The 57,671-nt window shown below is 43.1% G+C and carries 44 protein-coding genes (1 of these 44 running past the window's edge); 15 read left to right on the top strand and 29 right to left on the bottom strand.

Annotated elements, in window-relative coordinates:
• Positions 1 to 196 precede the first annotated feature (196 nt).
• Positions 197 to 2,011, top strand: coding sequence for a glycosyltransferase (locus E0F88_RS06395; protein ID WP_165940007.1), 1,815 nt, complete (start codon positions 197 to 199; stop codon positions 2,009 to 2,011).
• A gap of 105 nt (positions 2,012 to 2,116) precedes the next feature.
• Here E0F88_RS06395 and E0F88_RS06390 read toward each other — a convergent pair whose 3' ends face one another.
• From E0F88_RS06390 to E0F88_RS06280, 23 genes are all read right to left on the bottom strand, one after another.
• Positions 2,117 to 3,298 carry a PP2C family protein-serine/threonine phosphatase gene (locus E0F88_RS06390; RefSeq protein WP_131957381.1) on the bottom strand — a complete coding sequence of 394 codons (1,182 nt, stop codon included), beginning with the start codon at positions 3,296 to 3,298 and terminating at the stop codon, positions 2,117 to 2,119.
• 33 nt (positions 3,299 to 3,331) lie between these two features.
• A complete protein-coding gene (locus E0F88_RS06385) occupies positions 3,332 to 4,222 on the bottom strand; it encodes a sensor histidine kinase (protein ID WP_165940006.1) in 891 nt (296 codons plus the stop codon).
• A 41-nt stretch (positions 4,223 to 4,263) separates the two neighbouring features.
• On the bottom strand, positions 4,264 to 8,019 hold the full coding sequence (locus E0F88_RS06380; RefSeq protein WP_131957379.1) for a sensor histidine kinase: 3,756 nt from the start codon (positions 8,017 to 8,019) through the stop codon (positions 4,264 to 4,266).
• 34 nt (positions 8,020 to 8,053) lie between these two features.
• Complete coding sequence (locus E0F88_RS06375) at positions 8,054 to 10,897, bottom strand: HEAT repeat domain-containing protein (protein WP_131957378.1); 2,844 nt, start codon at positions 10,895 to 10,897, stop codon at positions 8,054 to 8,056.
• Positions 10,884 to 11,498, bottom strand: coding sequence for a GNAT family N-acetyltransferase (locus E0F88_RS06370; RefSeq protein ID WP_131957377.1), 615 nt, complete (start codon positions 11,496 to 11,498; stop codon positions 10,884 to 10,886). Before E0F88_RS06370 ends, E0F88_RS06375 begins: the two co-directional genes overlap by 14 nt.
• Positions 11,495 to 14,167: a TonB-dependent receptor plug domain-containing protein gene (locus E0F88_RS06365; RefSeq protein WP_131957376.1), complete on the bottom strand. Its 2,673-nt coding sequence runs from the start codon at positions 14,165 to 14,167 to the stop codon at positions 11,495 to 11,497. Before E0F88_RS06365 ends, E0F88_RS06370 begins: the two co-directional genes overlap by 4 nt.
• The gene (locus E0F88_RS06360) at positions 14,164 to 17,340 is read right to left on the bottom strand and encodes a WD40 repeat domain-containing protein (protein WP_131957375.1); all 3,177 of its coding nucleotides are present in this window, start codon (positions 17,338 to 17,340) and stop codon (positions 14,164 to 14,166) included. The genes E0F88_RS06365 and E0F88_RS06360 overlap by 4 nt, the downstream gene beginning before the upstream one ends.
• A gap of 115 nt (positions 17,341 to 17,455) precedes the next feature.
• A complete protein-coding gene (locus tag E0F88_RS06355) occupies positions 17,456 to 17,881 on the bottom strand; it encodes an ATP-binding protein (RefSeq protein ID WP_131957374.1) in 426 nt (141 codons plus the stop codon).
• Between the two features lie 12 nt (positions 17,882 to 17,893).
• Entirely contained in the window at positions 17,894 to 18,214 is a 321-nt protein-coding gene (locus E0F88_RS06350) for an anti-sigma factor antagonist (protein ID WP_131957373.1), read from the bottom strand.
• Positions 18,215 to 18,298: 84 nt separating this feature from the next.
• Entirely contained in the window at positions 18,299 to 20,419 is a 2,121-nt protein-coding gene (glgX, locus tag E0F88_RS06345) for a glycogen debranching protein GlgX (protein ID WP_131957372.1), read from the bottom strand.
• Between the two features lie 3 nt (positions 20,420 to 20,422).
• The gene (locus E0F88_RS06340; protein WP_131957371.1) at positions 20,423 to 20,761 is read right to left on the bottom strand and encodes an STAS domain-containing protein; all 339 of its coding nucleotides are present in this window, start codon (positions 20,759 to 20,761) and stop codon (positions 20,423 to 20,425) included.
• Positions 20,762 to 20,817: 56 nt separating this feature from the next.
• On the bottom strand, positions 20,818 to 22,641 hold the full coding sequence (locus tag E0F88_RS06335; protein ID WP_131957370.1) for an AGE family epimerase/isomerase: 1,824 nt from the start codon (positions 22,639 to 22,641) through the stop codon (positions 20,818 to 20,820).
• A 69-nt stretch (positions 22,642 to 22,710) separates the two neighbouring features.
• Positions 22,711 to 23,133, bottom strand: a complete 423-nt coding sequence (locus E0F88_RS06330) for a VOC family protein (RefSeq protein ID WP_131957369.1) — start codon at positions 23,131 to 23,133, stop codon at positions 22,711 to 22,713.
• 6 nt (positions 23,134 to 23,139) lie between these two features.
• The gene (locus E0F88_RS06325; protein ID WP_131957368.1) at positions 23,140 to 23,712 is read right to left on the bottom strand and encodes a DJ-1/PfpI family protein; all 573 of its coding nucleotides are present in this window, start codon (positions 23,710 to 23,712) and stop codon (positions 23,140 to 23,142) included.
• A 112-nt stretch (positions 23,713 to 23,824) separates the two neighbouring features.
• On the bottom strand, positions 23,825 to 24,580 hold the full coding sequence (locus E0F88_RS06320; RefSeq protein WP_131957367.1) for a type 1 glutamine amidotransferase domain-containing protein: 756 nt from the start codon (positions 24,578 to 24,580) through the stop codon (positions 23,825 to 23,827).
• Positions 24,581 to 24,679: 99 nt separating this feature from the next.
• Positions 24,680 to 25,021, bottom strand: a complete 342-nt coding sequence (locus E0F88_RS06315; RefSeq protein WP_131957366.1) for a hypothetical protein — start codon at positions 25,019 to 25,021, stop codon at positions 24,680 to 24,682.
• 17 nt (positions 25,022 to 25,038) lie between these two features.
• Complete coding sequence (locus E0F88_RS06310) at positions 25,039 to 25,872, bottom strand: FAD binding domain-containing protein (protein ID WP_131957365.1); 834 nt, start codon at positions 25,870 to 25,872, stop codon at positions 25,039 to 25,041.
• The gene (locus tag E0F88_RS06305) at positions 25,869 to 28,754 is read right to left on the bottom strand and encodes a molybdopterin-dependent oxidoreductase (RefSeq protein WP_131957364.1); all 2,886 of its coding nucleotides are present in this window, start codon (positions 28,752 to 28,754) and stop codon (positions 25,869 to 25,871) included. Before E0F88_RS06305 ends, E0F88_RS06310 begins: the two co-directional genes overlap by 4 nt.
• Positions 28,755 to 28,778: 24 nt before the next feature.
• Positions 28,779 to 29,171 carry a nuclear transport factor 2 family protein gene (locus tag E0F88_RS06300; protein WP_131957363.1) on the bottom strand — a complete coding sequence of 131 codons (393 nt, stop codon included), beginning with the start codon at positions 29,169 to 29,171 and terminating at the stop codon, positions 28,779 to 28,781.
• 33 nt (positions 29,172 to 29,204) lie between these two features.
• On the bottom strand, positions 29,205 to 30,050 hold the full coding sequence (locus tag E0F88_RS06295) for an MBL fold metallo-hydrolase (RefSeq protein WP_131957362.1): 846 nt from the start codon (positions 30,048 to 30,050) through the stop codon (positions 29,205 to 29,207).
• A gap of 91 nt (positions 30,051 to 30,141) precedes the next feature.
• A complete protein-coding gene (locus tag E0F88_RS06290) occupies positions 30,142 to 30,567 on the bottom strand; it encodes a hypothetical protein (RefSeq protein WP_131957361.1) in 426 nt (141 codons plus the stop codon).
• Between the two features lie 66 nt (positions 30,568 to 30,633).
• On the bottom strand, positions 30,634 to 32,340 hold the full coding sequence (locus E0F88_RS06285; RefSeq protein ID WP_131957360.1) for a thiamine pyrophosphate-binding protein: 1,707 nt from the start codon (positions 32,338 to 32,340) through the stop codon (positions 30,634 to 30,636).
• On the bottom strand, positions 32,330 to 33,157 hold the full coding sequence (locus tag E0F88_RS06280) for a type 1 glutamine amidotransferase domain-containing protein (RefSeq protein WP_131957359.1): 828 nt from the start codon (positions 33,155 to 33,157) through the stop codon (positions 32,330 to 32,332). Before E0F88_RS06280 ends, E0F88_RS06285 begins: the two co-directional genes overlap by 11 nt.
• A 535-nt stretch (positions 33,158 to 33,692) precedes the next feature.
• On the opposite strand from E0F88_RS06280, the gene E0F88_RS06275 reads away from it, so the two are divergent.
• The 7 genes from E0F88_RS06275 to E0F88_RS06245 all read left to right on the top strand — a co-directional run bounded on the left by E0F88_RS06275 (position 33,693) and on the right by E0F88_RS06245 (position 44,750).
• Entirely contained in the window at positions 33,693 to 34,652 is a 960-nt protein-coding gene (locus tag E0F88_RS06275; protein WP_131957358.1) for a GAF domain-containing protein, read from the top strand.
• Positions 34,649 to 35,695, top strand: a complete 1,047-nt coding sequence (locus E0F88_RS06270) for a sensor histidine kinase (protein WP_131957357.1) — start codon at positions 34,649 to 34,651, stop codon at positions 35,693 to 35,695. The genes E0F88_RS06275 and E0F88_RS06270 overlap by 4 nt, the downstream gene beginning before the upstream one ends.
• Positions 35,692 to 36,465, top strand: a complete 774-nt coding sequence (locus E0F88_RS06265; RefSeq protein WP_131957356.1) for a LytR/AlgR family response regulator transcription factor — start codon at positions 35,692 to 35,694, stop codon at positions 36,463 to 36,465. The genes E0F88_RS06270 and E0F88_RS06265 overlap by 4 nt, the downstream gene beginning before the upstream one ends.
• Before the next feature lie 126 nt (positions 36,466 to 36,591).
• Positions 36,592 to 37,587: a bestrophin family protein gene (locus tag E0F88_RS06260; RefSeq protein ID WP_131957355.1), complete on the top strand. Its 996-nt coding sequence runs from the start codon at positions 36,592 to 36,594 to the stop codon at positions 37,585 to 37,587.
• Between the two features lie 68 nt (positions 37,588 to 37,655).
• Positions 37,656 to 38,255, top strand: coding sequence for an NAD(P)H-dependent oxidoreductase (locus E0F88_RS06255; RefSeq protein WP_131957354.1), 600 nt, complete (start codon positions 37,656 to 37,658; stop codon positions 38,253 to 38,255).
• Positions 38,252 to 40,126, top strand: a complete 1,875-nt coding sequence (locus tag E0F88_RS06250; protein WP_131957353.1) for a monovalent cation:proton antiporter-2 (CPA2) family protein — start codon at positions 38,252 to 38,254, stop codon at positions 40,124 to 40,126. Before E0F88_RS06255 ends, E0F88_RS06250 begins: the two co-directional genes overlap by 4 nt.
• A gap of 259 nt (positions 40,127 to 40,385) precedes the next feature.
• Positions 40,386 to 44,750 carry a PAS domain S-box protein gene (locus E0F88_RS06245; RefSeq protein WP_131957352.1) on the top strand — a complete coding sequence of 1,455 codons (4,365 nt, stop codon included), beginning with the start codon at positions 40,386 to 40,388 and terminating at the stop codon, positions 44,748 to 44,750.
• A 62-nt stretch (positions 44,751 to 44,812) separates the two neighbouring features.
• Here the strand turns inward: E0F88_RS06245 and E0F88_RS06240 are convergent, their stop codons facing one another.
• The 4 genes from E0F88_RS06240 to rluF form a co-directional block, all read right to left on the bottom strand.
• Positions 44,813 to 45,892: an AI-2E family transporter gene (locus E0F88_RS06240; RefSeq protein ID WP_131957351.1), complete on the bottom strand. Its 1,080-nt coding sequence runs from the start codon at positions 45,890 to 45,892 to the stop codon at positions 44,813 to 44,815.
• A 132-nt stretch (positions 45,893 to 46,024) separates the two neighbouring features.
• Complete coding sequence (locus tag E0F88_RS06235) at positions 46,025 to 48,208, bottom strand: alpha-galactosidase (protein ID WP_165940005.1); 2,184 nt, start codon at positions 48,206 to 48,208, stop codon at positions 46,025 to 46,027.
• Between the two features lie 88 nt (positions 48,209 to 48,296).
• Positions 48,297 to 48,836, bottom strand: coding sequence for a hypothetical protein (locus E0F88_RS06230; RefSeq protein ID WP_131957350.1), 540 nt, complete (start codon positions 48,834 to 48,836; stop codon positions 48,297 to 48,299).
• 56 nt (positions 48,837 to 48,892) lie between these two features.
• The gene (gene rluF, locus E0F88_RS06225; protein ID WP_131957349.1) at positions 48,893 to 49,642 is read right to left on the bottom strand and encodes a 23S rRNA pseudouridine(2604) synthase RluF; all 750 of its coding nucleotides are present in this window, start codon (positions 49,640 to 49,642) and stop codon (positions 48,893 to 48,895) included.
• 162 nt (positions 49,643 to 49,804) lie between these two features.
• On the opposite strand from rluF, the gene E0F88_RS06220 reads away from it, so the two are divergent.
• From E0F88_RS06220 to E0F88_RS06210, 3 genes are read left to right on the top strand one after another with little or no spacing between them, the layout of a single operon-like run.
• On the top strand, positions 49,805 to 51,100 hold the full coding sequence (locus E0F88_RS06220) for an acetylxylan esterase (protein WP_131957348.1): 1,296 nt from the start codon (positions 49,805 to 49,807) through the stop codon (positions 51,098 to 51,100).
• A gap of 51 nt (positions 51,101 to 51,151) precedes the next feature.
• Positions 51,152 to 51,973 (top strand): purine-nucleoside phosphorylase, encoded by an 822-nt coding sequence (locus E0F88_RS06215; protein ID WP_131957347.1) that lies wholly within the window; start codon positions 51,152 to 51,154, stop codon positions 51,971 to 51,973.
• Between the two features lie 35 nt (positions 51,974 to 52,008).
• Entirely contained in the window at positions 52,009 to 53,313 is a 1,305-nt protein-coding gene (locus E0F88_RS06210; RefSeq protein WP_131957346.1) for a Gfo/Idh/MocA family protein, read from the top strand.
• Between the two features lie 65 nt (positions 53,314 to 53,378).
• Here E0F88_RS06210 and E0F88_RS06205 read toward each other — a convergent pair whose 3' ends face one another.
• Entirely contained in the window at positions 53,379 to 53,735 is a 357-nt protein-coding gene (locus E0F88_RS06205; protein WP_131957345.1) for a hypothetical protein, read from the bottom strand.
• Between the two features lie 173 nt (positions 53,736 to 53,908).
• A complete protein-coding gene (locus tag E0F88_RS06200) occupies positions 53,909 to 54,235 on the bottom strand; it encodes a tetratricopeptide repeat protein (protein ID WP_131957344.1) in 327 nt (108 codons plus the stop codon).
• 96 nt (positions 54,236 to 54,331) lie between these two features.
• Here E0F88_RS06200 and E0F88_RS06195 point away from each other — a divergent pair, with 96 nt between their 5' ends.
• The 4 genes from E0F88_RS06195 to E0F88_RS06180 form a co-directional block, all read left to right on the top strand.
• Positions 54,332 to 55,069, top strand: a complete 738-nt coding sequence (locus E0F88_RS06195; protein WP_131957343.1) for an electron transfer flavoprotein subunit beta/FixA family protein — start codon at positions 54,332 to 54,334, stop codon at positions 55,067 to 55,069.
• Positions 55,070 to 55,126: 57 nt separating this feature from the next.
• Complete coding sequence (locus E0F88_RS06190) at positions 55,127 to 56,101, top strand: electron transfer flavoprotein subunit alpha/FixB family protein (protein ID WP_131957342.1); 975 nt, start codon at positions 55,127 to 55,129, stop codon at positions 56,099 to 56,101.
• 348 nt (positions 56,102 to 56,449) lie between these two features.
• Entirely contained in the window at positions 56,450 to 57,049 is a 600-nt protein-coding gene (locus E0F88_RS06185; RefSeq protein WP_131957341.1) for a bifunctional nuclease family protein, read from the top strand.
• A gap of 136 nt (positions 57,050 to 57,185) precedes the next feature.
• Positions 57,186 to 57,671: the 5' portion of a cell division protein FtsX gene (locus E0F88_RS06180; protein WP_131957340.1), read on the top strand. The gene runs 393 nt beyond the window's last position; only the first 486 of its 879 coding nucleotides appear in the window; it begins with the start codon at positions 57,186 to 57,188; its stop codon lies off the right edge, out of view.

Below are 57,671 nucleotides of genomic sequence, written 5' to 3'. Positions count from 1 at the left end.
ATTTTTTGACACAAAATTACCTCATCTATGCTTTCAGCGGCCTTACCAACGTTTTTTACTGCTTAGACTTATAATCATACACAAAACTTTCTATTGTGATTAATTTTAATTGAAATATCCTACCCGTCGGTAACCAATCTTTGTGTAGGATACACATAGCGTATTTAAAACTTTAATACCGAACCCTTCAAAAATATTGAAACCGGGTACCATTCTGTTTGAGATTGCATGGGAAGTATGCAACCAGATCGGAGGGATATTCACATATCTCAAATCGAAAATTCCTGTCATGATCGATACCTACGGAGATGATTATCTTCTTGTAGGCCCCTATCTGTCAGATCATAAAAAAGCCGAATTCCGGCCTATATCAGCGGGAGATAATTCCGCATTGTCCAGGACCATTACAGTCATACGCGAACTGGGATTTGACGTGCATCACGGCTACTGGCTTTTGGATGATTCACGACCACGGGTTTTACTGTTAAATCCGAATATCGAAAAGTCCCGTCTCAACGAAGTAAAAACAAGATTATGGGAAAAGTATAAGTTGTCGACCATCAATTCGGATGAGCTGATGGATCAGGTGATCGGTTTTGGCGAAATTTTGAAAATATTTCTGTCAGAGTACGCTAAACAAATTGCTGAGGATCAGGATATAATGGCTCATTTTCATGAGTGGACATCCGCATCCTGCATTCCTGAACTTACTGATAATCAGGTACGTATTGCAACTGTTTTCACCACACATTCTACCATTCTTGGCCGTTACCTGGCACCAAATGAATCCAATTATTTCACCAACCTTTCTGGTTATGACTGGCATTCCAAATCAATTGAATTCGGGATAGAAACTCGCGTTTTACTGGAAAGAACAATAACTGCCAAAACACAGGTTTTAATCACAGACAGCGAAAGTACCTGCCGTGAGTGCGAAATATTTCTTGGCAGAAAACCTGACCAAATCATCTTCAACGGAATTGATAAACGTCCGGCACCGCGCTACGAACTCTTCGAACTCTACACGCTGAGCCGGGAAAAAATCGATGCTTTTGTCAAGGCTTTGTTCCTGCCAAGTTATCCGGTCCGTACCGAAAAAACACTCTATTTTTTTACTTCCGGCAGATACGAATATCGCAACAAAGGATTTGATCTGACGCTTGAAGCCATGGCCAGACTTAATGGACGGCTCATGCAGCAAAACTCAGAACTGACTATTGTTCTTTTCATCATTTCAAAAAAGCCCTTTTTTCACATAAAACCGGAGGTACTGGAAGCGAGACAGAAATATCAGGATTTAAGAAAAATCTGTGCGCAGATAAGTGAAAGACTTGGACCGAGGTTATACGCAACTGTTACAAATACCGGTCGCCCGGTTCTTCCGAATCTGAATAATCTGGTTGATGAGGAGTTGCTGCGAACCTGGAAACAGGCTGTTCTTAACTTTAAAAGAAATGAACTGCCGCCGGTAAGTACGCACCAGCTTGAAGAAGAGGATGAGATATCCCGGTTTTGTCAAATGTCGGGTTTGGATAACAAAGAAAGCAACCGTGTGAAAGTGATCTATTATCCGGACTTTATGGAACGTGCCAAATCCCTGCTTGGCATGGATTATCAGGAATTTATCAAAGGATGTAATCTTGGGATTTTTCCTTCCCTTTATGAGCCCTGGGGTTACACGCCCATGGAAACCGCCATGGCGGGCACCCCTGTAATTACCAGTGACACATCTGGATTTGGTCAGTACTTATCCGAAATTATGCCCGAACATGAGGCGGGAGAAATGTATCTTCTGAACAGGAAGTTCCAGACAGATGAAAATGCGATTCAACAGTTAACTGAACAGCTCTTCCGTTTTTCGGAAACCTTTGAAACGGAGCACTACATTCCCCGTGCTACGATTTCCAAACAAGCAACCGATCCGCTTTGCTGGACCAATTTACAGCCGCGATATCACGACGCTTATAAACTGGCATTCACAAGGCTATATCCTGACTCAGGACTATATTGAGCTATTATGGAATTGTTGGTTGGACAGACAAAAATATTATTCTTTTTTCAGTTGCCTGATTTTTATTATCGGTCGGATGGCAAAATAGCCATCCGACCGGGTTTATCAGCTTCCCAGATAACGTAAGGAAAGCATTGTGATATCATCAAACTGGGTTGCAGGACCAATGAATTCAACAAGACTTGTCAGCGTTGCCTCATTCATCTCTTTTGCCGTCGTACTTTTTGAACCTGAGCCCGTCGTGAAAAATTCCTGTAAAGTATGAAGACCATAACGATCTCCGGGAATGTTGTTGGCGTCGGTAACACCATCAGTGTAGAGCACAAATTTGTCACCCGGATTGAGCTGCAGTGTATGTGATTCAAACTCAAACTCAGGATCGAAGCAAAGCGCCATTCCTCCCTGTTTTTTAACCAGTTCCGTTTCACCATTAGCCCTGATAATTACAGGAGGCTCATGACCCGCATCCACATATTCAAGCTCCCCAGTTCTCACGTTTAGCAGACAAACGAACGCCGTCACAAACATAAATGAAGAATTGTCTTCACTCAAAAACTCGTTGACGATTTTAACCTTCTGGATCAGACTATCGCCATTCCTGTTGGAGAACTGACTTTTAAATATCGCTTTTGTAATGGCCATAAAAAGTGCTGCCGGAACTCCTTTGTCTGAAACATCACCAATCATGAAAAATAGATGATCCGGATCCTTCATGAAATAGTCGTACAAATCGCCGCCCACTACTTTTGCAGGCTGCAAAAACGCGTGAAGATCCACACCCGCTTTGCCGATGTTTGCAGGAACTGTCTTTGGCAGCATAGACATTTGAATCTCTTTTGCCACACTCAAATCATTCTGGATAGCAATAAGCTGCTCTCTGCCCTTCTCCAGACTTGTCAGCATTTCAATATGTTCAACCGTTTTTGAGATCGTGATTTCCAGATCTTCAAAATTTACCGGTTTGGTCACAAAGTCAAAAGCACCCCGGTTCATGGCTGTGCGGATATTGTCCATATCGCCGTATGCCGAAACCATAATCGACTTCAAAAGAGGATTTTGTCTTTCATTTACTTTCGACAAAAACGTAAGTCCATCCATACCGGGCATGTTGATGTCCGACAGGATCAGCGTTATGTCACCTGATTCTTCCAGTCTTTCCAGCGCCTCAATTCCATTATTCGCAAAAACGAATTCGTATTTTTTGTCCCGGATCTGCTTTCTGAACAGCTGAAGAATCAGCATCTCCATATCCTGCTCGTCGTCCACACTTAAAATTCTAATTGCCATTACTGAAGTTTTTTAATTAAGTATAATGTTGGATTATAAAAGAGGAATCAAAATTGTGAATTCCGTAATTTCTCCCAATGTGGAGGTAACCTGTATCTTGCCTTTGTGTGTTTCGACTATGCTGCTGTAAGTAAGGGCCAGCCCCAGTCCGGTTCCTTTGCCGGGAGGTTTGGTGGTAAAGAACGGTTGAAAAAGCCGGGAAACAATTTCAGGCGGGATACCAATCCCATTATCGGTGATTTTAATTTCAACTTCATTCCCAATTTTTTCGGAGCAAACACTCAGAACCGGATCATAACCGGCAGCATTTTGCTTTCTTCTTTCATTGATGGCGTAACATGCATTGTTAACCAGATTCAGGATTACACGACCGAATTCACCACGTGACAGTTTAATCTCACCGATCTGCGGATCCAGCTTAAAACTTAGCGATACATTGAAATCTTTATCTTCGCCGCGTAAGCTCTGATAAGCAAGTTTGGTGTATTCTTCAAGCAGCTGATTCAAATCTGTCGGCTCTAAAAAAGGCCCGTCCGACCTCGTTTGCGCCAACATACCCTGAATGATCCTTTCAATTCGTTTGCCGTTTTCGTTGATTTTGAGGAGGTTTTTACTGAGTGTATCCAGGAGATCTTTCTGGTCAGCCAGATCGTCCTCATTTCTTTCCGACTCCGGTTTTTCCATAATTTCGAGAATCTCCCCAACCAACCCCTGGGACAGCCTCGAAAAGTTATTGACAAAACTGACCGGATTTTTGATCTCATGCAGAATTCCTGCACTAAGCTGACCAATATCAGCCAGTTTATTGAGCTCAAATATCTTCTGCCTGTAAGCTTCAATCTCCTGATTAAGATCCATGATATTGGTATGCTCCGCATCATCGGCACTGCGGGAATCGGCTTGGTTGGTAATTTCTGTACCCATTTTACTGGTCATTTAATTTGTGTAATAAGTCATTCAGGTGGTTAGCCGATTATCGGAAGGAAAATATTTATTTCCGTAAACTCGCCTTCCTTCGAGTTTATGGACATGCGGCCTTTATGAAATTCAATGATATCCTTGCTCATATACAAACCCAACCCGGTACCTTTTGATGTTGGTTTTGTTGTAAAAAAAGGATTGAAAAGCTGTTCGGTTTCTTTGGCAGGAATTCCTCTTCCGTTGTCGCGGACAATGATTCTGACTCCAAAATCACTCGGAACGGTGATAATCTTTACCTCAGGCTCAAAATCTTTGGTCAGTCTGCTTTTCTCCATGACCGTGTAACAGGCATTGCTGATCAGGTTGGTCAGTACCTGAGAGAACTCATAGGGAAGCAAACTTACTTTTACCGGAGCGGTATCCAGCTCAAGCGTCAGTTTTACCGACGCCCCTTTGTATTCATTCATTACCTCCTGAACGGCAGACCGCGCTTTGCTTTCCAGAAAAGGATTCAGTTCAGTTACAAAGAACTCAGTCGATTTTCCTTTCAGCAACTTCTGCATGTCCTTCACAATGCGGGTTGTGCTGTTTCCGTGCTCATATATTTTTTCCAGATTCTTTTTGAGCATATCAAGCCCGCTGTCCAGATCGTCCCGTTCGTCCTCGGAGAAATTTTCCTGGTGTTTGTCAGTAACCTCAGCTATCTCTTTCAAGATGACTCCCGACGACATCGAGAAATTGTTAATGTAATTCAGCGGATTCAGAATCCTGTCAACAATTCCTTTTGTAAGCTGGCCCACCGATGCCAGCCTTTCCTGACGAATAAGTTCCTCCTGAGTCGATTTAAGGTTGCTAAGTGTTTTTTCAAGATTTTCAAGAATATCCGTCTTAATATAAGCTCCGATCAAATGCTCTTTCAGGTTTTTAACCATATGAAAATCCCTGTCACAGAAAGCATTCTCATGATCCATGTTTTCCAGAGTAATAAAGCTTTTGACACTGCCTTCTACCCGTATCAAAATGGTAATTAATGATTTAGGTGCATAAATATCATCGATCGAGCTGTTCAGATTCTCATACTGAAAATTATTTTTAAGAAAAATATCTTCAAAAACTTCCGTTCCGTTATCTATATACCGCTGTGCTGCCTGTTCGTAGGTTAGCCTTACGTCTTCCACACTCAGCAGATCCACGGTACCAGCCATGGCAATAAACTGATATGAATCCGAAGAACGGTGATGTATCAGAGCTGATGCGCTGTCGACATTCTGGAACAGGCAAAGGCGCTCCAATACCAGCTGAAACAGGCGTCCCGTATTTACCTCGCCATTAATGGATTTCACAAAATCATCAATTCTTTCCAGCTGATCGTTTGTAGAAGATAGTTCTTCCGACTGTTTTTCAAGTTCTTCTTTTTGATTTACTACTTCCTCGGTTCTCTCACGAATCAGATTTTCCAATCCCTGTTTTTCTCTTATAACGGCTTGCAGACGCCATCTAACCGTATAATAAATCATTAAAGCGAACACGCAAGCATAAATGACAACCATCCACCAGGTAAGAAACCAGGGTGTACTGATCGTGATCGGCACGACTGCTTCCTGCGAGATGTTCCCGTAAATATCCCTGCCCCTAACCCTGAAATTATACTTTCCAGGTCGTAAGCCGCTATATTCCTTGTGTGTCAGCAGGTTCCATTCAGACCAGTTTTTGTCAAAATTTTCAAGATATAGCTGATATTCAACTTCCTGATTAACATGATAACTTGGCAGGGCATATTCAATTGCTATGTTATTCTGATCGTAATTAACTTTGATCTCAGGCCGTTTGCTGCCTTGCAATGAATCGGAGAAAATTAAACCTCCCGAAACGAGCTTCCCGTTGGTCGTAGAAAGTTCACGAATAAGTGTCGGATACTTATGATTGTAATTTCTCTTTACTTTCATATCGATCCTGTATAATCCCTGGTCGCCGCCAGCCCATACAACCTGGTCCTGGTCAGGATACATGACCTGAAAAGAAATTCCGGAAACAGGTTTAAAAGGCTGCTGGATTTTTGTGAAGGAAAGATTAGCTCCTGCTTTCTTCTGGAAAAAGGCAATTTCTCTTTTATCCCCACGGGTAGCCCAAATATTCTGGCTTGCATCTTCAACGAGCTGATCGTACCAGGAGTTAGCTGCATCCTTTTTTTCATTCAGGATATTGTAGGGTTCAAACCTGTCATTTTCCTTTTTGTAAGTAAAAATACCATCCTTATTGGCAACGACCAGCTTGCCATTATAACCTGATACCTTATTGTAAAGCGGACTTTTCAGACCTTCTTTGGCAGTGTATCTTTTTACCAGCCCAGTCTGGCGGTCCCACATCAGAAGCCCGTTGGACAACGTTTCCAGCCATAATTGATTTCCCTCTTCCCTGATTCCTACAATCTGCTCGTCTACACCTTTAATTTTAGAAACCGACCAGCCGGACGACGTTTTTGTCAGTTCTTCAAGACCATTTTGCAACCCCGCGTACGCCTTACTCGGATTGGATTTTGAAATGGCAATGGAAAGAGAAAATTCGCTTGTCAAGTTTTGACTTCCGCCGGCCGGCTGCCAGCGAACCACACCTCTGTTGGTAGCAATCAGCAGTGCATTATCTACTTTTTCAAATGCCAAAACGCTTCCCTTGAAGCTTTCAACCTGTTTTACCCGGTTATTTTCAATGTAGTAAAGGCCGTATAATGTCCCGACATATAGTCTTCCGTTAAAACGGCTGATCGAAGTTACTTCACCTTTTAAACCATTCATGGCGTCATACCGCGAAATTGGCGATGGCACATTCATTTTGCCGATACCATCATTCAATGCCAGCCACAGATAACCATCACGGTCGTTAAAAAGAAAACTGACCTGACTGTCCTGGATCACGCCGCCTGATAAAAGAGGATAAAGTAAATTTCCTTCTTTCGAAATCACTAAAAGACCGCCAGTTAACATGCTGACTGCAATGCTGCCATCAGCCAGCCTGATAGCGTAAGTTGCTTTGTTTGCTATTAACTGCTGATTTGCATCACCGGGCAACATTTCCAGCTTGTCGTTAAACAATTTGAATATGCCCTGATTCGTTGTTACAATCAACGCAGCCGCATCATTTAAGGGTATAAGTGACACAACATCAAGCAGGACAGGTACATTAGCAGCTTTTCCAACCGGGGAAATTGACGTTCCATTTACAGAAAGCAGCCCGTTGTTACGACTATAAACCAATATTTTATCATCAAGTTTAAAGGCAGTAGAAGTCTGAAACTTGTTTTTCTGAATTCTTACTTTTTTGCCATCCCAGATATACCAGGCATCAGCAGAAATGTAGTAAATACCATCTTTCATTTCAAGTATCTGCGTTACCGGCCCGATCTTTTGCTTAATCTGACGGGAAAGACTTACAAACCGGTGAACTCCCAGTGAATCAAAGCCCAGGTAACCAAACTCACCATTTGCTCCAACCAGCACCCGACCCGTTTTATCTGTGAGTAAAGATGAAACGCGGCTTATATTTTCGGTTAGAATTGTCTTCCAGTTTACACCATCATATTCTAGCACGCCCGCAAAATTCGCCAGATAAATGATCCCCGATTTATCCTGTGTTATCGAAAAGTTCTGCCCGTGCGCGTTATAATCCGCAGGTACATACACCTTTGACAACGGATGTCCCATTTCACTATCCCTTACCATGGTCGACTGCGCTGCAACAAACAAGCTAAAAAAGCTTGCAACGCACATGACCGCAATCAATAAAATCAGTTTTTTTACTTTCATTTTTATAAAATGTGATATCAAAACCGCAGAGTTATCAGGCCAAAGCAACCTGCTTCCTTTGCGTTTCTACCGATAAATCTTTTAAGATATATGTCTCAACAATATAAAACTCCGAATCCGCTAACGCATTAGGAATCATTACGATGCCCTTCTTTTTGTGTTCAGTAATATCCCAGATTTCACCGCCTTCCACATGGTGATGTCCTGAAAAAACCAGATCTCCATAAGTGATGATCAGTGATACTTCCTTGTCATTTGTAAACTTGCGAAGGTCAGTAACATCATCGCTTTCTACGTTAAAGTAAGTTGAACGAAGCAGGATACGCTGCAGGTCTTCATTTGACAGTTCAGTCAACTGCTCCATTCCCCGAAGCCGCCGGAGCTTGCTGATAAGCAGATCCTGTTCACCGGAAAGCCATTCCAATGGCTCCATAATGGTTTTATGAAAAATGTCTTTCTGCTGATTTATTATTTTAAATAAGGCTGTAAACCGGGAAGGATTGACAATTCTTAAGACATAAAATGCCGTTTCCGATACCACTTTGGAAGAAGAAATTGCATTTGCTACCAATACCGGCGTTACACCAACCGGATCGTAATGTTTCAGTTCCAGCAACGCGATTGATTTGGTCCAGCGGGATATGCGCGTGTAGTCCTTGTTGACTATATCCTTTAATCGTTCTTCAACAGTAAGCCGGTTCTGCGGAAAAGCTTCCTGGTAACGATCGAGCATCTCTTCCTGGGTTGTACTTTCGAGAAACGGAAGCAGCTTGTTCTTTACATCCTCCGGAGCAAGCAGATCTGCAATTTCAACCAGGTAATCACGCACATCTTCCTGCTGATCACTGTTAATTAAACTTATCACGTTAAATTTGGATCCGTAGAGCACTTCAAGCACGATAAATGCTTTGAGCATGATTTGTTCCTTTTCTCTTTCGAGTACAATCATCAGCTGACTGTCATCCTTATAATTTTGCCAAAGATCTTCCTGAGCAGCCAGTACCCAGGCATAACTTGCAATGTAATCGTCAAATTCCTGTAAATAATAAGCGTGCTCAATGACCGAAGCATTATAGCCCAAATCCCTTAAAGAACTCATCACCTTTTCCTTAATAAAGCGGTTGGGGTTAGAGATGTTTTTGCGCAAAAATCTTATCCCTTCTGATCCTCCGATACCCTTTACAATTTCAAGCAATTTGATCTGATAAAGCTTGCTTTCAGAACGGCTCGCAAAGGCTCTTTCAATCTGTTTCAACAGTGGTGTACCCGATTTGATCAATGCCTGGGAAGCCAGTGTATAAAACCTGTCCTGTTCAAGCTGTTCAAATAAATAGGGCCACAATTCCTCCCTTTTTAGTTCTCCCGAAGCAATAATGGCCGCCTCTCTTACACGGGGATCTTTGTCCTGTAAAAGCGGAATCAAATATTTATACGACATAAAACGGTTAGAACGCCCCAGACTAAAGGCAGCCAGATACCGGTCAGAGTCATTGGAAGATGCCGTCAATTCTAGCATGGCTTCATACGCCGGATGCTCGATGGTCAGCTCAGGTTCTGCGACCCGGTAAACCACTTTTTCTGGTATAACAAAAACCCTGTCGCGTACGATTTGCTTATAGGCACCCTGCCCCTTAACCGCTGTGACAATCCAGTACACAGTGACAACCAGGAAGATAGCTGAAAGTGCAAGATCATCGATGATATTGAGGTACCGCAAAATCATAAGAAAAATCCCTGCGATAAGACCGCCGACAGATTTAGCCCTACCTTCTATCCTGGCCTGAACTTCAAGCCTGAAAGCTGCCGGAATTGGCTGATAAAGAACTTGATAGACGGGATCACTTATCGCCTTTCTAACCGCACTCATAAAGAAGCGGGCAAGTACAATACAGGCAAAAAAGATAGCCGAAGTTCCGTTGCTCAAACCATAAACCACCGCAAGAACAAAACTGAACGCCAGACTTACAGGTAAGATAATAATCCCTATCCGCATGCCATACTTGGCAAGCATACGGTTGTATAAAAACGTCTTGATGAAAAATTCTACGATGGAACAAATACCAAAGAAGATCGCCAGAAAACTCGCCAGTGACTGCTTGTTAGGGAAAATAATACGGGATTCGGTAAAGAAAATATATTCCACATAAAACAACCCGAAAACCGGAAGAACGGCAAGTGCAAAAATAGTCCTGTAATAGGACTTATTAATTTTCTCTTCCGGCCGGTTATTATTTGTCTCACTTCCCGTAACCTGTTCGTTAGTAATTGTTTCTGGCAGATAGCGACGATGTATCCGATGAATAAACGCGCCGCAAACTATCAGTAAAATAACAACAAGAATTAGCAGCAAATCCGGGTTGACAAACCTGAGAATCAGCGGCATCGACAAATAGGCTATCACGGATGAAAATACCTCACCTGTGTTGATCAGTCCGGAAAGCCGCTTGGATTGCTGAAGATTAAAAAGCTTGGCAACAATTGCCCAGAACGTAACGCCATTGACCAAAACAAAAAACCGGTTCCAGATAAACAGCGCAAAAAATACCCATTTGTTTCCGGTAATATGATAAACTGCCAGGAGAATTACAATTGATGCAATCAGGAAAAATAAGGTGCCTTCACCTAGTTTTTCAGAAGTCAGTTTTTTCTGCAAACGGGTAATTAATAAACCAGCCGCATAAACCAGCACCCCACCAGCAATGTATGCCTCAGGAAGTACTGAACCCGTAAAATTTATAAGAAAAGAAGAAACGACGACAGTGTAAAACACAGCCATAGCTCCTCCCATAAAAAAGGAGTAGCCGATCAGCAGGAAAACGAGATTTTCTTCGCCCGGCTTAATCTTTAAAGCTTTTAAGAAACTGTCACTCCGCCACATATTTATTTTCAGCGATTTCTTTTATCATGTAAAAAATATCCCTTCCAGGTATTTGAAATGGGGAAATAATCTGTTCGATCATTGTAAAATCAAGTTTTTTTAGTGCGGCAACTCTTCCTTCCAAAGGCTGGGCAGTGATCATTTTTGCTCCGTTATCAATGGCAAAATTAACGCGCGTTTCGTCCAGCAATCTGGCCAGGCCATGTCCTCGGCTTCCCGGATCTACCACCAGACGGTTGATTGAAGCGATTGGTAAACCGCCGTAAAAATCAAACAGGCTTTCGTAAACAGGATTTGTATAGGGAATGCTGTTGTAAGAGTAGTGAAAACTCATCCTTGCGGAAGCGACGATTTGCCCCTGGTGTAATACCACCCAGTGATGGGAATCTTTGTCAAGGTCATCGACCCATTTTTCCTGCGAAAAAAATTCTGTGTTGATACCCCTTTCATTTTTCCATGAGCTGATTCTCAGCGTCCCGATTTCGTCCATGTGTTCGGGATAACTGACCTTGATAAGCTCAAATTCTTTTTCACCAATAATCGTCGGAGGGTTCATGCTTTCAAACGTTGAATGAGCTGTGTCGTACAATGAGTTCATCATTTGCTTAACTTCAGATTAGTATCAATTAATAATGCAATAGAGAGCGTTCTTCTTTCCTGAGGAAATCGGGAAGCATTGGCAACACCTTCGGCTGCACGGGTTCCGGGCACAAAATATTCGTGGTTAAAAATGTTGGAAGCCTGAAACTGAAGACTAACTCCTCTCACGATATTGTTATAGGTGACAGCAGAATTTAATAAATAGATGGCAGGAAAACGGGTTGCAGGATTGCTGCTGCCGGAGGTGCCTAATCCTGTTTTTCTCGCGCTCACGTAGTTGTTGGTTACACTCACATTCAGGTTTTTGGTTAAGGTAATAACTCCGCCAAGATTCATCATCCAATCAGCAATATCGCTTACCCGAATTTTTTTACCGGCTTCTTTGCTCAAATCCATCGGACTGGTGTAGGTGAAATTGCTCCACAGACTAAATATCTTGTTGTCGTACTTAGCTTCGGCCTGCAAGCCGTTTATACGCTGTTTACCAAGTGCCTGAAATTGTGTAGTAGTGACGCCAGCTGGTGTGGTCGCCGGTGCGAGCCCAACCGTATTGCTGTAATTGGCATGGTAGCCAACCAGGTTAACCGTAAATCCTTTTCCTACTTTTACCAGAACGCTCAATTCAAGGTTTTTCACTTTTTCCGGCTGTAAAGTCGGATTGTTCAAAAGGCGCCCTGTCGTGGTTGCATACTTTTGCAGGTAAGAGGCATCTTTAAAAGCTTCGGCATAAATCCCTTTGAATACTATATTTTTTTTGTAATAAATAACAGCAAGTCTTGGATTGAAAACAGCGCCATAACCACCGTTACTGCGAATCCTGTTGTAATCCAGACGGCCGCCGGCAACCACTTTCAGCTTTTCAGAAAAATTGTAGCTTGCCTGAGAAAATACACCAATGTCAAAAACCCTGAAATTATCACCACCGGCTAGCGTAGAGTCAATCCGGCCGGTTTCATCCGGAATTTCTGTGAATGAGGTAATGTAATTTCCCTGTATGTTACTGTTTCTAAGTTCAAGTCCGCTGTTAATGTCCAGGTTTGAAATCGGCGTCCAGAGTAAGCGGGTTTCATTACGAAGCTGGGTCGAAACGCGGTAATAGTATGGCACAGAATAAGTTGGCGCTTTCTCGCTCAGTAAATCAACCAGGCGTAATCCATTGTTATAGTAACCTGTGTAACCCGCCAGATTGGTTTCGCCTTTTAGCTCATGTAAACGGTAGGAAGTCAGGTTAATAAATTGCAGGTTATCATTGATAAACTTGTTATAATTCAAAGATAAAGCGCGGTTCAACGTTACCCACCGCGAAAGATCCTTGGTTACAATTCTTGATTTGTTGGTATACCAGGGCGCAGCACCCTCGTCGAGTTTCCAGTTCAGCAATGAGATTGTAAAATCCTTTAATTCGACCTTTGTTCTGAAAAGCCAGTTTTTGCTTACATCATTAAACTCAACCGGATTTCCTTTCAGATTTGCACCGAAAAGATAGGTGTTGTCAAGCTGTGCCGCTTTGGCTCTGCCCGCATCCGTCAGCGCAATTTCCGACACAGTACCCTCCGGTCCCAATTTTGTTGAATATAAATTGCTATTCGGAAAACGGGTCGTAAGTCTGTTTGCATCGATATACTGCTGGGCCAGATACTGGCCGTTAGCCGATTTTCCTGTTATGTTTTGGGCTGTTTTTAAATAATCACTTTCCTGTCTTGGGTCATAATTCCACTCCGGATAAATCGAAAGATCAAGTTCATTGGATTTGAAATAACGTCCTGTAACCGTAACGGCAATATCCTTTGTTCTGGCCGTTACATTTCCGTCAATAAGCCCTGTTTTAAGCGAAGCGTAACGAACACTTCCGTTTCCTGAAATGTCAATTTTCTTTCCTTCCGGCATGGCTTTATCCATGTGCTTGATCGTCACCAGGTTAATTACTCCCACAAAGGCATTGGCACCGTACATGGTTGAAGCAGGACCATAAATTACTTCCACCCTTTCAATGTCCGAAAGTGAATATTGTCTGGAAAACTGAATGTTATCGGACGAAAGGTCATTTTCTTCTACGCCATCCACCAGCAGGATCGTTCTGTCATTACCTGTTGACCGATAACCTCTTTGATAAACAACCACATAACCGGGACCGTTACCGCGAATCACGTCAAAACCGGGCAAATCGCTGAGCATTTGCGTCAGGTCCTTGTAACCTCTTTTGGTAATATCGTCCTTTGTTAAAACAGTTACTGTCGCCGGTACCTGTAATAAATTTTCAGCCTTTTTGGATACAGAGGTGATTTGAATAATACGTTCCTGTAAATCCTTTTGCTGGATGACAAGTTCTTTAAACTGTGGTGAAGCAGAGAATTCAGGTTCGTAATTCTGATTGGCCATCAACAGACTTCTTACTGCGGCAGCAGCCTGAGGAAGTGAATCGAGTGCCAGATAACTCATGGCGACTATTTTATAACCCTGGACCTGCGCATTTGCCGAAAAGCGGTTTTTCAAACAAGGATTCAGTATTTCAAATACCTCATCAAAGTTTCCGTTCCTGTATTTTCTGTCTGCCTCGGGTATGATCACCGAAGCGTCACAATCCGTTTGCGCCCACACCTTCGCCGAACAGGTCAGCAAGGTCAGGCAAACAAAAAGGACTGTCCTGTTTATTTTAGTAAAGTTTTTCATCTTACGCTGCGTGATAATTTCTCGTAGGGAATGTCTTTCCCTATATATTTATCCCATTCTTCTTCGGTTAAATCCCTTGCTACTTTTTTTGAAACCTCGTTAAACAAAGAAGCTGAATTGATATCCCAGATTCTTACCGTTTTATCTGCTCCGGAAGCAAGCAGTTTTTTTCCGTCCTGCGTAAATCGCAGGTCCATCACCCAGGAATTAAAGTCGCTGAGCACAACCGGCTGCTGTTTGGAAAGATCTTCCTGCAGGTTCCAAATTTTGATTTTTGAATCAAAACTGGATGTAGCTACCCGGCTTCCATCCGGATTAAATGCTATTCCCGTTATTCCGGAAGTATGGCTACCCTGGATTCCTATTATGGTGCTCACCAAAGGCTCGCCTGAACTGATTTTCGCTGAATACAACGCTCCCGTTGAACTTCCCAAAAACAGCTGCGAACCGTCCGGAGTAAAAGCCATGGTGGAGATACGGCCTCTTACTTTGTCAAAATTGTAGCTGATTGGCTTTTTTGTTATATCAGCTGTTTCTATCCGGAGAATCTTCTCTGTTCCGGTGGCATAGAATAAATATTTACCATCGGGACTCAGTACAACACAGGAAAGATCAACACCAAGATTTACGTTTTTAAGCACATCCAGCTTTTTATCTGTTATATCCCAAAGCCGGATCTGGCCCGTAGAGCTCGTTGATATTAGTCTGGGTTTAGAATCTTCATTTCGGATTACAAGGTTGATAACCATGCCGTCGTGGGCAATCAGTGTTTTGGTTGGAAGGCTTCCTGCTGTCAAATTATCCCATCTCACGATTTGTCCGTTAGAAGTTCCTACAAATACGGCACTGTTGTCCGGTGCAAAAAGTATTGACCTGATACTTTTAAAAGTCTGTTTTGGGTTTTTAAGCGGTATGGGCCGGCTTGAAGTTGCAGTGGTATTCCAAAGATTCAGTACACCATCGTCTCCCGCGGTTGCAAAAATAGAATTTCCGGCTTTTTCTGGTTCAGCCACAACGCGGACAATGTCGTTATGTCCCTGCAAAGTTGCGTTCGCCCCGGCAGCTTTTGAAAGCGCCACATAAACCTCCGGGTTATCTCTTTCGCCTCCGTTTTTGATATTAAAATCATATGCTCGTAACGCAAGAAGTGCGGCAAGGTCATCACTGGCCGGCATCTGATTGGATTGAATGGCAATAAAACGTGCAATTGCTTTTGAGCGCTGGCGCAAAGCATCATTTCTTGACTTTTCAGCTTCTTTCTGTGCCTGCTGCGCATTTACTTTCTGACGTTCCGATTCTTTCTGAGCAGTTACTGCAAATTCCTTTTGCACCTCGGTTTCTTTCTGCGACTGTACCGCAATACGTCTGGCATTGTCCGCCTCGATTTTCTGCTCCTCCGCAATTTTTCTGGCAGCTTTGGCAGCAATACTTTCATTAACAGCCTTTTCCTGCTCACGAACAGCAATGGTTTTTTGCTCTTCGGTTAATATTTTTTGTTGTTCGGCGATGATCCCCTGCTGTTCTGCAATTTTTTTTTGCGCAATGGCTTCTTTTGTCTGATCCTCAGCACGTTTCCGTTCTGTCAGGGCCAGACTTTCTTTATCCAAAGCTGTTTTTTCACTTTGCTCGGCCTGTGTTCTTAGGACCATGGCCACGATCAGGAAAAGCAAAGAAATTAATGAACTCACCCCCAGTACGGTTGCAAACGTTCTGGCTTTGCGAAGTTCCCTGCGCTGCCGGTCTTCCTTATGCTGAACCTCCTGTTCGTATTGTTTTTTACTATAATCCAAAAAGTTAATCGCCCTTTCAAAAAACGGGTCATAACGTTGCGCCCACTCGATGGTGGGTTCACTTTCTTTCATCCATTTCAAACCTACCTGAAGCTCAGGATTAACCCAAAGCCCGGTTCTGCCGTCCTGATACAAAAAAGCGGAATAACTTAACTGTTTGTACAATTTAGCTGACTCAAGTTCTTCTTCAATCCAGATTCTTGACCGGTCCCAAAGCGTCAGCACTTTTTCGACAGCAACGTCAATGATCGAGTCCGAATCGATTTTGATTCCCGGGCGGGGCGTCAGAAATGAAACACCGTTTTCGCGGAAAACCAGCACGACATCAATCAAGAGGTAATCCGGTACACCTGAGATTTTCTCTATTTCGCGCAGCGAGGTTGGATGTAGCGAAGAAGTATCACTGGGGCCAAGAACGATCAGTGTTTTGAACAGTTTTTCCGCAGCCAGGCGTCTTTTTTCATCCAATCTTTGTGTGAAAATTTCTTCCGCATGCTGCGTGATCGACTCCTCCATTTTCCCTATCGCCTGGTATTCCACGAGAGAAATAGGACTTGTGGCCGTTTTTGTGAGTTTCCAGCGGTCCCACATCCGCATGAGTACGTGCTGAAGGATAGGTAGAAAATCAGGATTTTCAGCCAGTTTCTGCAAAAGTGTTTTTACCAGATCCGGTTCGATTGACGCTCCGTAGGTCTCAATCGGCCTGACGATCACCTCCCTGATTTCTTCCTGATTCATTTTCGGAAGCAGGTAATAACCCCGGTTGATAACTTCTGTCAGTCCTTTGAATTCGGTACAGTGATCAAGATAATCCGAGCGCATCGTGATTACTACGTGGATCGGCAGCTCGCGCTGATTGATCAGGGTTAAAAGAAGATTGATAAAGGCGGGACTCTGCTGTTTGCCCTTGCCGGATTCATTACTGAATTCAAATCGAAAAATCTCTTCGAACTGATCAATTACCAGCAGAATTTTCCTGCCTCTTAGAACAGAAAGTAATTCGAAAATTGCTTTTGGATCGGAAAGCAGCCATTCCTCGGCTTTTTCCAGGTCACGGTTTTCCCAGCTGATATCTTCTCTTCGCAGGCTTACCTTCAAGGCACCTATCAGGCTTTTTACCGGGTTACCTCCCGGACGGAATACGATCACTTTCCAGTCTTCCTTTACCTGCTGGGCATTCTCCAGCGAAGGTATAAGCCCCGCTTTGATTAAAGAAGACTTACCACTACCCGACGATCCGATCAAAGCAAGAAAACGCGCATCCAGAAGTTTGTTTCTCAACTCCAGAATGTGCGATTCCCTGCCAAAAAATAAGGAATGGTCTTCGTACTCGTAGCTCCTTAGCCCCGGAAAAGGATTAGAAAGTGTAGTTATATCGACCATACTAAAATTAAAATCTATTCATAAGGTTTTTTAGAACCCGTTTTTCCTGCCGCCTGAGACAGCGTTATTCAACACAACATTTTGTAATAAATATCAGTCATCTGACAAAAAAGAATCAGGGCTTAATCACATTCATCACGAAGGTGTTACGGTTTTTTCCGTCAACATATTCATAAGAAAAATCGTCGACGCCTTTGATCGTCAGAAATATCCCAAGCCCTCCGATTTCCCGGTCTTCAAGTGCCATCGTAAGATCTTCTTCGTCAGGAATTTCCCTGGCAAGCGGATCAAAAGCAGCTGCTTCATCTTCCAGGATTACGATTAATTCCTGATCAGTGATTTCACTCAGCACTTTAAAGTCGGCGACCAGTCCGACTTTTTCGTATCCGTACAAAATGATGTTGGTGGCAATTTCATCGATTGCCAGTTTCAGACTATAAGTTGCTTTTTTAGCAAGCCCCGCCTTTTGAGACAGCTCGCCAACATAGGCTCTTAGTTCGTCTAAGGAATCAACCACCCCGGGAAAACTTTTCGATTCCATTCTAAAATCAATTTAAACCGGATATTGATCTACTATTGTAACACTGTGATGAAGACCCGTTTTTTCCAGGGTATCCACGATCAGTTCCTGTGGTTTTACAATATAAATAGCCAGATGCGTTCCGATTTTTTGTTTTGAGAAAATTAAAACACGAAGCCCGGCAGATGACATAAAGTCTAGATCTTCCATATCCAGCACAAGCACTTCGATAGGCTGGCCGCTGAGTTTTTCGATCTCTGTCATAAAAACACGCGCCGACAGCGAATCAAGCTCCCCGTGCAGGGTCATCCTGGCTGTTTGTTCTTCAATTACTGTTTCTATTTTGAAAGCCATGATCAATATTTTTAAAAGAAGTTTTACAAAATTAATTTACTAAAAGCCGCAGTATCATGCCTCCCATGATACCGGCGGCCCTTTTTATTTTCCGACAAGAATGACCGTTGCACGTCCTCCTACCAAAAATCTGCTCTGATCTTCCAGCAAAGGTTCTTTACTGATGTCATAAATATCCTGTCCCGAAGGCATGTCTGTATTCACTGCCAGGTGCCAGCGTTGTCCGTTTGGAAGCGCAGGCAGCTCGTAAAACAGTGCATCGTAATGCGAATTCATTGCTACATAAATACTGTCGTCAATGATCGTTCCACTTTTTGCGTGCGCGCCGTCGAGCATAAATGCAAGACAGCGGCTTGAAGAAGCGAAGTCAGGTTGCCAGGCTTGTGTTCCGTGGAAACTGATATCCGGATAACCACTGCCAACATAATCACGATGCTGTAAGTGGGTTTTACTTCTCAACACCGGATGCCCCCTGCGGAAACGCAGAATACGCTGGGTGAAGTAATAAATATCCGAATTCTTTTCCAGAAGCGACCAGTCCATCCAGTTCAGTTCGTTGTCGTGACAGTAGGTATTGTTATTACCATATTTAGTCACACCCGCTTCATCACCGGAAAGAATCATTGGCACGCCCTGGCTTACCATCAGGATCGACAAAGCATTTTTGATCTGCTTGTGGCGTAGCTGATTGATAAAAGCATCATCCGTTTCACCTTCTACTCCGCAGTTCCAGGAATGATTGTCATTGCCTCCGTCGTTGTTATTTTCGCCGTTCGCATCGTTGTGTTTTTCGTTGTATGCAAAAATGTCATACAGTGTAAATCCATCGTGACAGGAAATAAAGTTGATACTTGCCGTTGGCCCGCGGTACTGATACAGATCCGGCCATCCCTGGATACACTGGGCAATTTCATGTATCAAACCTTCGTCCCCTTTTAGAAACTTACGGATCGAGTCGCGGTATTTACCGTTCCATTCTGCCCAGCGGCCATACGCCGGAAATGAACCTACCTGATACAGACCGCCCGCATCCCATGCCTCAGCGACCAGCTTACATTTAGCAAGAATCGGATCGTAGGCCAATGATTCCAGAAGCGGCGGATTGCTAAGCGGAGCACCATTCTGGTCACGGCCAAGGATCGCTGCAAGGTCAAACCGGAAGCCATCGATATGATAATCGGATGCCCAGTAACGAAGACAGTCGAGTACCATATTACGAACCACCGGATTGTTACAGTTCAGCGTATTACCTGTTCCCGAGAAGTTGAAATAATAACCTTCCGGGGTTAACATGTAATAGGTTTTATTATCAATTCCTCTGAAAGAAATCGTATGTCCGCGGTGATCGCCTTCGGCTGTATGGTTAAAAACCACGTCCAGCATCACTTCGATACCGTTTTTGTGGAGTTCTTTTACCAGCGTTTTCAGCTCGTCAACCTGCATTCCAAATTTCCCCGTTGCCGCATAACCGGCTTTGGGAGAAAAGAAGTTTACGGTACTGTAGCCCCAGAAATTTACGATCAGTCCACCCGTTACCGGATTTTCCTTGCTGTTTTCCCATTCGTCAAACTCATAAATCGGCATGAGCTCCACGCAGTTTATTCCCAGCTCCTTCAGATAAGCGATTTTGCTTCTTATGGCGGCAAACGTTCCGGGATTTTTAACTTCCGATGAAGGATGTTTGGTAAACCCTCTTACGTGCATTTCATAAATTACCAGGTCTTCAATCGGCGTTTCGAGCGGGTGATCATTCTCCCAGTCAAAATCCTCAAAAACCAGCCTTGAACGGTATGGATAGATGTTATCCCAGTTTGGCTCAGCCAGCCAGGAATCACGTCCACCGATTGCCTTGGCATAAGGATCGCTTAGAATGATGCTTTTATCAAAACGGCTTCCCTGCTCCGGATTAAAAGGTCCGTCCATACGGTATCCGTATTCCAGACGTTCGTAATCCAGATCAAAAACGATCATTGAATACACATTTCCGGTTCTGAATTCCTCAGGAAAACGGATCTCCGCAAAAGGTGCATCCTCTCCCCGCTCGAACAAAACAAGCGTACAGTCGATTGCCTCACTGGAATAGATACTGAAATTGATCCCGTTGGGCACCATTGTGGCACCAAATGGCAGCACGTGGCCTCTTCTGAACTTAATTCCCTCCTGTTCATGGGTTGGATAATAGTCGATTCTTAAGTCTGTTGCCATCGCTTAATCCTGTTTAAGAATGACAATTGCCTCGGCTGTTGTCTCAACTATTTTAAAGAAGTTGATAAAACCCGTTGTTGACATCACGTCCTGGATCTCTTCGGAAACACCCACCAGAATGACTTTGCCATTCTGGGATTTGATGTTTCTGTAAACCATGAGCAGGACACGCAGGCCGGCGCTGGACATGAACTCCACCGCTGTCAGGTCGATAGCGATTTTCTCATTTTTTTCCGTAGCCAGTTTTGCATTGCGCTCAAATTCAGGAGCTGTTTTACTGTCTATGTCCCCGGTGACCTCTACAACCGTAATTTCTTCCTGGTCCGTCAGTGTTACTTTCATATTTTTTAGCTTTTAGCTATCAGCTGTTAGTCGTTAGCTTTTGAAATCCTGATCTGCTACTTCGCAGAGCTGATCTGAACTTTAACCCTTAAACGTTCTTCCGACTCTGGAAGCTTCACAGTCAATCCATACGCATCGAAATCCGTGTAAGGAACATCATCAATAAACACTTCGCTGATGTAGATGCTGCCTTGTGGAAGAATATCCGGAGAAACACGCAGGATATTGTCTTTCCAACCGTTTGGATATGGTTTAAAGTAAAAGTACGTAGGCTGCTTGGTGATCAGAAGGTTGATATAAACCGCTGACAGATAGCAAAGTTCAGTACTGTGGTAAGCGCTCATCGAGTGACTTCCCTTGAAACGTTCCGTTCCTAGCAGGTAGGGCATACCGTTTGAGAAAACGTTGAAATACACACCGCCATCATCATTATCCAGGAAGAAGGCGTTGTAGAACGAAGCTGCCTCACGCGCTTGTTTTTCGTACTCTTCGTTACCCAAAACACCGTACATGATCAGGTATGCAAGAATCGCCTGCTCCTGCTGCCACCATGCTTTGCGGTCGTGCCATACAAACTGATGTTTTCCACCAGTTTTTTGAACGCGTTCCACTACGTCGTACCAGCCTCCGCGTTGCTGATCGGAACCCGCTTCCGGCATCAGTTCAGCAATTTTTTTGGCAAATGCAAGATACTCGTCTTTTGGTGTAAGCGACTGCTGACGGATCAAATTCCAGGCGATTTTAAGATTGTGTCCTACCACCGCACGATTTTGCTGCCATCCCCAGGTTTGATCTTTGCTCCAGTCTTCGAAGAATTTCTCCTGAACAAACGGACTGTTTTCGTAATCCGGGAAATATTTTGTGATCGTGTCAAAAGTATATTCAAGAAAATCCGCATGTGCTTTTTCACCAGTTGCCAGATACAGGTTGATCAGGTATGCCGGCGCGTGGTCACCCACTGAGTTCCAGTTTTTACGGGCACGGTTATGCGCCAGTGAATCTTCACGTGCATCGAGCGTGATCGGGTGCAAGTGAGAGAAGTACCCTTCACCTTCATGATCCTTGAAATATTTTTCAAAAAGGTCCATGGTTTTGTCGATATCGTCGCGGATCCGCTGATCGCCCGTGATACGGTACGTTTGGGTAGGACCTGCAAGCGCATAGATCTGCTCGTACATTGGAAGTGAATCCAGATCATCGCCAAATTCAGAAGTAAGTAATTTGGTTTCTTTCTGCCCTTCCACTTTCAGACCGTGGTACCAGTAAACCAGATCGTCATCTTTGTCAAAGAAACGCATGTGGTCGCGAAGGTATTCCGTACCCAATTCAGCACCTTCCAGGAATTCGTCTTTTCCTGTAAGCAGATAGGCCGAAGCAAATCCGTAAACCATACGGGAAATGGTATCTGTTTCCTGAAGATAATCTCCTTTTTTAGCTCCACCCAAATGAAGCATGGTGCGGTAGTTTTTGTAGTTAATTTCTTCTTTAGGATAATCAAACTGCCATTTCAGATAACTGGAAGCAATTGAATCGATCTGAGTGATCCAGTAATTTTGTTCTTCGTGACGATATGTCTTTGGCTCCTTGCCAGGAAAAATCAGCTGCTGTGCTTCAAAGGTAGCTGTACCTTCACCCGCATTCGGATAAAAAGTACCGTAAGCAAAAACGTACTGACCCTCGGTCGAAAGGAAGTTGCTGATATCACCAGGATCCTGCCAGCCTTCGGTAAGGTTCTGAACATTTCTTGCATAAGTCGAAGCGATCAGATTTACTTTAAAAGCTCTTTTATCAGAGGTTTCAAGTGTAAACCAGCGTTCTTCCTGACTATAACCGGTAACATACCCGGCAATAGTGTCTGAAAAAGTGAAGTCTATATTCATACTTTGAGCAATAAAAAGGGTTTTATTTAAGCGTTTAACTTTAAAAGAAAAGGTTATTGTGTTTTATTCTCAGGCAAGATCTTCCTGATCCTTATATCCTTGTGTTATTTCAATAATATTTCCTTCCGGATCTTTAAGCCAGGCCGTTTTCCAGCCTTCTATCACATCGTCAAAATGTAACGGACCCAGGGTTATCACCGCGTCAGTTCCCATTTCAGCAAGTTTCAAGTCTACATCCTCTACCGAAAAAGCCATGTGGCGTAGTCCGGGATAATGCGGGCCATCTGCCTCAGCCATCGGATAAGGGCGCTGTTCTTCCGGAGGAAAAATTTCGAAATAAAAATTATCGTCATTTTTTAGAAAAACCAGCTGAGCATCGTCACCCAATTCAATTACCCGAGCTCTTCTGAAACCGAAATATTTTGCATAAAAGGCCTCGAATGCAGCCAGATCTTTAACAGTGAGTGCAAGGTGAAAAAAGGTCGTCTTCATAGTTGTTTAGTTAGCTTCTGAAAGAGTCTCGATAATCTTTTTGGCGAAAAGATGGGCATGACCGCCCGACCTTCCGGTGATCAGGTCTCCGTCTACAACTACGTCCTCATTGGTGTAAATAGCGCCGTAAGCTTTTGCATCGCCGATCAGGTTGTTGTGGCAAACAAGTTTCCGGCCTTTTACAAGCTCGGTTGCTGGTGCAACCAGCCACAAACCGTGGCAGATAATACCTTTTAAAATACCCGGTTCAGCAAAAACTCTTTTCAGAAACTCAGTAGCCGGCGGGATTTTTTCAACATCCTCGGTATATCGAAGACGGTCGGAAACCATGCCCGACGGCACGATGATCGCGTCATAAGAACGCAGTTCTTCATCGCTCATGTTTTCAAAAGATTCGTAGCAATCCATGGGTGCACGATACTCGTGACCGAGGAATGTAATCTTATCCTGTCCCCAAAGCCGGGTTAAAAAATGGATTTCGGCACCTTCTTCGGGAAAGCGGAATTTATAATAGAAGATTTCGTTTTCGAAATAATCAGCTTCAAAAAGAATACCGATTTTTTTTCCGGCCAGTTTCATGAGGATGGTTAATTAAAGAATTATTTAATTTCAAAAAATAACGTTGAGTAAAACCTTTTTCAATAGCTGGCTAAAATTTAACCAGTTCATTATACATATTTTATTACTTATTTCATCCCAGTACCTCTACCAGTTTATCGCCAAATGCAATGGATGATTCAACTGAAAGTGCTGTTACAAAAGGATAGTCAAAATGTACTTGCGGCTTGGTTCTGTTTGCTGTAGCGTCGGAATACACGCGGCCATTCGGACCAACTGCATCTTCAACGATTACCGCCAGCGGGAACGCAAATCCCTGGCTTACCAAGTTAGTTCCCGGATTTTCAGCCGAAGCACGTACCAGAGAATAACCCATCGGGCCTGTGAAGTCCCATTCGCGCGGGTGAGCAATGACCTTTTTGCCGTAAATAATACTTCTGTGAAGCGTGTCATCTTCGCGGGACCATACAAATGCACCCACCGCGTAGCAAAGTGCTCCAAGGATTTTGTCCTGGTTGTAAGCTGCTACACAAAGCTGATGCACAAAAGGGTTTCCAACAATATCCAAAGCGGAGCCCGGCCCGCCTACAAGCACCAGCGCATCGTAGTCCGAGATATTAGCGTCTTCAATTTTTATCGGAGAATCCCACTCGCCTTTATCAAGTATTTCGTTGATACGGTCTACAACTTCGGCAGGGTTTACATTATAATTCTGCATCGGATCAATAAAATCCTTATCCATGCTAAGCTCCATCGGCAGCGGCGTGATCCCTTTTGGTGTTGCCAAAGTCAAATCAAAACCTGCTTTTTTCAAAGCATCCCACGGTGCCTGTAATTCTTCGCCCCAAAGGCCTACGTTTGAAGCGAGGATTAATACTTTCTTGCTCATCTTGTTATTAAAGGTTTATCGTGTAGGTTGTAAAAATGTAAGGTTATGCGGAACCAACTAACTCAACTACCTCATAACCAATGATTAAATTCAAAACTATTAGTTTTTCAAACCTGAGTAGTGACGGAAAATTTTACCGTCTTTCATATAAAGTGCATCATACACTTTGGATTCTCCCCAGGCTGTCATGATCGTTGCTTCCAGATGGATGCTGTCTTCCGTGATAGCAAGTTTCTGAGTAGAAACAAACCCGCGGTAGATGTTAGTCAGGTAGTCGCCCAACTGTACTTTAAGCTCCGCTTTTCCTTTTACATAAATCGGCTCTTCTGCCACCAGCAGTATCATCACCGCATCATCGTGGTAGTCATGGTCAACAAGTTCGTTGACATCATTATTAGCTAAAAGGACGAGGTGGTTGTCGTAAAATTCCTGGTTTGTCATAATCGTAATGTTGAATATTAACTTTTCAAAACAGCTCTTTTAATCAGAACTTTTAATAAATGCAGCAGATAAGCCGAATTGGAAATCGTTGGATTTGATATTACCAGCTCTTCCTCAGATAGCTCATTCAATGCTGCACTGATGTTTTCCTTCGAAATTTGAATACCAGTGAGTGAGTTTTCAAGACTCTTCAAACGTGACGGTATTGCTACGCAGCCGCATGCCGAGATGCTGATACGGGAAATGCTATTGTTGTTGGTACTAATCAGAATCGCGACGCCGCAGACGATCTTTCCTGCTTTCAGGTAATCTACAAAGTGAAAAGATCCTGATAAGCTATTATTTACAATCAGTGAGATACTTCTGATAATTTCTCCTTTGGTAAGTCCTCCGTCAGAAAAATAAGTGTCGATTGCTATTTGCCTGTTTCCCAGCGGGCCAGTCACATTTATCTTTCCATCCAGGGTCAGAAACGCAGCCAGAACCGGACCGTGCGCAGGCTGGTTATGATAAAGTGCGCCTCCCACATTGCTGTGATTTTTGAAATGAGGGTCTTTTACAGCTTTGAGGGCTTCTGCTAAAACAGGAACAGAGCAAACGGCGATGTCTTTTAGCATGGCAGCAAACGTTACAGCCGATCCAATTTCCAGTTGGTTGCCATACTGTATCACGGAATTCAGTCCCGGAACATTACGCAGACTTACCAAAGACTCAGGTTTTGAATTACCTCTTTTTGCACTTCCGACGTAGGCCTGGTCGCCGGTAAACAGTTCTGAGCCGGTTTCACTCAGGAGCAACACTGCTTCCTGCATTGTTTCAGGGGCTGAATATGAGAATGGATTTAAGATCATGATTCAGATTGTACGGTTTGATGCTGTAAAATTTCCCATATTTTTTGCGGCGTAACCGGCATGTCAATGTGTTTTACATCGAACTCGGACAAAGCATCGCAAATTGCATTAACCATTGCCGGAGCTACCGGCGGATTACTTACATCACCAGCCCCTTTTGCTCCCAACGGGTTTGATGGAGATGGTGTTTCAGTCCGGTAAAGCTCAACCTTTGGCAGCCAGCCGGAACGTGGAACTGTATACGAATCCAGGTCGTCACTTAAAACCTGACCCGTTTCTTGTGAATACTTTGCTTCTTCAGCCAACGCCTGTCCAATACCCAAAACGATGTTCCCATAAGTCTGTCCGGCGACAACCTCCGGGTTAACCACCGTCCCAAAGTCATCAACAGCTATGTATTTTACCAGGTCAATTTCGCAGGTTTCCTCGTCAATTTCCACTACGGCAATGTGTGTTCCGAAAGGGAAATTGAAGTTTTTTGGATCGAAATAAGAAGAACCTTCCAATCCCGGATCCATTCCCTCGGGCAGATCCCAACCAAACCAAAGCATCAGCGCTACCTGCTGCAAAGTCATCACGGCTTGCTCAGGAGCAGGAATTCCAATAACTCTTCCTTCTTTATATTCGATCAGTTCAAGAGGCATCTTAAAAAGGTAGGCCGCAAAATCTTTTGCTTTTTTGATCACCAGCTGACAGGCTTTCTGCACGGCTACGCCCTCTACACTTAGCGAACGGCTTCCATAACTCGCTTGTCCGTAGTAAAGCGGATTGGCAGTATCGGAATGTTTGATGGTAATATATTCCATCGGAATCTGTAATTCCTGCGCTGCAATTTGTGCAAAAGTAGTTTGCTGCGACTGGCCGTGAGGCTGTGCTCCGGTAGTGATAGCTACTTCTCCGGAAGGCGCAACGTGAATGTATGCACTTCCCCAGGTGCCGCTCATCAAACCTTCGCCACCCATTTTCGCTGAATTACCTACGCCGGCAACCGCTACGTAAGAGCCGATGCCAAGTCCTAACAATTTCCCACGGCTGCGCGCTTCTGCTTTTTGAGATCCAAGACTGGAATAGCCTGCTTTTTCGAGAGCGATGTCGAGCGTGTTCTCATAATTTCCTGAATCATAAGTCCAGCCAAGTCCGTTTTCATAAGGAAACTGTTCGGGCTGTACCATATTCATGCGTCTTACTTCTGCGGGATCTTTTCCGATTTTTCTTGCGAACATTTCGATAGCCCGCTCAATAAGGAAAATAGCTTCTGCCCTGCCTGAACCGCGCATGGGCGCAGTTGGGACTTTATTTGTATAAACTACATTAATTTCGTAAGAAGAATGAGGGATCACATAAGCACCCGGAATACTTCTGCCAATCAGTGCAAGAGGTTGTCCCGGCGCATTGATTACCGGATATGCGCCTACATTACTGAAAGCTACACAGCTCAGCGCAGTAAGTTTTCCTTCGGCGGTACCGGCAATTTTCACATGCTGTATCTGATCACGTGACTGCGCGGTATTTCTTGAAAAACCAGCCCTGGTATCAATCCATTTTACCGGTCTGCCAAGCTCTTTTGCCATCCACAAAACCAGTGGTGTATCAGGATAAAGATTACCCTTGCAGCCGTTGCTTTCTCCCATGAAAGGGACGATCACTCTCAGCTTATTGTAAGGAATTCCTAACACGTAAAGCGAGATCAGCAAACGGTGCGGGTAAGGTATTTGTGTGTTTGCCCAAAGTGTATAATCCTGAGTTGAAGGATCGTACTTTGCCAGTGCACCACGTACTTCCAGCGTATTGTGCATCATACGCTGGTTGTAAATTTTTTGTTCAACTACCACTTCCGATTCCGCGATTGCCTTTTCAGTTGCTTCACTGTCTCCGAAAATCGTGTGGATCATAATATTTCCGGGCGCAGTTTCGTGCAGCTGCGGAGCACCAGGCAAGGTTGCTTCTTCGGCATCCAGAACAATGGGTAGAACTTCGTAGTCTACCTTGATTTTCGACAATGCGTCATAAGCCTGCTGGCGTGTTTCGGCAACCACTGCGGCCAGCTGATCGCCCGCAAAACGGACACGATCTGTGGCAAAAACTGTATGCGAACCAGGCACGATGCCGGAAGGATGCGGAAGGAAATGACTTTCTGCAAAAGGAGGTATCCAGATCACAGGCATTGGCATAATACCGCCTGTATCCTTTGAAGTGAACACTCTTACCACTCCGGGCATAGCCTCCGCTTCACTTGTATCGATTCCGTTAATAATAGCGTGTGCAACAGGGCTTTGCAGTATAGCTGCATGCAACATCCCTGGCAATTCCATGTCGGCAATGAACTTACCTTCCCCGGTAATCAGTTTTTCTGTATCTCTTGTTTTTACAGAATTACCAACATATTTTCCATTTGAAGGAACGTCTGCTGTTTGTTCTGTACCATTTATTTTTGCAGCAGCTGCGTGGACGGAAGCTACAACCTGCTCATATCCAGATTCTCTGCTTAAATTACCATCCAGTCTATCCTTGATTTCTGAATCTGTCGGCGTTGTATTTTCATTGAGCAACTCAACCATTGACATGATTGTGCCTGGTGTGGAAAAGCCGTTTTGAACAGCAAAATTTTCCCAAAAAGCATTTTGCAGCGGATGCAGCCCTTCTGAAGTGGCAAGTCCTTCGATGGTCAGGATCTCACTTCCTTGGGTTTCAGCTGCCAGAATCTGGCAGCTTTTTGTTGCTTTTCCGTTCAACAAAACAGTACAGGTTCCGCATGAAGCAGAACTGCATCCGATTTTGGTACCGGTTAGTTCAAGATTTTCACGTAAATAGTTCACCAGCAATGTTCTGCCTTCTATTTCAGAAGTACAGGCATGACCATTAACGTAATTACTAATTTCCATGGTGATAAAGAGATATCAGATTTTTTAGGCAAGAGATCCGTCAGGGTGCTGAACCATTCCGGCAAAATGAATTGCAATTTTTCCGTCTTTTAAAACCCAGCTGTCGGCAAAGCGCATTTCGCTTTTTTCACCTCCAACGGTCATGGTGATTTGTTCAGTAATCATCAGTGTTTCGGGATCAGCAGTTTCCGCCCAGAAAACGATATCGGATTCCAGTCCGTCGATTCCAAGAATTCCCTGCATGTGCTCCTTCACCTGCTCGCGGCCCTGATAAACAACCGGCGCTTTTGAAAAGCTGCTGATTAGGAGAGCGTCATCGGTATACTGGTCAAGAAGGGCATCAATATTTTTATCCAGAATATGCTGAATATGTTCTGTATACATTTTACCAAGTTTGGTATCAGGTATATTTTTCATTTTCTTAAAATTTGAGTTGAGAGAGACAAATACTTATGGATTTTGATACATGAACAGCATGTAATTGGACATGTGCAGGGTCAGCTGCAATTTATAATCAGGGTATCTGGAAACGATTTTACCGATCAGCTCCTCGCCCTGCAGTCCCTGATAAACCAATTGTTTAACATAATTCAAATACTCAATTTGCTGGTCTAAAACAGATGCATCCGAAGGTTCGCCATGGCCGGGAAGTACGTGAAGGTAACCCTTGCTTTTCAGCTTGGTCAGCACACCGATCCAGTTTTCAAAACAATATTGCTCATCCGAAGTTTTATCTCCGAAAAACGCGTACACATTGTTATAGATCAAATCCTGAGCGAGCAGAACTTTTTCAGCAGGAATTTCCACAATCAGGTTTACCGGACATTCCGTGTCAGACACTTTAATCAGATTAAGTGCAACACCATCTATTTCCAGAATTCCTTCTGTCAAAACTTCGGTTGGTAAATTCTTTTCACCGTAAATAATATCATCGGCGTTGTCGGGATGCAGACTTCTGTGAAAACCAATGAAATAATCGGCCATCGCATTGATTCCGCCAATTACGTCAGCAAGTGCATAAACCGGAGTTCCATTAAATGATGGAGCTCCCATCCAGTGATCCGGATGCAAATGCGTTATAATTACTCTTTCCAAAGGTTTGCCCAGGCTTTCGATGTATAACCTGAGTTCTTCTGCATGTGGTTTGAGCTGAAGCGTGTCAACAAGTATCAGCTTTCCCGGCGTTTCGATTAATTGAGCATTGGTAAGTTCTCCATCTTCGGGTGCCTGAACACAGTGAATGGTCACTGTTTCAAGAACTACCTTGCTGATTTTAATAAACTTAAAGTTTTCCATAACGTTAATAAAGCAATAAAGAAGGGTTTACTTTTTTGCGTTCGACAGCGATTAACTGTCAATTGAATATTTATTAAAATCCTGAAATTTCTTAAAGCGTTGCGGATCCCTCGTGGTATTCCAGTCCGTCCACGATATATTTTGTAATTAAAGCACCGCCGTTTCCGTCTGACTTCACTTCCCAGGTTTGGAATGCATCACACGAAATTCTTTTGCTGTATGCTTCGGGAGCGTTCCATACGCTGGCTTCCCATTGCACGACAACTTTGACAGAAGCCGTATCGCCGGTAATGTCAGCCACAACCGATTTTACTGTATGCACTTCATCAAAAAAGATACGGATCACGCGCTGAAACCAGCCTTCAAAACCAGCCCAGCCATAAATGGTTACCTCAGGAAAAACCATTTCAAGACCTTCATCAATGATTAAAGGCAATAGTTCTACCTGCGGAGCATGTACGTCCAGTTTGCTATACCAAATTTTTGCTAAATTTTCAATTGATTCCTGAGTAAGCATTCGAAATTATGAGTTAAGAGTTTACAGTCATTGGTTTAAAGCTGAAAGCTAATAGCCGTTAGCTAATTATTGAGAGCAATTCGTTTTTACCCAGTCCGACTTATGATCTCCCTGTAAAACGAGGTCTATCAGAAAAGGTTTGTCGTCTGAAAGCATGCGTTCGATTGCCGGTGCGATGTCTTCTTCTTTTTCCACCCTCACCGAATCAACGCCCATCGACTGGGCAAGCAGATCAAAGCGTATTGCAGGATAAGAAAGATCAAAGGACAGCGGGTGATCGTGTTTTGGGATCTCTCTTTCTTTCCAGTAAACATCTATGTTCAGCTGAAGAAGTTTGTAGGATCCGTTGTTACAAACCACAAATTTTGCTCCCGTGTTATGCCTTACAGCAGACCAAAGTGCCTGTATCGTATACATGCTGCCTCCGTCTCCTGAAAATCCGATTACCGTTTTATCAGGATTAGAAAGCTTTGCTCCGATTGCTCCCGGAAAACCAACGCCCAGAGAACCACCACGCGTGACAAAATAATTTCCTGGTATTTTAGGAACGATATGTCTTGTAATGGCGGGAGAGCTGGTTAATGCTTCGTCAAAAACAATTGCATCGGCAGGTAACTTTTCAGCTAAAACGCTGGCAAACTGTGACATTTGAAGGGGATAACTTCCTTTTTGCCCAACATCTGCATCAAGCTCGGCAGCGATTTTTTTATTTTTAAGTGAAGTGATTTCTTCAACTCTTGCCGCCGCTTTTTCTTTCTGTGCAGTTGATATTTTTTCCTTTAAAACAACAACCAGTGCTTCCAGAGAAAGTTTGGGATCGCCTACTACACCGATGTCAACACGGTGATTCTTAGCGATTTCGTAAGCGTTCAGATCAATATGGATCACTTTCGCATTCGGAGCATAAATCTCTCCCAGATCTGGAAATACTTCCGGAACCATATAGGTACCAACAACCAGGTTTACATCGCCTTTAGTCGTAATCGGTTTGCTGTATTCACCAAACATGTGGCCGGTTGTTCCCTGGTAAAGCGGATGTGAATTATCCATCACAAGATCTCCGAACTCTACCCCATATACCTCAGCTCCCAAAAGCTCTGCAACGGCTGTCAATTCCGGGATTGCCTGCGAATAGGCTATACCGTCACCCACAAAGATCATAGGTTTCTCCGATGCCAGCAGTGCGTCTGCCATTTCGTTGATTAAAGACGGAGAAGGCAAAACCCTGGTTGACGGAATATGCGTAGGAAATACTTCTTCCTCATTAATTTCGTCCAGAACGTCCATCGGAAGACAGACATAAACCGGTCCCATCGGAGGTGTTGCTGCAATCTTAATAGCTCTGCGTAAGGTTCTTAATACCGATTTAGATGAATGAACCATGGTGGAATACTTCGTGACCGGAGCCATCATTGCCACCAGATCGTTCGCCATCTGGGCGTCCATGTTCATATAACGCGTACCTGCATCAGATCCGATCACAACCAAAGGGGCATGCCCGCGTTTGGCCTGATAAAGCGCCCCAACCGCGTTTCCAATTCCCGGTGAGCTGTGAAGCTGTACAAGAGTTGGTTTTTGCGTTGCGCGGGCATATCCGTCTGCCGCCATTACGGCGATACTTTCCTGTAAAGTCAGGATGTATTTCATTTCCGGATATTCCTCAACGGCATCCAGGAAGCCTTGTTCAACAGTTCCAGGATTGCCGAACATGTGGTCCATGCCGTCTGCCAGGAACTGTTCAATAATTTTCTGATTCCCGGTTTTACCAGCCATAACGTACTGTGCCTTTTTCTAATACGTTAACAAATTGTTCCCCGAATTCAAAAGAGCATTGCAGTGAACGGGCAGTGATAAAGGGATAATCTACAATAACCGAAGTTTCCTTTCCGAAGTTGCCGTGGTACTGGCCTTCCGGACCGACTGCATCGCTAAGTACATATTCCAAAACATACGGAGGAGGTCCCATATTCAGATCAGTGTGAAGGAAACCTGTCCCGTCGTGGTAATCGTACTCGATACAATGACCGGTAACATGCTTTCCTTTAATGATCGATTTTCTTTCGTTAAAGTCGCGGGCAAATGCCAAAGGCGCTACGCCGTAACAAATTCCGGCAACGGGCATTTGTTTGTTGTAAAAAGCAAGGATCAGATCATGAACACGCTGGTTGTTAACCATGTCTATGATTGGGCCGCTTCCGCCAACCAAAAGAATTGCTGCATATTCCTCAGTAAGTTTGTCCTGAGCAATTTTCAGATCGCTGTAATATTTTTCAAAAGCTCTGAGGAAGTCCGGAGTAGAAAAATATGGACGTTCCGGAATTACCTCGGATAGGTTCTGTCTTGTTTCCAATCTGTTGGTCGCTTCGAAAGCTTTTACTTTTTCAGCGGCCAACGGAGTGGTAACACACGTTCCAAGAGGTGGGTCTACGTAGGTAGTATCGTAGCTCGGCGGTAAGGCTTCGGCCTTTTTACCGTTCGGCGTTATAAATTCAACGGTGTAACCTGCTTCTTCAAGTTTTTCAAGAGGGCCTACCAGTTCAATTCCCCAGTAACCATATTCTGAGAGAACTGCTAAAATTTTCTTTGACATTGTATTAAGAAGTTTTTATAACGTTTAATTGCCTGACACTTTAAGGAAATATTCCCGTTTTCCTTAATTGATGCATTAAATTTCGCATGTCAAACGCCTTTGCAAATCAAATTCATTACTGAAACTGAAAAAAAAACACCTGAACCAGTTGATTCGAGACTTCAAACAGATTGAAACGAAACTGAACTTTTGTAGTGTGAATTCTATAAATTGAGGATTAGAATATTTTATAACATTCTTCTAAAAATGACATAGTGATATCAAACATGCTGACAATCGGGCAGTTGAAACCAGTCGGAGAATTTTAAAAGTTTTTTTTGACGATAATACTAGCATCTTGGGCCAATAATGCTTTAAATTTGGTATTCCCAATAGTACACATCCACAGTGCAGCGGTATTTATTTATACAAGAACCGGTTAGATGCGGTTGCCGCTGATCTCTTAATAATATAATCGACACACTTCTTATCAGAATTTCACGTTTAGGCAATAATTTATTGTTTTAGCAAAGCTCTCAACCTTTAAAACTTCATAATGGAACCGTTAAATTTACTCATCGTCGCAATCAGACAGGATTGGCAGCCGCTTATATCCGAATCTTTGTCGAAGGCAGGTTATCAATTCCAGGCAAAAAAGGTAGATACCAAACAACAGGCACTGGAAGCATGCCACCAGTCAAAATTCGATCTGGTTATTTCCAACTGTACTTTGCCGGATGGCCAGGTTGCTGATCTCGTTTCAGTTCTTGGCCGTTTGAGCCCCTGTCTTGTTATGGCAGAAGGACATTGCCCGGCCACATCTGAAAAAGCGCTGTCTCTGTTAGCAACTGAATTTTACATTACCAGCTCCGAGCAAAGCTCGTGGCTTTCAGCTATGGAAACGACACTTTCCAAATGGAAATCGAACGCTGAACAGAAGATCGAAAAAATTCACCAGGATAGCAGCAGCTTGCACAAAAAAGTCCTGGCCATTTGTGAAGAAGAACTTTCTGCTGAAACTTTAACAGAAAAACAGGCTGATCATTCTATTGCAAACGTATTTACGATCATTCTGGAAGCTCTTGACCTGAGCAGAATTTATCTGTATAAGAGAAAGGCATTGCCAGGCGGTGAAGAAACCATTGTTCAGCAAAGTGAGGTATCTGCTCCCGGTGTAAACAGCCGTACTGTGAAAACAGTTGATGTTCCGTATTTTAAAAGATGGAACAACCTCTTTAAATCCAAACAACATGTTCAGGGAGATCTGACTTCCCTGCCTGCCGGAGAACAGCAATGGCTAAACCAGCGTGACGCACAGTCGGTGCTTGCCGTTCCGATCCATAATAATGAAACCTGGAATGGCTTTATAGGCCTGGAAGACATGATGAATCCAAGACAGTGGTCAGAAGCTGAAATTAACCTGCTTGAATCTGTTGCGCATTTGATTCAGCAAAAACAACTTACACAAAAATTACAGGCTCTTAATAAAAACCGAGTGTTTACGAGCCAGGTATGAACGTCAATCTCAATTACAACAAAGGGATGTCATTAGGTTGGCGTCTCTGTTTCATTCTGAGCCTGTTTGCCACTATTCCCAGATTAATATTCGTATGGGAATCAATGTCGGTTAACTCGCAGTTCGGCGTCGCCATTCTTGATATTGTGATCCAGTTTGTGATGAGCTTTGAATTTGCCTGGATCTTCCTTTACATCTGTCTGAATTATACCTATCAGATTCCAAGCTGGTTTAACGACCAGAAAATGTACATTCAGATAGGCCTGATGGTGGTATTGTTTTTTTCACTTAATGAAATCTTATTTCAGCTTAAACTGGCACTGGATAGAGACAATTCGGATATCCTCATTTTCAGGGTCGTTTATTATCTGTATCATTTTTTGCTGCTGTTCGCGATCCTGGGTTACCGCAACTTTTTGCTCGCCTCCCAGGCCTACTACCGGGTCGGACTGGAAAACGAACAACTTAAACGTGAACAGATTAAGGCGCAGCTAGAAGCACTCAGAAACCAACTCAATCCGCATTTTCTTTTTAATGCACTCAATATTCTGAACATATCCATTTTTACAAATCCTGATCTTGCACAGCGTATTGTACTTGATCTTTCGGATATTCTCAGATATAACCTGAAAGTGCAAAATCAAAGCCTTGTACTACTCAGCGATGAACTGGCAGCGGCAAAATCTTATCTGGATTTGTATAAAGCCCGTTTTGGTGAAAAACTTTTGTTCTTCTTTGAAGATGTTACTACAACAAAACAATGGTTTATCATACCGCTTTCGCTGCAAATCCTGATCGAAAATGCAATCAAACATAATGTAATTACGTCCAATCAGGTTTTGTTTATTGAAATTAAACTGAATGAAACGGAAAAGTCTCTGATCGTTCAGAATTCGGTTAATAAAAAACTCAATGTGCCCGGCACCGGAATCGGCCTGAGAAATCTGGATAAACGTTACAAAATTCAAACCGGTCAAAACCCTTCCCATCTTGAAAAAGATGAACAATTTACTGTAAAAGTCCCCCTCATCGAAGCTCCATGACACAAATACTTATTATTGAGGACGAAGTTCCGGCAGGTGAATATTTAATGCAGCTGATTCAAAGAATAGACCCCAAAGCTGAAATTCTTGACGTACTTGAGAGTGTTGAACTGGCAGTGAACTGGCTGACATCCAATCCCGCTCCGGACCTGATATTTTTAGATGTGCAGCTTGGGGACGGAACCTGTTTTCAGATTTTTGAGCAGATTTCGATTGGTTGTCCTGTCATTTTTACAACTGCTCATGACGAATACGCCATGCGGGCTTTTAAGCTGAACAGCATAGATTATTTGCTTAAACCGATTCGCCAGGAATCCTTAAAATTTGCCATCGACAAATATTACCAGTTGAATGAGGAAAATGCGATCGGTAAAGTAAAGTATCTGGAAGAACTTATGTATTCTCAGATACTAAACCGTAAAAACCCAAGACGCAGCTTCCTTGTGCCATTTCGTGATAAACTGATTCCATTAAAGGATACAGATTTTGCCTGGCTTACGATACGCAACAGTGTGGTGGTTGCGACTTTGCACGATGACCGCAACTTTGTTGTCGACAAAAACCTGGAAGAACTTGAAAATCAGCTGGATCCGACAAACTTTTTCAGGGCAAACAGACAATTCATTATCGCAAGGGAATGTATCCGGGAAATTGAATTATACTTCAATGGAAGGCTGCTCGTACGTACATCTCCTGTTTCAGCCAATCAGATCCTGATCAGTAAAGAGCGGGTTCCGGTTTTTAAAAAGTGGTTTGAAGAGCTTTCGTGATGATTTTTAACTCCGGTTTTTTTCAGCTTGATGCTGAATATTTTCTGTTTCACTTAAAGACGGATTTTTCATTTGCCTGTAATTTTAAAACTTACCGGCCAAACCGTCTCCCATCAAAAAGTAACAATGTATACAGCTCGTGAAATAAAACCGGCAATCATCCTCTCCTTTGCCTGGCCATCACTTTTGTTCTATTTAGTTTATTCAGTTTGTCTTTGCAGCCTGAATTATTTTGGACACCTGGCCATTGGTTTTTCCTTCGTACCCATCGGACTTATCGGAACTGCCGTTGCGTTCTACGTGGGTTTTAAAAATAATTCTTCCTACGAACGACTCTGGGAGGCCAGACGTATCTGGGGAGCACTTGTAAATGCCAGCCGAACCTGGGGAACTTACACGCTTTCCTATGTAAAAACCAGCTCGCCGATCTCTGACATGGATGAACAGCAACTGCAAACTAAACTGATTCATGGTTTGATTGCCTACATCAATGCAATCAGAATACAGCTGAGACAAAAAAGCGTCTGGAACAACAGCAACACCACAGCACATACCGTAGTAAAGGGCGGCCATGAAAACGCACCTCTCCATTTATTACTCAGCGAATTTTTAACAGAGCAGGAAGTGAAATATTTTCTTTCCAAAAAAAATCCGGCAACGCATATATTAAAATCCCAGGCAACACTGCTGGATGATATTTTCCGAAAGGGTGGAATCAATGAACGGTTTTATGTTCAGATGATGGCCATTGTTCAGGAATTTTATAATCAGCAGGGTGCGGCAGAGCGAATCAAAAACTTTCCGTTTCCAAGGCAATATGCTTATTTCAGCAAAGTATTTGTGTGGCTTTTTATTCTGGTTTTACCCTTTGGGCTCATAAACGAATTTGCCAAACTTGGAGAAGATATGATCTGGATTGCAGTTCCTGCTTACATGATCATCGCCTGGGTTTTTAATACGATGGAAATTGTTGGAGATACGAGCGAAAACCCGTTCGAAAATGCCATTAATGATGTTCCGATGACAGCCATTTGCCGCACGATCGAAATTGACCTCAGGGAGATGCTGGAAGAAAAATCCATACCGCCTGCGATTACAGCAGTTGACAACATATTAATGTAAATTCCATGCGCGAAAAAGTAAAAAATACTACTAATTTGACCTGGAAGAAAACCTTACACCGTTAATTCATGCAAAATCGCGTACTTGTCCTTTTTGCTCATCCCCTGTTTGAAAAATCAAGGATACACAAGTCACTGGTCAATCATATACCTGAAGGCATAACATTTCATGACCTGTATCAGGAATATCCGGAATTTAACATCGATATTGAAAAAGAAAAAGAACTGCTGCTAAACCATGACATTATTATTTGGGAGCATCCGATTTATTGGTACAGCTGCCCTGCGCTTTTAAAACAGTGGATCGATGTGGTCCTGGAAGCCGGGTGGGCCTACGGACCAAAAGGAAACGCGCTGGAAAGTAAATTAGTCATGCAGGTATTGTCAACAGGCGGAGCCAGAACAACCTATCAGCCGGATGGATATCATCAGTTTACTTTACAGGAATTTCTTACACCATTCAACCGTACGACTACGCTTTGCAAAATGATTTACCTGCCGCCGTTTGTCGGGCACGGCTCTCACAGGATGGGCGATGAAGAACTGCTCGCACTAGGTCAGGATTATGCATTTCTTCTGGATCATTTTCAACGTAATAAGCTGGATGTTGAGGAAATTCAGAAATACGAATATTTAAACGACTGGTTAACAGAAAACGGAATAGCATGAGCAGTGACTTTCTACCCCAGGCATTGGTATACCTTTCGGCGGCCGTTATTTGTGTACCGATAGCAAAAAAAATCGGTATGAGTTCGGTGCTGGGATACCTGATTTCCGGAATTATTATCGGACCTTTTGTTCTGGGTTTTATCGGACAAGAAGGTGAAGGTATCATGCATGTAGCCGAATTTGGTGTTGTAATGATGCTGTTTCTGATCGGACTCGAACTTGAACCGGAAGCTTTCTGGGAAATGCGGAAAGCAATTGCAGGATTTGGTTTTTCCCAAATGATCGGAACGACCGTGTTACTCTTCGGTTTGTTCATGCTCCTTGGCTGGGAATGGACCATGTCCGTATCAATCGGGTTGGCGCTAACGATGTCGTCAACGGCGATTGTTTTACAAACGTTAAAAGAAAAAGGCCTTTCTAAATCACAGGCCGGTGAGGCCTCTTTTTCTGTTTTACTTTTTCAGGATATTGCTGTTATTCCAATTCTGGCCGTTTTACCCCTACTGGCAACCACGGATGTAACACCTGATGCTGCACACAGTTCTATATTGGGAGAATTACCTGCCTGGCTGCAAACGGTGATTGTAATCGGTGCAGTTGCATCAATTTATGCGGTCGGGACTTATCTTGTAGTTCCCTTGCTTCGTTTGATCGCGAAAACCGGATTACGTGAAATGTTTACAGCTTCATCTCTGCTTTTGGTAGTTGCGGTAGCCTTTTTAATGGAAATGGTGGGTTTAAGTCCTGCCCTTGGAACATTTGTTGCCGGTGTAGTATTGGCAAACAGTGAGTTCAGGCATGAACTTGAAAGTGATATAGAACCCTTCAAAGGTTTACTTCTTGGCTTGTTTTTTATGGGAGTAGGTGCTTCAATTAATTTTCAACTCCTGGCAGAATCACCCGGACAAATCGCCACAATTGTTTGCACTGTCATTTTTGTCAAATTCGCAGTTCTTTTTGCCATCGGAAAAACCTTTAAACTAAAAAACGATCAGAATTTTATGTTTGCTCTTGGCCTGAGCCAGGTTGGTGAATTTGCTTTTGTATTGCTTTCCTTCACAGGTCAGCTCAATATTATCGATCAGGAATGGCTCGGAAAGCTGACAGCAGTTACGGCAATCAGTATGATGACGACACCACTTTTACTTTTACTTAACGAAAAAGTAATTTCCAGGTTTTTCGGCACAAAAGAGATTCCTGACAAGCGTCCTGCTGACGAAATCGATGAACAACACCAGGTAATCATTGCAGGATTCGGACATTTTGGAAGTACCATAGGCCGGCTGCTTCGTGCCAACGGAATTGAGGCCACGATCCTTGACAATAACTCGGACCAGGTTGAACTGTTACGCAGGATGGGATTCAAAGTTTATTATGGTGATGCCACCAGGATTGACCTTCTTAAATCGGCAGGGATAGAAAATGCGAAACTACTTATTGCAGCAATTGATTCGCCTGAAATCAACAATGAACTAATCAAAACCGTAACCAAACATTACGGGCACGTGAAAGTGCTGGCCCGAGCCAGAAACCGGTTTGATGCTTACGAACTGATGGAAATGGGTGTTACAAACATTTACCGCGAAACGCTTTATACATCCGTTCACTTGGCTATTGACGCGCTCCAGGAACTGGGTTTTAGAAAATATACTGCTACCCGGCAAGGTCAGAAATTTATCAGCTATGATGAAAAGGCTTTGGAAAGGCTGGCTGGTTCAAGAGGTGACATGAAGGAATATGCTATCAATGCACGCAGGGAAATTGAGATTCAGGAGAAGCTTTTACAAAACGATCTGCTTCTCGACTTTTCAGCCGAAGATCACAGCTGGGACAGTAACTTTGTTAAAGAAACACTGATGGGAAAAAAGTAGTAAAAATTAATTTTACAGGTGTAGTATAACGTTTGACAAATCGAATCATCGGCTCTAATTAAATAATACAAAAAATATTCTATTTGTAACCTCTGTTAACTTAATTGTTTGATTACGAAACGACTATACAACTTTAAGGAGTAAAATAATCGAAGCTTATAGAAAACAACAGATTATACGTACAACTATTACTACTTTCATTATTGAAAAAAAATACAGAGATTTAAAGGATTTTATACCTTGCCATACTCCATAAAGAATGAATCTTTCCCCTGTTCCTGAAAACGAACGCGAACGACTTAAAGCACTGCAGAGTTATCAGATTCTGGATACACAAAGTGAGAAAGATTTCGATCGGCTTACAGAACTAGCGTCTCTTATCTGTGACGCGCCCATGTCTATGGTTACATTGATCGATGACAAGCGGCAGTGGTTCAAATCAAATTATGGTCTGGAGATGACCGAAACGTCCAGGGATCTGGCGTTTTGCAGGTATACAATTCTGGGCGATTCTCTTTTGGAAATTGAGGATGCAAGTCTTGACGAACGTTTCGACACAAACATCTATGTAACAGAAACGCCAAACGTAAGGTTTTACGCCGGGCATCCGCTCGTTGATCCCAATGGCTATTCGATAGGAACTATCTGCGTTTTTGACAGCCACCCTAAAAAGCTTACAGATCACCAGAAACAGGCGCTTAAACTACTGGCAGAGCAGGTTATGTCTCTGATTGTTGACCAGAGGAAAAGAGAGGAGCGCCGAAATTTTGATCGTCTTTTTACACTTTCCAATGATTTAATCTGCATAGCAGGTACAGACGGCTTTTTCAAAAAAATCAATCCGGCATTCGGACAAGTACTGGGCTGGGATGAGCATTTCCTGTTAAATACCCACTTTTTTGATCTTGTACACCCCGATGACCGTGAACAAACGGCCAGGGAATTAGCGCGGCTATCAACCGGAGAATCGGGAATCAATTTTGTTCAGCGTTTAAAAAGCAAAAACGGAGATTACGTTTTTATTCAGTGGGTTACGACTCCCGAGCCTGCAACCGGCAATATGTTTGCGATTGGGCGCAATATCACTGAAGAAAAAATAAAAGAAGAAAAACTTAAAATAAGCGAAGACAATTTCCGGACATTTTTCGAGAATTCGCAGGGCTTGATGTGCACGCACGATCTGGACGGCAGGTTCCTAACGGTAAACAGTGCAGGTGCAGCCTTGCTGGGTTATGTAAAAGAGGAGGTTTTAAAGCTGAGTTTGTTTGACCTGATTCCTGCCCGACATCATCAGATTCTCGAAAAATATCTTCATGAAATACGGGAGAACGGTATTTCCAGTGGACTGATGACCACCCAGCACAGGGACGGATCTTACCGGATCTGGAGCTACCATAATATCCTGATCGAAGTCAAAGAAGGGGCTGATTATGTTGTAGGAAATTCCATTGACGTCACCGAAAGCCATCGCCTGGCAAAAAGTCTGGAGAAAATGCAGGAAATGCTCCTCCAGACCAATCAACTGGCTAGTGTGGGAGGCTGGGAAGTGGATGTGCGTCAGAACAAGCTTTATTGGTCAGATATTACAAAACAGATCCATCAGGTAGATTCTGATTACGTACCAGACCTAGCGACTGGTCTTAGTTTTTACAAAAAAGAAGAGAGTTTTTTGAAAATATCTGAGGCAGTAAATCTAGCGCTCAAGGAGGGCAAAAGCTACGATCTGGAGCTGGAGCTCACAACCGCCAAGGGAAAAGAACTTTGGGTAAGGTCAATTGGTCATGCAGAATTCGAAAACGGCAGGTGCAAAAAGCTTTACGGAATGTTTCAGGACATTGACGAAAGAAAAAAAGCAGAACTTGAAATTGTCAATGCCAAGAAATTACTCGACGATGTATTAAATGCTGCATCGGAAGTCAGTATTATTGCAACCGATGTTGAGGGAACGATCACAGTTTTCAATAAAGGAGCAGAGAAATTACTGGGTTATACCGCAGACGAGGTTGTCGGTAAATCAACGCCCGAATTCATTCACCTCAAAGAAGAACTGCAAAAACGTTCGGAAGAATTATCTACAGAATACGGTTTTTCAATTGAAGGTTTCAGAACCTTTGTCTATAAGGCCGAATCGGAAAGTTCTGAAATCAGAGAATGGACTTATAGGTCTAAAAGCGGCGAACTGCTTCCTGTTTCACTGGTTGTTACTACAATAAGAGATTACAATAACACCATCATAGGTTACCTCGGAGTAGCCACGGACCTCTCTGCAAGTAAGAAGGCTGAGCAGGAATTATTTAATGAAAGAGCCCGTCTGCTTGCCTTTGTTGAACATGCACCGGCGGCAGTTGCGATGCTGGACAGAGATGTCCGGTACCTGGCAGTGAGCCGTAAATGGATTGATGAATATAAATTGCAGGAACAGCATATCATCGGCATGTCTCATTACGAGGTATTTCCCAACATTGGTGAAGAATGGAAAAACATGCACCAGCGTGTTTTGCAGGGCGAAACCATTTCCAGAGACGAAGACTTGTGGATGCCGCAGGGCTGGAATCAGGCACAGTTTCTCAAATGGGAACTACGACCCTGGTATCAGTTTGACGGATCTGTTGGTGGCATTATGATGTTTACTGAAGACATTACAGAAACCACCCGCAGGCAGGAAGAATTAAGGCAGGCCAAGTTGCAGTCTGAACAGGCTAGTATAGCAAAATCTGAGTTTCTGGCTAATATGAGCCATGAAATCCGAACACCTTTAAATGGGGTGATTGGATTCACAGATCTGGTGTTAAAAACAAAGATGAACGATACGCAGAAACAGTATCTGGGTATTGTAAACCAATCTGCCAATGCGTTACTGAGCATCATTAACGACATCCTTGATTTCTCCAAAATAGAAGCCGGCAAACTGGAACTGGACGTTGACAAATGTGATATTTACGACATTACGGCTCAGTCGGCGGATATTATTTCCTTTCCAATTCAAAACAAAGGATTGGAAATGCTGCTTAACATCCCGGCCAATCTTCCAAGGTTTGTCTGGGTGGATGAAATCAGATTAAAACAGGTTTTGATTAACCTGCTGAGCAACGCTGCGAAATTTACCGAAAGCGGGGAGATTGAATTAAAAATAGAGATACTCAATTACCAGCCGGAAGAAAGCCAGGATATAACCTGCCGGTTTATCGTTCGGGATACAGGGATTGGTATCCGTGAAGAAAAACAGGCTAAAATTTTCGAAGCCTTCCTGCAGGAAGACGGCTCTACTACAAAAAAATATGGTGGCACGGGTCTGGGACTAACGATATCCAACAAGCTTCTTGCTATGATGGGAAGTCAGCTTCAGTTAAAAAGTGTTCTTGGCGTGGGCAGTACATTTTTCTTTGACATGACCCTACTATCCGAACCGGGCGAACCTATTGTCTGGGAGAATGTAGATGCAATCAAAAAAGTATTGATCGTTGATGATAATGACAACAATCGCCTGATCATGAAAAAAATGCTGCAGCTTCTCAAAATTGAATCAGATCAGGTTAAAAATGGTTTTGAGGCACTGAAAGCACTGGACTCTCCTGTTCACTATGATGCGGTGCTAATGGATTACCACATGCCTTACATGGACGGGATCGAAACCATTCGTAAGATCAGAATGACCTTTCCGGGCACCGCAGAAGATTTGCCGATTGTTCTTTTAAACAGCTCTGCGGACGACAGCAAAGTGATTAAGGCCTGCGAAGAGCTTAAGGTCAACTACCGGCTGATGAAACCGATCAAGCTTAACGATATTTTCCTTTGCCTTTCCAGACTGTCACAAAAAGAGATGATTGAAGAAGTAAGTGAATCGGTTGAAAATTATATATTTACTTCTGGAGAAATGCTCGTGTTGATCGCGGAGGACAATCCGGTGAATATGTTCCTTGCAAAAACGATCATTAGTAAAATTACCCCGGAAGCAAAGATTCTTCAGGCTGCCAATGGAGTTGAAGCAGTTGAATTCTGCAAAAAACAGCTGCCCGACCTGATTTTCATGGATGTGCAGATGCCGGAAATGAATGGCTACGAAGCCACTTATGCGATTCGTAATCTTTCGCAGGACAGGCACATTCCAATTATCGCCCTGACAGCCGGCAACGTCAAAGGTGAACGTGATAAGTGTATCGCGGCCGGCATGGACGATTTCATTTCAAAACCTTTTGTAGAAGAATCTATTCGGCAGGCAATTAATAAATTTTCAGATAAAACCAGCACTATATCAAGCGAAACGAAAACTGATATGCACACTATATCAAATGAACACTTTGACATTGTTAGACTTAAAGACACCTATATGAACGACCAGGAGTTCATAACGGAGTTTCTGGCTTTAACCCGGGAATCGCTTCACAGCAGTATGTCCGAGTTTAAAGCACATTTTCAGACTAATAACCTTAAAGGAATCAAAGCGACTGGACATAGGCTGAAGGGAGCTTCATCTTCTGCTTTTTTAACAAAAGTCACAGAAATTACACAGGACCTGGAACATCTGGAAACCTTTGATGAAGCCAAAATCAAAAAATTGCTTGAAGATCTTCAGAACGAAATTGATTTACTGATACCTATTTTACTGGAAACTGAGCAGGCTTAGCTAGATAATAGACATTTCATCGATTTCATCAGTGAAAAGTTGTGTTAAGTTAAATATTTAAGTTAAACCGGATTAACCATCTTATCTGCCTGTTTTCTGAGTCCCTCTCGCCCTGCGTCCGGCTTTTCATTTCCCATCAAAAACGCAAGTGATCTTGTCTTTTCAAAATACTGGAAGGACACTTTGAGTATTCCGGTAATCGGAATGGCGATCAGCGTACCGGGGATACCCCATAAAACGCCAAAGGCAATAACTGAGGTGATCGTCATAAAGGGATTCAGATCCACTTCCTTCCCAACCACGTAGGGCTGTGTAATGTAGTTGTCAATCATTTGAGCAGCGAACATAACCGATACGACAACCAACACACTCGAAAAACCGCCCGAAACCATCGCCAGAAGTGCTGCCAAGCCTCCACCAATGGCGTTCCCCAAATAGGGTATAAATGAAAACACCGCTGCAATTAAAGCAAGCAGCAATGCATATTTAACTCCACCAATCAAAAAGCCCGTTCCGTATAAAACAGCCAATATTAACATTGCCTTAAACATACCCCAGAAATAACCTCCGGAAGTTTTTCTTATTTCTTTTAATACTTTTCTTACTTCCGGCTGCTCTTCCCGCGGAACGTTAAGAAGAATAAATTCTTTAAATCTTTCACGCTGGGAAAGGATAAGCACGACATAGACGATGACCAGGATAAAACTCGTTACCGCTCCACCAATCGTTCCGAGTGCTGCCGTTCCTCCCCTGCCCAAATTTGAAAGCATTCCTTTCGCCTGCTGAAGCTGCTCGTCAGGATCGATGCCCGCTTTATCTTCTATAAATGATTGAGCATCATCCAATAACTTCACCGATGTTTTTTCTATTTGCGGCCAGTCTTTTGAAATAATTCTCACCTGGATTGTAAGTAAAGAACCCAGAAAGACGAAGAACATTAAAAGAAGAAGCGTACTGCCGGCAACCGCAAATCCCCGGCTTATATTTTTGTTCATTAGCCAATCCATTACAGGAATCAGCATCATGGCTAAAACGATACCGATTGCCAGAGGGGCAAGAAATGTTTTGCCCAAATAAAGGCCAGCCGGAACGGCAATTAATAAAAGAACCCACTTTAAAATTTTGGAGATGTCGCTGGTCATTGATATGTAGTTTTAAAATTGCCTTAAAAAACCATTCCAGTAAGTAGTTGGTAAAACCTGTGAATGCACAAAAAAAAACCGTGAAGTTTGTACACTTCCACAGGGCATTTCCCACAATTAACCTGGGTCAGATTATTCCACTACCAGCCAGGTATAACCATTTGCAGGAATTTTTACTGACACCTCAACTTCATAATCCCGGCTCACCTTATACGTTCTGGGAATACCCTCCTTTTCACGGATTTTCAGTGACGTGTGCTCTCCGGTATAATAAGCCGGCAATTTTAGTGAACGGGTAATTTCTTCTTTTTGAGGATTGTACAACATCACCAAACCCTTTTGTTTTAAGGCTGGATTGACGTGCATAATACCGTCCCAATCTCGTCCATCGGCACGGCGTAAATGTAGAATATCCGAATTGAGAATATTCCGGTATTTTTTATACCAATCAATGACATCAACGACGGTTTTTCGGGTTTGCTCTGTATCATAAAGTCTCGGCCCGCGGTAACAGGCCTGAATACCGGCTCCATAATATTGCATCATCAGCTGCTCGTAGGCATCCAGATGTTCCGAGAGCGGTTCAAGAATCGCATCAGCGTCGCCACCCTGATACTTTGTCAGCGGTACAAATCCCCACACCATCGAAGGAGTTTCACTCCACATCGCATCAAAAATATTCTGTCGGTTTAATATCTTTTGCTGATCGCGGGATAATGAAAAATTCACCTCACGATAACCCAGAGCGATTTTATTAGTCCCATCCAGAAAATACCAATCCGGTGCGTTTACATAAACTCCATTTTCGTTACACCAGCGGTAAAGTCCTTTTTGCATTTCCATTTGTTTCCATTGCGAATCATGCAAACCTTCATGCCCCGGGTGTGTTGTTGACGCACAAACGTCGCCCGGGTAGGGACCGTCGTTTTCAAAAATATTAAAACCAGTGTAGGTCATAAAAAGTTTAAGTTTGCTTACATACGCAAGTCCCCATTTACTACCCAGACAGGGAGCGTGTCCACCGAAAAATGCGCCGCCCGGCTTTCCCGTTTTCGGGTCGACCACATCGTCTTCCGGGCTGATTTTTCTGGAACTAAAAAGAGAATAACTACCGATCAGCACATTTTTGCTGTGTGCATAATCTGCCAGCTCTTTCCACTTTTTCATGTTCGCCGCGGTTGTGTCCTCCATATTGCAATGGCTGCCAAAACTCAGGATCAGCGCCTCATAACCTGTTGCCTGGCATTGATCAATGGCTGTTTTTACTTCGGAATCATTTTTACTTACCAAATGCATAAATATCGGATTGCTCGTAACCCAGGGAGCAATTGTTCGATACATCTTTCTGACTGCCAACCCCTTGCGCTCACGATCATAACTGTCCTGCAAAAGTTCATAAGTGCGAATACTTTCCAGTGACTCACCTGTTTTTAGATTCACACCCATATTTACATTTGGATGAACTTCCAGCAGGCAGGGTGTCTGATAATTATAGTTAACCTGCGAAGTGTAAGACGGATCCACTTTCCAGTGCGTCGCCTGATCGCTCAGCGGGTATCGCATTGCATTGTTAAAAGCAAAATTATTTTCAACGTAAATCCCGTTAGGCTTAGCCATTTTATCGGCACTTCCTTCTACCGCACTTTCTTCCTCAATTACAGCAAGTATCTCATTAACAATTTGATCTACTGTAACTTTGCCACCGGTATTCGCTACTGTTACCCATTTGCTAAGTAACGGCAACCCATCAAACAGAGAATAATGCACCTGAACATCCAGATCCTTTAACTGTGGAAGGGATGATTTAAAAAAAAAGGTAATCGTTTTGCCTGTCGGCATCTTCGTGTTACCGGTCCACATTGTCGTTTTCCATTTCAGGGTATTTTCAATGTCAGAAACAGAATATTTAACATAGTGAAAGGCACTATCTGATATTTTCATTTGGTCTACCCATTCCGGCAGCAGGTAGCCATTTTCTTTTTGCCCGCTTAAACCTCCAACATTATACGCTTTTCCGTTCAGGATAATTCTTGCCTCTGCTTTGACAGACCGTAAGAGCTGCTGACCATTTGACAGATTAGTGTAGTTGATGCAGGCCAGGTCCGGGGTAATGCGAAATGTCCTCTGTAAAAGACCGTTGTTCATAATAAGATCTTTACCATTTTGGGATAGGTAAAACCCGGCTTTTTCACTAACAGGCCGGATAAGCCAATCGGCAGCCATTTTTTTGTCACCAGATTGTTGCCAAACCGGCAAATTCTGGGCATTTATTGCACTGGTAAAGAAACCCAGAACAATCAGATAAACAAATTTCATTTTTAAGGGATTAGGTTATTTTTAAAATATTTTTAAATATACCTATGAATAGTAAAAAAATATAAATTTATACTCTTTTAGAAAAAATTTATCGCCAACCCAGACCAAGGCTAAATCCACCCCAAACTGCAAATTCTCTGTCGAGCAAGGGCGTCATCCGCGCTTTACATATATATATCCATCTTGGCTTCACCAAATGAAATCTTAATCCAATAATACCCATTGGTGAAAAGTAAGTGTTTTTATAAAGCTCATTTGGTAAACTGGCACTGGAAGGTTCGAATATCGACAATGCTGCTCCGGTCTCCAGATATGTTTCAAAACTGTGATAAGATGGTGCAGGCGAGCAAAGGCTCCGGTGATAAGGATTCAGAATAAAATTATAGGTAGTTCCGGCTTCAAGACCAGGCGGGCGATTATTTTTCCGGCCTGCGCTGGGCAGACCAATTCCTGCATCCGCATTCCAAAATCCGCCCTTCCTGTACGAAAAAGGCATCTCTGCTGAGATCATTGTACTTGGAGCGGTTCCAAGAACATTTAAGGTTATCCCGCCCCTCAGCCCGGTAAAATGAGGCTGCGCGATTAACCTTAAAGAAAACAAAATTAAAAGCGGAAAACATCTATGCATACACTAAAGGTTCTTTCAAAAGCAACGACAGAACCTTATTTTAGGTATGCAGCCTCTTACTCTTCCTGATCGTTTAAGTTTTCAATCAACGAACCCTCTTCGGTTTTGACAGAATCTTGAACCGCTTCATTAATAAATTTCATTTCTGAATCCGTCAGATCTCTCCATTTTCCAACCGGAAGTCCGTCAAGCGTAACGTTCATGATACGTACTCTTTTAAGTTTACTGACAGAATAACCCAGGTGTTCGCACATGCGGCGGATTTGCCGGTTAAGTCCTTGTGTGAGGGTAATGGTAAAAACATGGCTTCCCTCCTTTCTGACAAAACATTTTTTTGTAATGGTTTCTAAAATCGGTACTCCCTCAGACATCTTTTTTACAAATTCAGGCGTAACCATTTTGTCTACGGTGACCAGGTATTCCTTTTCATGGTTATTTCCGGCCCGAAGAATTTTATTGACGATATCGCCGTCACTCGTCAGAAAGATCAGCCCCTCTGAAGGTTTATCCAGCCTCCCGATTGGAAAAATGCGCTCCGGATGTCCAATGAAATCTATGATATTTCCTTTAATCTGCCGTTCTGTTGTACAGGTAATTCCAACAGGTTTATTGAAAGCAATATATACACCCGCTTTTTTAACCTTCAAAGATTTTCCGTCTACACGAACATCATCTGATTCCGAAGCTTTGTCGCCAAGTACAGCTATTTTCGAATTTAATGTCACCCTGCCCTGCTCCACAAGTCTGTCCGCTTCGCGGCGGGAACAAAAACCCGTTTCACTTATAAACTTGTTAATCCTGATCATTACTGCTTCCTGTTGCCCTTAAAATTTGTACGAATCGTTTTCAGACCGCAAATTACCTTAAATCAGAAAAATTATCTTACAATCGTTAAAGATTCCGGCACTTTCGCACTTTAACAGTCAGGAATAATTCCGGATACTGTTTATTGATTTAATAATCATTCTATGAAAAATCGTTTTTTACCGCTTTACCTTCTACTTTTCACCGCCCTATTATCCCACGCGCAGCCGGTTAAACGATATGTGGACGTGGTTGTTGCTGCCGACCATGACGACTGGACTTACAAAACCGGCGAGAAAGTTCAGTTTACAATCTCCGTCATCCGCAACGGGAACCTGGTAAAAAATGTCCCGGTCCGTTATGAAATCGGGCTTGAAAAGCTTGAACCAACCATCAAACAAACAAAAACGACAGCAGACGGCAAACTTGTCATCGATGGCGGAACCATGAAAACGCCGGGGTTTTTAAGATGTATTGCCTATGCAGTTGTGGACGGAGCAGAATACCGCGGACTTGCGACAGCCGGATTTGAGCCGTTCAAAATACAGCCAACGGTGACCAATCCTCAGGATTTCGACAGCTTTTGGGATGCCGCAAAAAAAGAACTTGCTGCTGTGCCTATGGATGCAAAAATGACGCTCCTGCCGGAAAGGTGTACCGCAAAAGTTAATGTATATCATTTGAACCTACAAAATCACCGCCAGGGACTCCGAGTTTATGGTATCTTAAGTGTCCCAAAAAAGGAAGGAAAATATCCGGCATTACTTCGTGTACCAGGGGCAGGAATCCGGCCATATTACGGAGATATTGCTACTGCTGAAAAAGACATCATCACTCTTGAAATAGGTATTCATGGCATTCCGGTGATTATGGACCCGTCGGTTTACACGGATTTGAGTGCGGGAATATCAAACGGATATCCTTCGTACAATATGGATGATAAAGATAAGTTTTACTACAAAAAAGTTTACTTGGGCTGTCTTCGCGCCAATGATTTTTTAACAAGTCTGCCGCAGTACGATGGTCAAAACCTTGCGGTAACCGGTGGAAGCCAGGGCGGAGCACTTTCGATCGTGACAGCCGGTTTGGACTCGCGTGTAAAATGGCTGGGCGCTTTTTATCCGGCTTTAAGCGATGTTACCGGTTATCTCCACGGCAGAGCCGGAGGCTGGCCCCATTATTTTGACAAAAACAGCGTGCAGGCAAATAACACCAAAGAGAAACTGAACACGGTAGCTTATTACGATGTGGTAAACTTTGCAAAAAGAGTTAAGGCGCCCGGATACTATATGTGGGGATACAACGACGAAACCTGTCCGCCTACATCCATGTTTGCGGCATACAATGTAACTAATGCGCCAAAAGAGCTTAAATTGTACCTTGACACCGGCCATTGGACTTATGCTGATGAAAGAGATATCATGAATAACTGGCTGACAGAGAAACTGAAAGGCAAGTAATCCCGTGGTTTCCGGCGTTTTTACGCAATTCTAATATATTAAACAGATCCTATGTTGTTGGAACAAATTCAGAAAGCAAGTGAATTTTTAAAAGAATATACCAAAAGTTTTGAACCTGAATTTGGTATCATACTGGGAACAGGACTGGGCTCTTTGGTCAATGAAATTGAAATTACTTACACCATTTCGTACAGCGATATTCCTAATTTTCCTGTTTCGACGGTAGAAAGCCACTCGGGTAAACTGATTTTTGGAAATTTATCAGGAAAAAAGGTTTTATGCATGCAGGGTCGCTTCCACTACTACGAAGGTTACAGCATGCAGCAGGTTGTTTTTCCGGTACGTGTCATGAAGCTTCTTGGTGTTCAGACATTGCTTGTTTCAAATGCCTGCGGAAGTCTTAATCCGGCTTATAAGATCAGCGATCTGATGGTAATCAATGATCATATCAGTTCATTCTTGCCTTTGAATCCTTTGATAGGCACGCACATTCCTGAATTTGGAGACCGCTTTCCCGACATGAGCGATCCTTATGATGCTGTCCTGATTCAAAGGGCTTTAAACATAGCAGATGAGAATCATATCCCCGTTCATTCAGGCGTGTATGTGAGCGTTTCAGGCCCACAGTTGGAAACGCGTGCCGAATACCGCATGCTTCGTCAAATCGGTGGAGACGTTGTTGGCATGAGTACTGTTCCCGAAATCATTGCTGCACGTCAAATGGGAATCAGATGCTTTGGACTTTCGGTTATCACCGATCTGGGTATTCCTGAGACACTGGAAAAGGCTGAATTTTCTAAAATCGTTGCGGCCGCCCAAAAAGCAGAACCCGGTATGACGCTGATCATGAAAGAATTGCTGACCTACCTGTAAGAAAAAAAGACTAACAAAAAGATTTACAAACAGATATGGATCGTCGAACCTTTATTGAAAAAACAGTTCTTTCAACAGCGGTATTTTCTTCTCTGCCACTCCTTTCTGCGCTCAGCCGGGCAGCTCCTTACCGCACTGCTCTTGTAGGATCAGGTTGGTGGGGAACCAACATCCTCCGCTGTGCGATACAGTCGGGCGAAAACAAGGTGGTTGCACTTTGCGATGTGGATGAAAATCAGTTGAAGGCTTGCGCAGCAGAGGTATCAAAACTGACACCCGATAAACCAAAGCTGTACAGAGATTACCGGGAGATGCTCGCCAAAGAAAAGCCTGAAATCGTAATCGTTGCTACACCCGACCACTGGCATGCGCTGTGTTGTATTGCTGCCATTGAATCCGGAGCACATGTCTATGTAGAAAAACCAATTTGCCACACCATTAAAGAAGGCAGAGCCATGGTCAATGCCACGCGAAAACATGGCCGGATTGTTCAGGTTGGTACACACCGGCGGGTATCACCGCATAATATTTCCGGGATGGAATTCTTAAAGTCAGGCAAGGCCGGAAAGATAGGGATGGCCCGGGCATTTGTGCATTACGGCGGAGGTGCCGGACAAAAGGTGCCAAACGAAGAACCACCAAAAACCATCGACTGGGATTTCTACTGCGGCCCTGCTCCTTTGGCTCAATACAATAAAACAATCCACCCAAAAGGATTCCGGAATTACCTGGACTTTGCTAACGGTACACTTGGCGACTGGGGAATTCACTGGCTTGATCAGGTTCTTTGGTGGTCGGATCAGAAGTACCCTAAAAAAGTTTATTCAACAGGAGGAAGAGCCATTCGCCAGGATAACACCGATGCACCGGATCACCAGGTTGCTGTTTATGATTTCGATGGATTTACCCTGGAATGGGAGCACCGGAATTTTGCTGGCAACAATGCGGAGAAAACCGATCCTAAACAGGCCGTGGGTGTATATTTTTACGGAACCGAGGGAACATTTCACATGGGCTGGCTCGACGGCTGGACCTTTTATCCTGCTAACACCAACAAACCGGTCATACATCAGGACGCACAGCTAAACAAACCGGATGATCAGAATATACAACAGCTTTGGGCCAATTTTCTAACCTCAATCAAAACTAACACTCCACCTGTTTGTGAAATAGAAATTGGACAGCGCTCAACAAATGTTGCACTACTGGGCATGCTTTCGTACAAACTCGGACGAAGCATTGTCTGGGATGGAGAAAGAGAAACCATTGCAGGAGATGCAGAGGCCAATAAATTGCTCAGCCGGGAATACCGTGGTGAATGGAAATATCCGCAAAGCTAGTTTAATATATAAAAACGGGTGAATGGTCGTATGACCCATTCACCCGTTTTTATATAATTTCTTTATTAATCGATTTTAACAACCTCAGCAGGGATATTGTATTGTTCGATCATTTCTCTCGTGAAACGTACATGACCTCTTGGCGCCATCAGATACAATTTCGCGCCCTTCATACCCGCTAATTCGCTCAAAAGCTTCCATTTGGAAATACTTCCGCGAAGCTGGTCAGTTTTCATTGAAACTTCCAGATAATGTCTGTTAAACATGTTTACACCGGTTACATCTGGTGTAAATTTAATGTTATCTGCTGCTCTTTCATACGACTTAGGGGTTTCAAACCCTTCCATATTGGCTTGGATTTCCTTAAACCCATGAGCCTGTGCCCACTTTACAACAAGCGGAATGAACGATTCCTTTTCCATAAATATCAACGAATAATTTTTTACGCTTCAAGCGAGGAACTCAAAAACAATTATCAAACTTAGCCGGGCGGAGAGAAAATTGTTAACCGAAAGCTGTCTGCTATGTAGTATTTCCTAATAAACAGGAAAGGTACAGGTTTTTATTGTACTGAACAAATTTTGACTTCAAACTATTAGTCATCCAGCTCGTCTAAAAAGCTTCTGTAAGCCCTCAGAAGCTCCTGGTGCGTCTTTGTATTCTTCTGATTAAGAGCCAAAGCGATGCCTTTTATATAGATTTCCTCTGCCCTGCTAATTTTATCCTGCATAGCAAAAAATGATGCAGCGTGATAGTAGGCAGGCAAATATTCGGGATGCTCCGCCAGTAAAATATCAAAAAATGCGGCAGCTTTTAACATATCAAATTTGGAATATTCCAAGGCGAGCGCGTACACATTGAAGGGATCTGACGGATCCTCCTCGTAAAAGGATAACAAATTCTGAAGTAATGCGTTTTTCATTGGAAATTATTATGCTTGCATACTATTTAAGATTTTCCTTATTTTGCGAATGACAAAGTTATTCTCAGAAAAGTTAAAATACGTAACTATATTATCATGAAAATACTCGTTTGTATTACCAATGTACCTGATACGACCGCTAAAATATCTTTTACCGATAACGACACCAAACTTAATAAAAACGGAATCCAATATATTATCGGACCCTATGATGATTATGCACTGGCAAGAGGCGTTGAATTGAAAGAACAGTTCGGCGGTGCAGTAACCGTACTTCATGTGGGTGGCGCAGAAGCAGATCCGCAAATTCGTAAAGCACTTGCTATTGGCGCAGATGATGCGATCAGAGTCAATTGTGATCCTTTGGATTCCTATTTTGTTGCAAGCCAAATTGCTCATATTGCCCGTGAAAACAGTTACGACCTTATTCTTATGGGGCGTGAATCCATAGACTTTAACAGCGGTGTTGTACACGGACTTGTTGGTGAAATGCTTGGTATCCCCTCCTACTCTCCGGTAATGAAACTGGATATTGAGGGCAGCACTGCTACCATTGCCAGGGAAATAGATGGCGGGAAAGAAACTCTTTCAGCACCACTTCCACTTGTACTTGGCTGCCAGGAACCAATTTCGGAATGGAAAATACCTAATATGCGTGGCATCATGACTGCCAGGACAAAACCGCTTTTGGTAGTGGAACCTGTTTCGGTTGATGACATGACAGTTCCTGAAAAATATTCACTTCCGGCTCCGAAAGGCGCCTGCAAAATGATTCCGGCGAGTGAAGCCGAGACGCTTATAAAATTGTTACAGACAGAAGCTAAGGTATTATAAAACAGGAAATCATTTCCATTAGCAATTCTATCATTTTTTCATTCAAAATTACACGATATGTCAGTTCTCATATTTGTTGAAATAGATAACGGTACGATAAAAAAAACATCCCTTGAAGCGATTGCCTACGGGGCGAAGATCGCAGAAAAAACAGGGGGTAATGCCACCGTTCTGGCATTAGGAGCTGCGGATGCGACCGAACTTGAAAAGGCCGGTTTCTACGGAGCCAATAGAGTTTTACATGCTTCGGATGCAAAACTGGCACATGAAAACAGCCTGGCCTATGCCGACGTTCTGGCACAGGCTGCTGCGAAAGAAGACAGTAAAATCATCATCCTTGCAAAATCCGGGCTGGGTGATGCGGTAGCTGCACGTGCGGCGGCAAAACTAAAAGCAGGAATTGTTTCAGGTGTAACCGAACTTCCGGAAATAAACGGGGCTTTTACGGTGACCAGAAGCATCTACACAGGAAAGGCCTTTGCAACTGCTGAGATCAAATCTGATGTAAAAATACTGGTGATTAAAAAGAATGCAATCGAAGTTGACGAATCACAATTATCAACTTCTACCGCCATTGTAGAAGCTTTTGCAGCAGCCTTGCGCGACTCTGATTTTACAGCAACAGTAGGTCAAGTTGAAAAAGCAAGCTCCGAATTATCTCTCACCGAGGCCGACATCATTGTTTCCGGTGGACGAGGTATGAAAGGTCCGGAACACTGGCAGCCGCTTTTGGATCTGGCATCTGCCTTGGGTGCTGCGACAGGCTGTTCAAAACCGGTATCCGATCTGGACTGGCGTCCTCATCATGAACATATCGGACAAACCGGAATTAAGGTTGCACCGAACATTTACATTGCCTGCGGCATTTCCGGCGCTATTCAGCACTTAGCTGGTGTAAACGGCTCAAAATGTATTGTTGTTATTAATAAAGATCCCGAAGCACCTTTCTTTAAGGCAGCAGATTATGGTATTGTCGGAGATGTTTTTGAGATCCTTCCTAAGTTAACCCAGGCTGCAAAAAACCTGAAATAAACTTCATTTTTAAGCTGGTTTGAATTATTTAAATATTTTCGTTCCGGATCATCGTATTCGTTTTCAGACATTTAGGTTTTTTTAGACACAATTAGTTAATATCAACAGCAAGCTTAACCCGTCCCTCATTTTTTAATGCAGGACGGGTTTTTTATTTTTGCATCCTGAAAGCTTGCCCTTTACAGAAATAAGCAGGAACAGTTTAAGTTGCTTTTTTGTTAAAATACTGGAAATCAAATCAGTATTTAATAATACAGATACTTTAGCTCAGAACTTATTAAACCGGGCGAATCAGAATTCTCACCACAGCTGTTAACAAAAACTTGCGCTTGCGCATAAAGTTTAAACGTGAAAAAAATTAAGCTAGAAATACTAGGTCTGTCCCCCAGCCAATCACAGGCCGGATCTTTTGCATTGGTGCTTGGCGAAGAATTAGGTAACCGCCGGCTGCCGATAATTATCGGTGTTTTCGAAGCACAGGCTATCGCGGTTCAGATCGAGAATATTGTTCCCAACCGTCCGATGACGCATGATTTATTCAAGTCGTTTGCGGATGGCATGAATTACACTTTGAAGGAAATTGTAATCTCTGATTTGAAAGAGGGCATCTTTTATGCAAAAATCGTTTGCACGGACAGCCTTCGTGAGGTAGAAATTGATGCTAGACCTTCGGACGCAATTGCTATCGGCCTGCGTTTCGGTATTCCTATTTATACATACGAGGCAATTTTATCCGAAGCCGGTATTGTTTCCAGTTCGGCAGCAGAAGAGGAAGATGATGAGGAACAGGAAACAGTACGCGAAACGCTAAAAACAAAAGGTTCTCTTAAAGATCAGCTTCGCGACCTTTCGTTCGACGAGCTGCAGAGAATGCTGGACGACGCGCTTTCAAAAGAAGACTATGAGAAGGCGGCGAACATTCGTGATGAAATGGGCAGAAGAAATTAAACGCCGCTTTCATAAAGTTAAAAATCGTTAAGCATTGCCTTAAATCGGCCTCTTTTTAATATAAATCCTTATTTTTGCCATTGCTGGTCCGAAAAACGAAAAGTTAAAGACCGGAAAAAGCGAAATCTTACGCGCTATGCCTAAAAAAAAGAAGATCGGTAGTTATCCAAATGCAATGATTGTAATGAGTCTTACGGCTGCATTATTCTTAATTGGCTTTTGCGGGCTGTTGGTAATTCAATCCAAAAAACTGGTTTCGATCATTCGTCAGAACATAGAGGTGAGGGTTTTCCTCGACAAAGAAGCTTCCAAGGCAGGCCAGGATTCTATATTGAATTTATTCAAAACAAAGCCTTATGTTTTGGTAACTTCTGAGGTTGCTCCTATTTCATTCGTGTCAAAAGAGGAAGCAGCAAAAGAATTTATAGAAGGAACAAAGGAAGATTTTTCAACTTTCCTCGGTCAAAACCCTTTACGTGACAGCTATCGGGTAAAAATTGGTGAAGATTACTTTGAAGAATCAAAACTGCAACTTATTAAAAAAGATATTGAAGGCATTAAAGGCGTTTATGAAGTTGTTTATCAGGAAGATCTTGCTGACAACATCAATCGCAATGTAACC

Origin of the sequence: Dyadobacter psychrotolerans (genome assembly GCF_004349265.1) — a bacterium.
GTDB classification, from domain to species: domain Bacteria; phylum Bacteroidota; class Bacteroidia; order Cytophagales; family Spirosomataceae; genus Dyadobacter; species Dyadobacter psychrotolerans.
The sequence above is the reverse complement of the archived record's forward strand: the minus strand, read 5'-3'. Positions and strand labels throughout refer to the sequence as shown.

Bases quoted from the DNA above. Each gene is read 5' to 3' on its own strand.
- E0F88_RS06390 (WP_131957381.1), bottom strand. From the start codon at position 3,298: ATGGCAATTAGAATTTTAAGTGTGGACGACGAGCAGGATATGGAGATG.
- E0F88_RS06385 (WP_165940006.1), bottom strand. From the start codon at position 4,222: ATGGGTACAGAAATTACCAACCAAGCCGATTCCCGCAGTGCCGATGAT.
- E0F88_RS06380 (WP_131957379.1), bottom strand. From the start codon at position 8,019: ATGAAAGTAAAAAAACTGATTTTATTGATTGCGGTCATGTGCGTTGCA.
- E0F88_RS06375 (WP_131957378.1), bottom strand. From the start codon at position 10,897: ATGTGGCGGAGTGACAGTTTCTTAAAAGCTTTAAAGATTAAGCCGGGC.
- E0F88_RS06370 (WP_131957377.1), bottom strand. From the start codon at position 11,498: ATGATGAACTCATTGTACGACACAGCTCATTCAACGTTTGAAAGCATG.
- E0F88_RS06365 (WP_131957376.1), bottom strand. From the start codon at position 14,167: ATGAAAAACTTTACTAAAATAAACAGGACAGTCCTTTTTGTTTGCCTG.
- E0F88_RS06360 (WP_131957375.1), bottom strand. From the start codon at position 17,340: ATGGTCGATATAACTACACTTTCTAATCCTTTTCCGGGGCTAAGGAGC.
- E0F88_RS06355 (WP_131957374.1), bottom strand. From the start codon at position 17,881: ATGGAATCGAAAAGTTTTCCCGGGGTGGTTGATTCCTTAGACGAACTA.
- E0F88_RS06350 (WP_131957373.1), bottom strand. From the start codon at position 18,214: ATGGCTTTCAAAATAGAAACAGTAATTGAAGAACAAACAGCCAGGATG.
- glgX (WP_131957372.1), bottom strand. From the start codon at position 20,419: ATGGCAACAGACTTAAGAATCGACTATTATCCAACCCATGAACAGGAG.
- E0F88_RS06340 (WP_131957371.1), bottom strand. From the start codon at position 20,761: ATGAAAGTAACACTGACGGACCAGGAAGAAATTACGGTTGTAGAGGTC.
- E0F88_RS06335 (WP_131957370.1), bottom strand. From the start codon at position 22,641: ATGAATATAGACTTCACTTTTTCAGACACTATTGCCGGGTATGTTACC.
- E0F88_RS06330 (WP_131957369.1), bottom strand. From the start codon at position 23,133: ATGAAGACGACCTTTTTTCACCTTGCACTCACTGTTAAAGATCTGGCT.
- E0F88_RS06325 (WP_131957368.1), bottom strand. From the start codon at position 23,712: ATGAAACTGGCCGGAAAAAAAATCGGTATTCTTTTTGAAGCTGATTAT.
- E0F88_RS06320 (WP_131957367.1), bottom strand. From the start codon at position 24,580: ATGAGCAAGAAAGTATTAATCCTCGCTTCAAACGTAGGCCTTTGGGGC.
- E0F88_RS06315 (WP_131957366.1), bottom strand. From the start codon at position 25,021: ATGACAAACCAGGAATTTTACGACAACCACCTCGTCCTTTTAGCTAAT.
- E0F88_RS06310 (WP_131957365.1), bottom strand. From the start codon at position 25,872: ATGATCTTAAATCCATTCTCATATTCAGCCCCTGAAACAATGCAGGAA.
- E0F88_RS06305 (WP_131957364.1), bottom strand. From the start codon at position 28,754: ATGGAAATTAGTAATTACGTTAATGGTCATGCCTGTACTTCTGAAATA.
- E0F88_RS06300 (WP_131957363.1), bottom strand. From the start codon at position 29,171: ATGAAAAATATACCTGATACCAAACTTGGTAAAATGTATACAGAACAT.
- E0F88_RS06295 (WP_131957362.1), bottom strand. From the start codon at position 30,050: ATGGAAAACTTTAAGTTTATTAAAATCAGCAAGGTAGTTCTTGAAACA.
- E0F88_RS06290 (WP_131957361.1), bottom strand. From the start codon at position 30,567: ATGCTTACTCAGGAATCAATTGAAAATTTAGCAAAAATTTGGTATAGC.
- E0F88_RS06285 (WP_131957360.1), bottom strand. From the start codon at position 32,340: ATGGCTGGTAAAACCGGGAATCAGAAAATTATTGAACAGTTCCTGGCA.
- E0F88_RS06280 (WP_131957359.1), bottom strand. From the start codon at position 33,157: ATGTCAAAGAAAATTTTAGCAGTTCTCTCAGAATATGGTTACTGGGGA.
- E0F88_RS06275 (WP_131957358.1), top strand. From the start codon at position 33,693: ATGGAACCGTTAAATTTACTCATCGTCGCAATCAGACAGGATTGGCAG.
- E0F88_RS06270 (WP_131957357.1), top strand. From the start codon at position 34,649: ATGAACGTCAATCTCAATTACAACAAAGGGATGTCATTAGGTTGGCGT.
- E0F88_RS06265 (WP_131957356.1), top strand. From the start codon at position 35,692: ATGACACAAATACTTATTATTGAGGACGAAGTTCCGGCAGGTGAATAT.
- E0F88_RS06260 (WP_131957355.1), top strand. From the start codon at position 36,592: ATGTATACAGCTCGTGAAATAAAACCGGCAATCATCCTCTCCTTTGCC.
- E0F88_RS06255 (WP_131957354.1), top strand. From the start codon at position 37,656: ATGCAAAATCGCGTACTTGTCCTTTTTGCTCATCCCCTGTTTGAAAAA.
- E0F88_RS06250 (WP_131957353.1), top strand. From the start codon at position 38,252: ATGAGCAGTGACTTTCTACCCCAGGCATTGGTATACCTTTCGGCGGCC.
- E0F88_RS06245 (WP_131957352.1), top strand. From the start codon at position 40,386: ATGAATCTTTCCCCTGTTCCTGAAAACGAACGCGAACGACTTAAAGCA.
- E0F88_RS06240 (WP_131957351.1), bottom strand. From the start codon at position 45,892: ATGACCAGCGACATCTCCAAAATTTTAAAGTGGGTTCTTTTATTAATT.
- E0F88_RS06235 (WP_165940005.1), bottom strand. From the start codon at position 48,208: ATGAAATTTGTTTATCTGATTGTTCTGGGTTTCTTTACCAGTGCAATA.
- E0F88_RS06230 (WP_131957350.1), bottom strand. From the start codon at position 48,836: ATGCATAGATGTTTTCCGCTTTTAATTTTGTTTTCTTTAAGGTTAATC.
- rluF (WP_131957349.1), bottom strand. From the start codon at position 49,642: ATGATCAGGATTAACAAGTTTATAAGTGAAACGGGTTTTTGTTCCCGC.
- E0F88_RS06220 (WP_131957348.1), top strand. From the start codon at position 49,805: ATGAAAAATCGTTTTTTACCGCTTTACCTTCTACTTTTCACCGCCCTA.
- E0F88_RS06215 (WP_131957347.1), top strand. From the start codon at position 51,152: ATGTTGTTGGAACAAATTCAGAAAGCAAGTGAATTTTTAAAAGAATAT.
- E0F88_RS06210 (WP_131957346.1), top strand. From the start codon at position 52,009: ATGGATCGTCGAACCTTTATTGAAAAAACAGTTCTTTCAACAGCGGTA.
- E0F88_RS06205 (WP_131957345.1), bottom strand. From the start codon at position 53,735: ATGGAAAAGGAATCGTTCATTCCGCTTGTTGTAAAGTGGGCACAGGCT.
- E0F88_RS06200 (WP_131957344.1), bottom strand. From the start codon at position 54,235: ATGAAAAACGCATTACTTCAGAATTTGTTATCCTTTTACGAGGAGGAT.
- E0F88_RS06195 (WP_131957343.1), top strand. From the start codon at position 54,332: ATGAAAATACTCGTTTGTATTACCAATGTACCTGATACGACCGCTAAA.
- E0F88_RS06190 (WP_131957342.1), top strand. From the start codon at position 55,127: ATGTCAGTTCTCATATTTGTTGAAATAGATAACGGTACGATAAAAAAA.